Annotated in this window: 48 protein-coding genes and 1 pseudogene (2 of these 49 running past the window's edge); 29 read left to right on the top strand and 20 right to left on the bottom strand. The window is 72.5% G+C overall.

The window, feature by feature from the left end:
* Positions 1-15, top strand: the final stretch of a protein-coding gene (locus ER308_RS05840) for a hypothetical protein (protein ID WP_131154106.1). Its footprint begins 165 nt before the window's first position; 15 of the gene's 180 nt are visible here — the last part of the coding sequence; its start codon lies off the left edge, out of view; its stop codon occupies positions 13-15.
* A gap of 100 nt (positions 16-115) precedes the next feature.
* On the opposite strand, the gene ER308_RS05835 is transcribed toward ER308_RS05840, so the two are convergent.
* The gene (locus ER308_RS05835; RefSeq protein WP_131154105.1) at positions 116-2,203 is read right to left on the bottom strand and encodes a S9 family peptidase; all 2,088 of its coding nucleotides are present in this window, start codon (positions 2,201-2,203) and stop codon (positions 116-118) included.
* Between the two features lie 164 nt (positions 2,204-2,367).
* On the opposite strand from ER308_RS05835, the gene ER308_RS05830 reads away from it, so the two are divergent.
* Both ER308_RS05830 and meaB read left to right on the top strand, forming a co-directional pair.
* A complete protein-coding gene (locus ER308_RS05830) occupies positions 2,368-3,579 on the top strand; it encodes an acetyl-CoA C-acetyltransferase (RefSeq protein WP_131154104.1) in 1,212 nt (403 codons plus the stop codon).
* A 4-nt stretch (positions 3,580-3,583) separates the two neighbouring features.
* A complete protein-coding gene (meaB, locus tag ER308_RS05825) occupies positions 3,584-4,531 on the top strand; it encodes a methylmalonyl Co-A mutase-associated GTPase MeaB (RefSeq protein WP_131154103.1) in 948 nt (315 codons plus the stop codon).
* 9 nt (positions 4,532-4,540) lie between these two features.
* On the opposite strand, the gene ER308_RS05820 is transcribed toward meaB, so the two are convergent.
* The 5 genes from ER308_RS05820 to ER308_RS05800 all read right to left on the bottom strand — a co-directional run bounded on the left by ER308_RS05820 (position 4,541) and on the right by ER308_RS05800 (position 10,227).
* Positions 4,541-5,587 (bottom strand): hypothetical protein, encoded by a 1,047-nt coding sequence (locus ER308_RS05820; RefSeq protein ID WP_131154102.1) that lies wholly within the window; start codon positions 5,585-5,587, stop codon positions 4,541-4,543.
* Positions 5,584-7,194, bottom strand: coding sequence for a protein kinase domain-containing protein (locus tag ER308_RS05815; RefSeq protein WP_131154101.1), 1,611 nt, complete (start codon positions 7,192-7,194; stop codon positions 5,584-5,586). The genes ER308_RS05820 and ER308_RS05815 overlap by 4 nt, the downstream gene beginning before the upstream one ends.
* Before the next feature lie 140 nt (positions 7,195-7,334).
* Complete coding sequence (locus tag ER308_RS05810) at positions 7,335-7,889, bottom strand: DsbA family oxidoreductase (RefSeq protein ID WP_165491852.1); 555 nt, start codon at positions 7,887-7,889, stop codon at positions 7,335-7,337.
* 92 nt (positions 7,890-7,981) lie between these two features.
* Positions 7,982-8,998, bottom strand: a complete 1,017-nt coding sequence (locus ER308_RS05805; protein WP_131154099.1) for an acyl-CoA dehydrogenase family protein — start codon at positions 8,996-8,998, stop codon at positions 7,982-7,984.
* A gap of 59 nt (positions 8,999-9,057) precedes the next feature.
* Entirely contained in the window at positions 9,058-10,227 is a 1,170-nt protein-coding gene (locus ER308_RS05800; protein ID WP_131154098.1) for an acyl-CoA dehydrogenase family protein, read from the bottom strand.
* A 220-nt stretch (positions 10,228-10,447) separates the two neighbouring features.
* Between ER308_RS05800 and ER308_RS05795 the strand changes: the two genes are divergently transcribed.
* Both ER308_RS05795 and ER308_RS05790 read left to right on the top strand, forming a co-directional pair.
* Positions 10,448-11,515: an alanine dehydrogenase gene (locus ER308_RS05795; RefSeq protein WP_205745925.1), complete on the top strand. Its 1,068-nt coding sequence runs from the start codon at positions 10,448-10,450 to the stop codon at positions 11,513-11,515.
* A 26-nt stretch (positions 11,516-11,541) separates the two neighbouring features.
* The gene (locus tag ER308_RS05790) at positions 11,542-12,846 is read left to right on the top strand and encodes an aspartate aminotransferase family protein (RefSeq protein WP_205745924.1); all 1,305 of its coding nucleotides are present in this window, start codon (positions 11,542-11,544) and stop codon (positions 12,844-12,846) included.
* On the opposite strand, the gene ER308_RS05785 is transcribed toward ER308_RS05790, so the two are convergent.
* Positions 12,843-14,453 carry a PucR family transcriptional regulator gene (locus ER308_RS05785; protein ID WP_205745923.1) on the bottom strand — a complete coding sequence of 537 codons (1,611 nt, stop codon included), beginning with the start codon at positions 14,451-14,453 and terminating at the stop codon, positions 12,843-12,845. The genes ER308_RS05790 and ER308_RS05785 overlap by 4 nt on opposite strands.
* Before the next feature lie 368 nt (positions 14,454-14,821).
* Here ER308_RS05785 and atzD point away from each other — a divergent pair, with 368 nt between their 5' ends.
* The 12 genes and pseudogenes from atzD (at position 14,822) to ER308_RS05725 (ending at position 29,844) form a co-directional block, all read left to right on the top strand.
* Complete coding sequence (gene atzD, locus ER308_RS05780) at positions 14,822-15,919, top strand: cyanuric acid amidohydrolase (RefSeq protein WP_205745922.1); 1,098 nt, start codon at positions 14,822-14,824, stop codon at positions 15,917-15,919.
* A 56-nt stretch (positions 15,920-15,975) separates the two neighbouring features.
* Positions 15,976-16,818, top strand: coding sequence for a nitrilase-related carbon-nitrogen hydrolase (locus ER308_RS05775; RefSeq protein WP_131154094.1), 843 nt, complete (start codon positions 15,976-15,978; stop codon positions 16,816-16,818).
* Between the two features lie 117 nt (positions 16,819-16,935).
* A pseudogene (gene hydA / locus ER308_RS23115) lies at positions 16,936-18,337 on the top strand (dihydropyrimidinase).
* A 102-nt stretch (positions 18,338-18,439) separates the two neighbouring features.
* On the top strand, positions 18,440-19,912 hold the full coding sequence (locus ER308_RS05765; RefSeq protein WP_205745921.1) for a uracil-xanthine permease family protein: 1,473 nt from the start codon (positions 18,440-18,442) through the stop codon (positions 19,910-19,912).
* A gap of 291 nt (positions 19,913-20,203) precedes the next feature.
* A complete protein-coding gene (locus ER308_RS05760) occupies positions 20,204-21,163 on the top strand; it encodes a carbamate kinase (protein ID WP_131154093.1) in 960 nt (319 codons plus the stop codon).
* Between the two features lie 55 nt (positions 21,164-21,218).
* Positions 21,219-22,097, top strand: coding sequence for an oxamate carbamoyltransferase subunit AllH family protein (locus ER308_RS05755; RefSeq protein WP_131154092.1), 879 nt, complete (start codon positions 21,219-21,221; stop codon positions 22,095-22,097).
* Positions 22,094-23,635: a hypothetical protein gene (locus ER308_RS05750; protein ID WP_205745920.1), complete on the top strand. Its 1,542-nt coding sequence runs from the start codon at positions 22,094-22,096 to the stop codon at positions 23,633-23,635. Before ER308_RS05755 ends, ER308_RS05750 begins: the two co-directional genes overlap by 4 nt.
* A complete protein-coding gene (locus ER308_RS05745; protein ID WP_131154091.1) occupies positions 23,632-25,098 on the top strand; it encodes a YlbE family protein in 1,467 nt (488 codons plus the stop codon). Before ER308_RS05750 ends, ER308_RS05745 begins: the two co-directional genes overlap by 4 nt.
* Positions 25,099-25,252: 154 nt before the next feature.
* Positions 25,253-26,152 carry an FAD binding domain-containing protein gene (locus ER308_RS05740; protein WP_131154090.1) on the top strand — a complete coding sequence of 300 codons (900 nt, stop codon included), beginning with the start codon at positions 25,253-25,255 and terminating at the stop codon, positions 26,150-26,152.
* A 58-nt stretch (positions 26,153-26,210) separates the two neighbouring features.
* Positions 26,211-26,780 (top strand): (2Fe-2S)-binding protein, encoded by a 570-nt coding sequence (locus ER308_RS05735; protein ID WP_131154089.1) that lies wholly within the window; start codon positions 26,211-26,213, stop codon positions 26,778-26,780.
* Positions 26,777-29,191, top strand: coding sequence for an aerobic carbon-monoxide dehydrogenase large subunit (cutA, locus tag ER308_RS05730; RefSeq protein ID WP_131154088.1), 2,415 nt, complete (start codon positions 26,777-26,779; stop codon positions 29,189-29,191). The genes ER308_RS05735 and cutA overlap by 4 nt, the downstream gene beginning before the upstream one ends.
* Positions 29,188-29,844: an SRPBCC family protein gene (locus tag ER308_RS05725; protein WP_131154087.1), complete on the top strand. Its 657-nt coding sequence runs from the start codon at positions 29,188-29,190 to the stop codon at positions 29,842-29,844. The genes cutA and ER308_RS05725 overlap by 4 nt, the downstream gene beginning before the upstream one ends.
* Positions 29,845-29,859: 15 nt before the next feature.
* Here the strand turns inward: ER308_RS05725 and ER308_RS05720 are convergent, their stop codons facing one another.
* On the bottom strand, positions 29,860-31,242 hold the full coding sequence (locus ER308_RS05720; RefSeq protein ID WP_131154086.1) for a uracil-xanthine permease family protein: 1,383 nt from the start codon (positions 31,240-31,242) through the stop codon (positions 29,860-29,862).
* A gap of 258 nt (positions 31,243-31,500) precedes the next feature.
* Here ER308_RS05720 and ER308_RS05715 point away from each other — a divergent pair, with 258 nt between their 5' ends.
* Genes ER308_RS05715 through ER308_RS05705 form a run of 3 tightly spaced genes read left to right on the top strand, consistent with a single transcriptional unit; the run spans position 31,501 to position 37,057 of the window.
* Entirely contained in the window at positions 31,501-32,790 is a 1,290-nt protein-coding gene (locus tag ER308_RS05715) for an amidase (protein ID WP_131154085.1), read from the top strand.
* A gap of 26 nt (positions 32,791-32,816) precedes the next feature.
* Positions 32,817-35,102, top strand: coding sequence for a hydantoinase/oxoprolinase family protein (locus ER308_RS05710; RefSeq protein ID WP_205745919.1), 2,286 nt, complete (start codon positions 32,817-32,819; stop codon positions 35,100-35,102).
* Positions 35,099-37,057, top strand: a complete 1,959-nt coding sequence (locus ER308_RS05705; protein ID WP_131154084.1) for a hydantoinase B/oxoprolinase family protein — start codon at positions 35,099-35,101, stop codon at positions 37,055-37,057. The genes ER308_RS05710 and ER308_RS05705 overlap by 4 nt, the downstream gene beginning before the upstream one ends.
* A gap of 20 nt (positions 37,058-37,077) precedes the next feature.
* Here the strand turns inward: ER308_RS05705 and ER308_RS05700 are convergent, their stop codons facing one another.
* Positions 37,078-37,773: a 2-phosphosulfolactate phosphatase gene (locus ER308_RS05700; RefSeq protein ID WP_131154083.1), complete on the bottom strand. Its 696-nt coding sequence runs from the start codon at positions 37,771-37,773 to the stop codon at positions 37,078-37,080.
* A gap of 101 nt (positions 37,774-37,874) precedes the next feature.
* Here ER308_RS05700 and ER308_RS05695 point away from each other — a divergent pair, with 101 nt between their 5' ends.
* Together ER308_RS05695 and ER308_RS05690 are read left to right on the top strand one after the other, a co-directional pair.
* The gene (locus ER308_RS05695) at positions 37,875-39,023 is read left to right on the top strand and encodes a CaiB/BaiF CoA transferase family protein (RefSeq protein WP_131154082.1); all 1,149 of its coding nucleotides are present in this window, start codon (positions 37,875-37,877) and stop codon (positions 39,021-39,023) included.
* A gap of 33 nt (positions 39,024-39,056) precedes the next feature.
* Positions 39,057-40,568, top strand: a complete 1,512-nt coding sequence (locus tag ER308_RS05690; protein WP_131154081.1) for a carboxyl transferase domain-containing protein — start codon at positions 39,057-39,059, stop codon at positions 40,566-40,568.
* 37 nt (positions 40,569-40,605) lie between these two features.
* Here ER308_RS05690 and ER308_RS05685 read toward each other — a convergent pair whose 3' ends face one another.
* Together ER308_RS05685 and ER308_RS21395 are read right to left on the bottom strand one after the other, a co-directional pair.
* The gene (locus ER308_RS05685; protein ID WP_165491851.1) at positions 40,606-41,289 is read right to left on the bottom strand and encodes a class I SAM-dependent methyltransferase; all 684 of its coding nucleotides are present in this window, start codon (positions 41,287-41,289) and stop codon (positions 40,606-40,608) included.
* Positions 41,282-41,458, bottom strand: a complete 177-nt coding sequence (locus ER308_RS21395) for a DUF8066 domain-containing protein (protein WP_165491850.1) — start codon at positions 41,456-41,458, stop codon at positions 41,282-41,284. Before ER308_RS21395 ends, ER308_RS05685 begins: the two co-directional genes overlap by 8 nt.
* Before the next feature lie 54 nt (positions 41,459-41,512).
* On the opposite strand from ER308_RS21395, the gene ER308_RS05680 reads away from it, so the two are divergent.
* Positions 41,513-42,193 carry a uracil-DNA glycosylase gene (locus tag ER308_RS05680; RefSeq protein WP_131154079.1) on the top strand — a complete coding sequence of 227 codons (681 nt, stop codon included), beginning with the start codon at positions 41,513-41,515 and terminating at the stop codon, positions 42,191-42,193.
* Between the two features lie 112 nt (positions 42,194-42,305).
* Positions 42,306-42,755 (top strand): class I SAM-dependent methyltransferase, encoded by a 450-nt coding sequence (locus ER308_RS05675; protein WP_131154078.1) that lies wholly within the window; start codon positions 42,306-42,308, stop codon positions 42,753-42,755.
* 85 nt (positions 42,756-42,840) lie between these two features.
* Here the strand turns inward: ER308_RS05675 and ER308_RS05670 are convergent, their stop codons facing one another.
* Positions 42,841-43,227: a hypothetical protein gene (locus ER308_RS05670; RefSeq protein WP_131154077.1), complete on the bottom strand. Its 387-nt coding sequence runs from the start codon at positions 43,225-43,227 to the stop codon at positions 42,841-42,843.
* Between the two features lie 300 nt (positions 43,228-43,527).
* On the opposite strand from ER308_RS05670, the gene ER308_RS05665 reads away from it, so the two are divergent.
* Positions 43,528-44,478: a ribokinase gene (locus ER308_RS05665; RefSeq protein ID WP_165491849.1), complete on the top strand. Its 951-nt coding sequence runs from the start codon at positions 43,528-43,530 to the stop codon at positions 44,476-44,478.
* A gap of 53 nt (positions 44,479-44,531) precedes the next feature.
* Here the strand turns inward: ER308_RS05665 and ER308_RS05660 are convergent, their stop codons facing one another.
* Positions 44,532-44,933, bottom strand: coding sequence for a VOC family protein (locus tag ER308_RS05660; protein ID WP_131154076.1), 402 nt, complete (start codon positions 44,931-44,933; stop codon positions 44,532-44,534).
* Positions 44,934-45,052: 119 nt separating this feature from the next.
* Here ER308_RS05660 and ER308_RS05655 point away from each other — a divergent pair, with 119 nt between their 5' ends.
* Positions 45,053-46,576 (top strand): IS1182 family transposase, encoded by a 1,524-nt coding sequence (locus ER308_RS05655; RefSeq protein ID WP_131156915.1) that lies wholly within the window; start codon positions 45,053-45,055, stop codon positions 46,574-46,576.
* Positions 46,577-46,811: 235 nt separating this feature from the next.
* Here ER308_RS05655 and pgm read toward each other — a convergent pair whose 3' ends face one another.
* On the bottom strand, positions 46,812-48,506 hold the full coding sequence (pgm, locus tag ER308_RS05650) for a phosphoglucomutase (alpha-D-glucose-1,6-bisphosphate-dependent) (protein WP_131154075.1): 1,695 nt from the start codon (positions 48,504-48,506) through the stop codon (positions 46,812-46,814).
* A gap of 177 nt (positions 48,507-48,683) precedes the next feature.
* Between pgm and ER308_RS05645 the strand changes: the two genes are divergently transcribed.
* Both ER308_RS05645 and ER308_RS05640 read left to right on the top strand, forming a co-directional pair.
* Positions 48,684-49,544, top strand: coding sequence for an SDR family oxidoreductase (locus tag ER308_RS05645; protein WP_165491848.1), 861 nt, complete (start codon positions 48,684-48,686; stop codon positions 49,542-49,544).
* Positions 49,545-49,626: 82 nt separating this feature from the next.
* Entirely contained in the window at positions 49,627-50,163 is a 537-nt protein-coding gene (locus ER308_RS05640) for a DUF4916 domain-containing protein (RefSeq protein WP_131154073.1), read from the top strand.
* A gap of 18 nt (positions 50,164-50,181) precedes the next feature.
* Here the strand turns inward: ER308_RS05640 and ER308_RS05635 are convergent, their stop codons facing one another.
* From ER308_RS05635 to ER308_RS05605, 6 genes are all read right to left on the bottom strand, one after another.
* A complete protein-coding gene (locus tag ER308_RS05635; protein ID WP_131154072.1) occupies positions 50,182-50,667 on the bottom strand; it encodes a methylated-DNA--[protein]-cysteine S-methyltransferase in 486 nt (161 codons plus the stop codon).
* Positions 50,664-52,217: a DNA-3-methyladenine glycosylase 2 gene (locus tag ER308_RS05630; RefSeq protein ID WP_131156914.1), complete on the bottom strand. Its 1,554-nt coding sequence runs from the start codon at positions 52,215-52,217 to the stop codon at positions 50,664-50,666. The genes ER308_RS05635 and ER308_RS05630 overlap by 4 nt, the downstream gene beginning before the upstream one ends.
* Before the next feature lie 62 nt (positions 52,218-52,279).
* The gene (locus ER308_RS05625) at positions 52,280-52,855 is read right to left on the bottom strand and encodes a Maf family protein (RefSeq protein WP_131154071.1); all 576 of its coding nucleotides are present in this window, start codon (positions 52,853-52,855) and stop codon (positions 52,280-52,282) included.
* Positions 52,848-53,969, bottom strand: coding sequence for a tRNA dihydrouridine synthase DusB (gene dusB / locus ER308_RS05620; RefSeq protein ID WP_240731983.1), 1,122 nt, complete (start codon positions 53,967-53,969; stop codon positions 52,848-52,850). Before dusB ends, ER308_RS05625 begins: the two co-directional genes overlap by 8 nt.
* A gap of 22 nt (positions 53,970-53,991) precedes the next feature.
* Positions 53,992-55,704, bottom strand: coding sequence for an HNH endonuclease signature motif containing protein (locus ER308_RS21390; RefSeq protein ID WP_165491847.1), 1,713 nt, complete (start codon positions 55,702-55,704; stop codon positions 53,992-53,994).
* A gap of 138 nt (positions 55,705-55,842) precedes the next feature.
* A complete protein-coding gene (locus ER308_RS05605; RefSeq protein ID WP_131154069.1) occupies positions 55,843-56,544 on the bottom strand; it encodes a DsbA family protein in 702 nt (233 codons plus the stop codon).
* Positions 56,545-56,749: 205 nt separating this feature from the next.
* Between ER308_RS05605 and ER308_RS05600 the strand changes: the two genes are divergently transcribed.
* Positions 56,750-57,671 carry the 5' portion of a sensor histidine kinase gene (locus ER308_RS05600; RefSeq protein WP_131154068.1) on the top strand. 32 nt of this gene lie beyond the right edge of the window, so 922 of the gene's 954 nt are visible here — the first part of the coding sequence; its start codon is at positions 56,750-56,752; the stop codon falls past the right edge of the window.

The following is a 57,671-nucleotide window of genomic DNA, read 5'->3' as shown; positions in this document are numbered from 1 at the left end:
AACATCCTGCATTGAACTGTCCTCAACAGCCGGGCGCAGCGACGAGCGCGCGGCCACCGCACGTCCCCGGGTCGGGACATCAGCGGTACGGCCGCGAGGTCAACATCCCGGCGGCCTACAGGAGCTCGGGACGCTCGAACGGTTCGCCGAGGACGTGGTGGTCGAGGAACGCGAGCACGGTCTCGTACCAGATGCGGGCGTGCTGTGGGGTCAGCACCCAGTGGTTCTCGTCGGGGAAGTGCAGGTACTGGCTCTCGACGCCGTGTCGCCGCAGGTCGGTCCAAAGCGTGAGACCCTCGCTGACCGGGACCCGGAAGTCCCGCTCGCCGTGGATCACGAGCATCGGCGTGGTGATCCGGTCCACGAAGCGGTGCGGCGACCACTCGCGGTACCGCTCCGGTTCGGTGTAGCGGTCGCCGAACTCGTTCTCCCACAGCGGGCCGTTGTCGGTCGTGCCGTGGAACGCCTCCAGGTTCCAGAGGCTCGCGTGCGTGACGATCGCGTCGAATCGGTTGGTGTGGCCGGCGATCCAGTTGGCCATGTAGCCGCCGAACGAGCCCCCCATGGCGGCCGTGCGCGCCGCGTCGACGTCGTCGCGGGCGGCGACCTCCTCGACGAGGGCCATGAGGTCGGTGTACGGCTCGGCGCCCCACCGGCCCCATCCGCGGGCGATGTAGTCGTAGCCGTAGCCGGTCGAGAGTGCTGGATCGGGCAACAGGACCGCCCAGCCGCGGGCCGCGAGCACGTGTGGACACCACCGCCAGTGCCACCCGCTCCACGAGGACAGCGGGCCCCCGTGGATGAACACCGCGAGTGGCGCAGGGCCGTCGGCGACCTCCTCGGGTGGACGCACGAGCCAGCCGGGGATCCGCACGCCGTCATCGGCGGTGGCGTCGACGCGCTCGACCCGGCCCGGGGGCACGGTGGCCTCCGGACGCGTCGCGTCGCCGGGGGTCGGCACGGCGCCCGGCACCTGATCGGGGGTCACGGGATCGAGTGCGACGACACGGTGGGGATCGGAGACCTGCGAGCGCAGGGCGTACAACGTTCGACCGTCACGCGTGGGCGCGAGGTCGCTGAAGGCTCCTTCGGCGGCGAGGCGGGTGACCGCGCCGCCGCGACGGCCACCGGCCCCGTCCGCCTCGATCTCCACGCGGAACGGCAGGGTGCGGCCGTCGTCGTCGGCGGTGAACAGCACCGCGTCCCCGTCGGGGGTCCACACCGGCGCCTGTGGCCACCGATCGAACCCGGGCAGCAGATCGACCGCACCGGTGCCTCCATCGAGAGGGACGATGGCCAGGGTCATGTCGTGGGGCGCGTCGGGCATGCCGATCGGGGCGCGCACGCAGGCGACCCAGCCCCCGTCCGGCGAGACCGCGGGCGATCCATAGCGCACGCGCGGCTCGGCGAGCAGCGTGCGTCGCCCTCGGGGCTCGCCGTTGCTGTCGAGGTCGATCGCGACGAGGTCGGTCACGCGCGAGCGCAGATCGTCGGGATCCTCCGACCAGGTCGTCACGATGGTGCGGCCCTGTGGGTCGAGGGTCGCCGTCGCGAGCTCCAGGGGACCGTGGACCCCCGGTGTCGCAGCCGTCCACTCGGGGCGCGCTTCGTTTCTGGGATCGACCGCGTCGCCGGTGAACAGCTGAGGGGAGCGAGGCCCGAGCCAGCGGTCCCAGAACCGAGCCGGGTAGCGCTCGACGAGTTGGGCCGACACCTTCGCGTCCTTGCGGGCCTTCCCCCGCTCGGCATCCGCCTCGAAGTCCGCGGTGCCTTCGTGAAGGGGGCTGCTCAGCAGCACGCGCCCGGCATCGCGGGCGACCGCTACGCTGCCGACACCCCCCGGCGGGTCGGCGAGCAGCCGCGGCTCCCCTCCGTCGAGGGGCAGCTCCCACAGGCCGGCGACGTCGTCGTCGCGCTCGGACGAGGGGACGTCCGGGTCCACCCGTTTCGAGGTGAAGAGCAGTCGGCCGTCGGGCAGGAGGGTCGGTGCGGCCTCCCCGGGCACCGAGCGGGTTAGCCGCCTCGGGGCCGCCCCGTCGGGGTCGAGGGTCCAGAGGGCGGTGCGAAAGCGCGTGCCGTCGGGGTCGGGCTCGGCGACCCCGACGACGAGGCGGTGCCCCTCGGGGTGGACGGCGAGCCCGGAGACACGGGGCATCGCGAGGAACGTCTCGAGATCGAAGTGGGGAGTGTCGTGGTTGCTCATGGCGGCGATGATCGCATCCGCGGGCGGACTCGGCAGGTTGGTGGCGCGGTGGTGGCCGGGGCCCGGGCGGGCGAGGCCGAACGCCGCCCGGCGCCGCCGCGCTCGTAGCGGGAGGTCGAGCGTCTGCGATCATGGGCACGTCATCCCCGGAGGAGGAGTGCCTCATGACCGCTGACCATCCTGCCGTCGATCCTCGCCGCGAGCCGGTGCTCCTGGGATACGCCCGCACCCCGATCGGCCGCCTCGGCGGCGCCTTCGCGGGCCTGGCCGCGGTCGATCTCGGTGGGCGCGCGATCGCGTCGGCTCTCGAGCGCGCCGGAGTGCCCGCCGATCGCGTCGACCAGGTGCTCATGGGGCACGTCCTGCAGGCCGGTCAGGGGCAGATCACCGCGCGCCAGGCCGCCCAGCAGGGCGGGATCGGCATGAACGTGCCGGCCACGACCATCAACAAGGTCTGCCTGTCGGGCATGAGCGCGGTGGCGCTCGCCGATCAGCAGATCCGCCTCGGCGAGGCCTCGGTGGTCGTGGCCGGGGGGATGGAATCGATGTCGCAGGCGCCCTACCTGCTGCCCGACGCCCGGTTCGGCTATCGGATGGGCGACGGGAAACTGGTCGATGCGATGGTGCACGACGGGCTCTGGTGCGCGTTCGACGACGCCCACATGGGCGCGACGAGCGACGCCATGAACGCCCGCTACGGCATCGACCGGGCGGTCCAGGACGAATGGGCCGCGCGCAGCCACGAGCGGGCGGCAACCGCGACGAAGGAGGGCCGCTTCGAGGGCGAGGTCGTACCCGTCGAGATTCCCCAGCGCCGCGGCGAGCCCGAGATCGTCACCGAGGACGAGGGTGTTCGGCCGGGCACCACGACGGAGTCGCTCGGAAAGCTGAAGCCCGCGTTCGCGGCCGACGGCACGATCACCGCGGGCAACGCGAGCCAGATCTCCGACGGCGCCGCCGCACTGGTGGTCGCGAGCCGGGCGGTGGCCGAGGAGCTCGGCGCGACGCCCGTGGGGCGGATCCGTGGCTACGGCACGGTCGCGGGGCCGGACCCGTCGTTGCACCACCAGCCGGCGGAGGCGATCCGGCTCGCGGCGGAGAAGGCCGGGGTGGCTCCCGACGGTCTGGAGGTCTACGAGATCAACGAGGCGTTCGCCGCGGTCGCCAAGCACTCGACGGACCTGCTGGGGGTCGACGAGGCGCGCGTGAATCCCCACGGGGGCGCCGTGGCGGTTGGTCACCCGATCGGTGCGTCCGGGGCCCGGATCACCGCCGCGGTGCTGCACCAGCTCGCCGCGCGCGGAGGTGGGTTCGGGGCTGCGGCGCTCTGCGGCGGCGGCGGTCAGGGCGACGCCCTGCTCCTCGAGGTCGGCTAGCCGGATGTCGGTGGACGTCGCCGGGCTCACCGGCCGACTGCTCGACGGGGACCGCCGCGCGCTCGCGCGGGTGCTCTCCTGGCTGGAGGACGGCGCCGAGCCGCTCGTGCGCGACGTCGTCGCGCGCCTGCACCGTGCGAGCGGTCACGCCCACCTCGTCGGCATGACGGGCTCGCCCGGGGTGGGGAAGTCGACGCTGTCGTCGCAGCTCGTGACCGAGTGGCGTGCGCGTGGCCGGCAGGTCGCCGTGCTGGCCGTGGACCCCTCGTCGCCGTTCAGCGGGGGCGCGCTCCTCGGCGACCGGGTACGGATGCAGGAGCACGCCCTCGACCCCGGCGTGTATGTCCGATCGATGGCCAGCCGCGGGCACCTCGGAGGGCTCGCGTGGGCGACCCCGCAGGCACTGCTCGCGCTCGACGCGGCCGGCTTCGACGTCGTGCTGCTCGAGACGGTGGGCGTCGGCCAGGCCGAGGTCGAGGTGGCGAGCGTGGCCGACACCACAGTCGTGACCGTGGCCCCGGGGATGGGCGACGCGGTTCAGGCGGCCAAGGCGGGGATCCTGGAGATCGCGGACCTCTTCTGCGTCAACAAGGCCGATCGGGACGGGGCGGACCGCACCGTGCGCGAACTCTCCGACATGCAGCGCCTGCTCCCCGGTCTACCGGAGATCCCGATTCATCGCACGGTCGCGGCGAAGGGCGAGGGCATCGTCGAGCTCGCGGATGCGATCGGGGAGCATCGCGACGCGTTGCACGAGGACGGGCGGCTCACCGAGCGGCGCCGCTCCCGTGCGCGGATGCAGGTCCGTGAACTCGCGCTCGGGGTCGTGCGCGAGCGGTTCGCCGCAGCAGCCGGCGGGACGCTCTTCGACGAGCTGATCGATCGTGTCGAGCGACGCGAGGTCGACCCGTACACCGCTGCCGATCGCCTCGTCGAGGCCTTGGAGGGGTAGCGCCCGCCGCTACCCGGAGCCGTGCGGGTCGTCGAGCCCAGGCAGGTCGAGAGGGCGCTCGACCGCGGGCGCGTCGGGGCGCTCGGCGGCCGAGTCGGGAGGCGCGACGTGCACCCCCTCGAGCCCACCGGAGACCGTCACCCGACCCGCGGTGTGGGGGACGAGCCAGGCCTCTCCCCGGGACAGGGGGTGCTCGTGCCCTTGCTGGGTCGCGAGCGTGCCCTCGCCGGACAGCACCACCAGGAGGCCGAACGAGGCGGGTAGCCAGGCCAGTGGATCCGGGGTCACCCACCGGGCGGTGAAGAAGGGATCGGCGGCGGGGGGCAGGGCTCGGCGGGTGCCACCACCCTCCCGTCGAGCGTTCCGGCGCGTGGTGTGCACGGAGCGGAGACGCGCGGGACTCCACGCGGAGCGGTCGACGCAGGCCGCTGCTGCGATCGGGTCGAGATCGGCCGTGTTCCCGCGCGCGGACGCGGCCGTGCCTCCCCCCGAGCCGTCGGCCCACGTGCCGTCCAGGGGCACGGTCGTCTCCCCGGGCTCGTGGACCGTGAGCACGTGCACGTCGGGCCCTGCGGCGTGCGGCACGCCGGCGGGGACGAGCAGCCCGTCGCCCGGGGTCACCGGCACCGCGTTCGTGGCCTCGAGCAATCCCTGTTCCCGGGGCGACGCGATGGTGTCGGCGAGACGGCCGGCGTCGAGGTCCTCGGCGAAGCCGAGTCGCACCTGTGCCCCGGCGTGATCGATGCCGAGGACGAGCCACGTGGCGGTGGCCCCCCAGGCGCTGTCGAAGTGGGCGCGCGCGACTCGGCGGTCGGGATGCGCGTGCAGACCCACCGTCGGACCGGAGCGCAAAGTGACCCGCAGCGCGGGGTCGGCGCCGTACCGCTGCCAATGGGCCTTCCCGAGCCAGCCGACCGGGTCGGCGGCCAGTTCGCGTGTCACCGTCCCGTCCGGCGAGAGGTCGACGAGCGCCGTCGGACTCGCGGACGGCCCGTGCTCCTCCTCGTGAAGCGTCCGTGCGCCGAGCCGCAGCGGCGTCGGGCTGCCCGCCGTCACGCGCGGACCCCGGGGATCCAGCGGGGCGGGGCATCCCGCGGGGGCGGGTTGGCCTCCTGGGTTCCGTCGTTGCCGACGTTCGGGGATCGTGAGTTGGCCCCCGTCGATCGATCCGCGTTGCCGTCGGCCGGCGCGGAGTTGCCGGGGTCGTCGTCGGCGTCCTGCCCGGGATTCTCCGCATCGGGGGGCGGGTCCGCCCCGCCGTTCTCACCCTGGCCGGGTGGGTCCCCGGGGGCGCCCTGGCCGGGTGGGTCCTCGGGGGCGCCCTGGTTGGGTGGATCCCCGGGGGATTCCTGGCCGGGTGGGTCCTCGGGGGCGCCCTGGTTGCCCGGCTCGTCCTCGTCGGGTGGCTCGTCGCCGGGCTCGTCCTCGTCGGGTGGCTCGTCGCCGGGCTCGTCCTCTGGTGGCCCGTCGGGGGCCTCCTCCGGGGCGTCAGGCTCGTCGTCGGGGGCCTCGGGGGCCTCGGGGGCCTCGGGGGCCTCCTCTGGCTCGTCGTCAGGCTCGTCCTCGGTGTCCTCCCCGACGTCCAGGTCGAACAGGCCACCGAGCAGGTTGCCGAGCCCGATGACCCCGATGATGGCGGCCGCGACGGCCGCGATGAGGAGCACCGTCAGCAGGGCCCACGGCCAGCGTCGACGCACCCGTGCGGGCGAATCCGGATCCATCACCGCGGTGCGCTGGTGGCCGGCCCCGGGATCGGGGCTCCCGGCGGCGTCGAGGCGCTGGGTCTTCGCCTGCCCTCCGGCACCGGTCAGCGGCACCGTGGCCGTGCCGGACGGGTTGCGGAGTGCCTCCCGCAGGTCGTCGGCGTCGGCGAAGCGGCGCTGCGGATCCTTCTCGAGCGCGCGGTTGACGACCGCGACGAGTCCCGGGTCGAGGCCGCGCCGCTTGCGATCGAGTCTCGGGACAGGGTCCTCGCGGTGGGCGAGCGCGACGGCGATGGGATTCTCGCCAGTGAACGGAGGCTCCCCGGCCAGGGCCTCGTAGAGCACGACCCCGAGGCTGTAGACGTCCGAGCGGGGGGTGGCCACGTCCCCCGCGACCTGCTCGGGCGCGACGTAGCGGGGTGTGCCGAGCACCTGGCCGGTCACGGTGAGGCCCGCCCCGGCGTCCTCGATGCCCTTGGCGATGCCGAAGTCCGCGAGCTTCGCACCGGGCTCGTCCGCGGGGTGCTGGGGCACGTGGGCGTCGGGCAGCAGGATGTTGCCGGGCTTGATGTCGCGATGGACGAGCCCCCGTCGATGTGCTGCGCCGAGTGCGCTCAGTACCTGCCGGGCGACCGCGATCGTCTCGTGTTGTTCGAGGGCTCCGCGCTGTGTGAGCACCTCGGACAGCGAGGCGCCGTCGATGAGCTCCATCACGATGAACGGCACGTCACCGTCCCGGCCGGTGTCGTAGACCGCCACCGCGTGCGGATGCGAGAAGCTGGCGGCGTTGCGCGCCTCGCGCAGGAAGCGGTCCTGACCGCTCGCCGCGACGTCGTCGCGCAGTAGCTTGACCGCGACCTGGCGTTGCAGACGCCGGTCGTACGCGGCGACCACCGTCGCCATGCCACCTGAGCCGAGCGGTGCGCCCAGCTCGTAGCGGTCGACGAGCACCTGGCTCACGACCGCTCCCCGGGCCCACGCACGTCGAGGATGCGATTCTTCACGGTTTCGCGTCGCACGATGTGAATGCTAGCGATCCGCGAGCCCGTGATCCCCGACCATCGGCCGTCGACCACCGTCCCGGTGCAGGCCCAGTGATGCTATGGGCCGGCGAGCGCGCGCAGGTCGTCCTCGGGCAGGAGGCCGGGGACCAGGGTGCGGTGGGCCAGCAGCGTCGGAACGCCTCCGATCCCCTCGCGGCGCAGCTCCCCGGTGCGCTGGCGCACCGCTGCGAGGGCGAGGCGGTCGTCGAGGGCGGCCGTGGTCCGCTCCGTGTCGAGGCCGATCTCGGCCGCCAGCGTCAGCAGCACGGACCGGTCGGCCAGGTCGGCGGCCTGTTCCCAGTAGGCGCGGTACGCGGCGGCGCGCCACGCGTCGCCCCGACCAGCCGCCTGCGCGACGTCTTCGGCGACGTGGGCGAGGCCGGTCACCGGCAGCGTGTCCGGGCGCGAGAGGGCGAGCCCTTCGGCTCGTGCGGCCTCGGACACCGCGTCGAGCTCGCCGAGCACGTCAACGGTCACCGGCAGGGTCATGTCCACCCCGATGGCTTCGAACCCCACGAGTTGGATCGGCAGACCCTCGGCCGCGAGCCGGTGGGCTCGTGCGACCGCGACGGCGGAGGTCGGGGACGTGTAGTCGTGGTAGAGCGTGATCACGCCCGTGATCGTACCGGCGGAGGGGGGCCGATGGCCCGGCGAGGGAGTGACGAGGGTGGGGGCTGGGGTGGCGAGGCGTGCGGCGGTTCGGCCTAGTCGAGCAGGGCCGCGGCGAGCCGGGCGCGGTGGTTGCTCGCGCTGCCGTAGGCGCGCTGCAACGCGCTCGCGCGCTTGAGCCAGAGGTGCAGGTCGTGCTCCCACGTGAAGCCGATGCCCCCGTGACACTGGAGCGACTCGTGGTTGGCCTTGGCGGCCGCGTCGCTGGCGTAGGCCTTGGCGACGCTGGCTGCCCGTGCCCGGTCGATCCGGCCCTCGTCGATCGCGTAGGCGGCGTACCAGGTGGCCGGGCGCGCGCTCTCCACCAGCAGCTTGGTCTCCGCGAGCTTGTGCTTGACCGCCTGGAACGACCCGACGGGACGGCCGAACTGCTCCCGCTCGCTGACGTGGGCGATGGTCAGGTCCAGTAGCCGCCGCGACACCCCGTTCAACACGGCCGCCGCGCCGGCGGCGACCCGATCACGTGTCTCCGCGGCGGCCTCCGCGTCCCCGAGGCGTGTCGCGTCGCCCGTGTCGATCGAGAGGGCGGCGACGCGGCGGCCCCGGTCGAGCGTCGCCTGCGGCTCCACCGTGCACTCCTCGGCGGCCACCAGGTGGCAGGCCTCGCCGTCGAGGACCAGCACCAGGTCGACGACGTGACCCTGGGCGGCGAGCCAGCGGCCGTCGCCGGCCCGGTCGTACGCGACCGTGGCGAGCGCCTCGCCGGTGGCCAGACGCGAGAGCCACTCGTCCTTGGTGGCCTCGGAGGCGTGGGCCGCCAGCACGGGCGCGACGACGGCGGCGGTCTCGAGCAACGGCTCGGGCAGACCGGCGTACCCGGCCTCCTCCAGCAGGAGCACCAGGTCGACCGCCCCCAACCCGAGCCCGCCGTACTCCTCGGGGATGGTCAGACCGACGAAGCCGGTGTCGGCCAGCTGCTTCCAGCGCGCCTCGCTGACCCCGGTCTCGTGCTCCCACATCGCCCGCACGTGTTCGGGCGTGCACTCGCCCTCGAAGAACTCGCGCGCGCCGTCGCGCAGCGCGTACTGGTCGTCGGTGAAGTCGAACCGCACCGGATCCTCCTCTGCGTCGCTCCGGGTCGCCCGCGCCGAGGCGCTCTCGCGTGCCCGCGTCAGCCGCGTGGCTCCTTGGGAAGGCCGAGCACTCGCTCAGCGATGATGTTCTTCTGGATCTCGCTGGTGCCGGCGTAGATCCTCGAGGCGCGCGCGTACCAGTACCGCTTGTGCCATTCGTCCACCGCGGACGGTGTGTCCGCCTCGTCCGAGAGCTGCGCGCTCGCCCCCATCAGGTCGAGGCCGTCCTCGAAGATGCGCGTCTCCATCTCGGACCAGTACAGCTTGTTGAGGCTCGCCTCCGGCCCGAGGCCCTCCCCCGACGCCATTCGGGTGAGACCCCGGTAGGTGTGGTGGCGGAAGACCTCGGTCTCGACGAAACGTTGCGCGATCCGGTCGCGGACGAGCGGGTCGCGGTCGGCACCCTCGGCCCGGGCGAGGGCGATCAGCTCGTCGACGTTCTGCGAGAACCGCACGTGGTTGCCGAGGCCGGTGCCGCGCTCGTAGCCGAGCGTGGCCATCGCGATCCGCCAGCCGTCGTCGATCTCACCGACGACGTGGTCGACCGGTACCCGCACGTCGCTGAAGAAGACCTCGCTGAAGCCGGGATCCTCGTTGATCTGCATGATCGGGCGCACCTCGATGCCCGGGGAGTCCATCGGGATCATCACGAAGGTGATCCCCTGGTGCTTGGGTGCGTCCCGGTTGGTGCGCACCAGCGCGAAGATCCAGTCGGCGAACCGGCCCAGCGTGGTCCAGATCTTCTGCCCGTTGACCACCAGCTCGTCGCCCTCGCGGACGGCGGTCGTCTTGAGGGCCGCCAGGTCGCTGCCGGCGTCGGGTTCGCTGAAGCCCTGCGACCAGATCTCGTCGCACGAGAGGATGCCCGGCAGCCAGCGCCGCTTCTGGTCCTCGGTCCCGTAGTCGATGAGCACCGGACCGGCCAGGCCGAGCGCGAGGACGTTGATGCGGTGGGGTGCGCCGGCGCGGGCGTACTCCTCGCTGAAGATCGCCTGCGTCAACAGATCGGCGTCGCGTCCGCCGTAGGCCGTGGGCCAGTGGATGGCGGCGTAGCCGGCCTCGTAGAGACGGCGTTCCCAGGCGCGGTGGGCCTCGAGGCCCTCCGCGGTGGAGGAGGGCGGCAGCGCTTCGGCCGGCACGTTGGTGGCCAGCCACTCGCGGACCTCGTCCCGGAACGCTTGCTGTTGGTCGGTGAGGCGCAGATCCATGGCGCGGACGCTCCTTGCCGCTGGCGGCCAACGTCGGATCCGACCCTACCTGACCGTGGTCAGGTAGGCGAGTCCCGGCCGTCCCGCGCAGAATCGGGTGCCCGGGTGAGCCCCCCGGGGTGTTGCCCGTCGTGGGCCGGAGGCGGAGACTGCGCAGCGCCTGCACTCGGAGCACCCGACGAGCCCCGTCGCCCGCGGGGCGCGAGGGAGGTCGTGGATCGTGGCCGTCATCGGGATCGTCGCGGAGATCAAGGACGGCGAACGGCGGGTCGCCCTCGACCCCCCGGGAGCGGGCCTGCTCGTCGATGCCGGCCACGAGGTGGTGATGGAGCGCGGGGCCGGCGAGGGCTCGGGGTTCCCGGACCCGGCCTACGAGCGACTGGGCGTCAAGGCCGTCGCGCGCGAGGACGCCTGGGGCGCCGATCTCGTCGTCAAGGTGAAGGAGCCCGAACCCTCCGAGTGGGCGCATCTGCGCTCGGGCCTGCGCCTGTTCTGCTTCCTGCATCTCGCGGCCGTGCCGGAACTCGCCGCCGCGCTCGCCGAGCGCGGGGTCGAGGCTCACGCGTTCGAGACGGTCGAGGACCAGCAGGGGCGCCTGCCGCTGCTCGCCCCCATGAGCGAGATCGCCGGGCGGGCGGCCGCCGTGGTCGCTGCGGGGGAGCTCGCGGCCGGGAGCGGCACGCTGCTCGGGGGCGCGGCGGGGGTGCCGTCCGGCCGAGCGGTCGTCGTCGGCCTCGGGACGGCGGGACGCCTTGCCGCGCGCGGTCTGCGGGGTCTGGACGCGACGGTCACGGGCATGGACATCGACCTCGACCGGATGCGCGAGGACAGCCTCATGGGGCTCGTCGAGTCGACGCGCACCCCCACCCCCGACTCGGTGGGCGAGGCCGTCGCCGACGCCGACGTGGTGGTCGGGGCGGCGCTCGTGCCGGGCGCCCGGGCCCCGACGGTGGTGCGCCGTGAGCACGTCGCCGCCATGCACCCCGGGTCGGTGATCGTCGACCTCGCGATCGACCAGGGCGGATGCATCGAGACCGCTCGCCCCACCGTGTTGTCCGATCCGGTGTACGTGGAGGAGGGCGTGCACCACTACTGCGTGACCAACGTGCCCGGCCAGTTCCCTCGCACCGCGAGCCGCGCGTTGGCCGCGGCCGTGGCCCCGGCCGTCGAGGAGCTCGCCTCGGCCGGCCCGGGTGGGCGGCTGCCTGGCTCGTGTAACGTGCGGGACGGAGAGGTGGTGCACGGCGCGGTCGCCGAGGCGGTCGAGGCGGCGCGCGGGCGCGAGTGATCGACGGAGGCCGAAAGGAATCGAACGTGTCTCACGAGGAGCTGCTCGCCCGTCACCGTGAGGTGCTGCCGTCCTGGATGGCCCTCTACTACGAGGAGCCGATCGCGCTCGAGCGCGGCGAGGGCCGGACCGTCTGGGATGCCGAGGGCAACACCTACCTCGACTTCTTCGGCGGGATCCTCACGACGATGACCTCCCACGCCCAACCCGAGGTCGTGGCGGCGGTCCAGGAGCAGGCCGCCAAGATCATGCACAGCTCGACGCTCTACCTCATCGAGGACCAGATCGCCCTGGCGGAGGAGGTCGCCGAGCTCTCCGGGATACCCGACGCGAAGGTGTTCTTAACGACGTCGGGCACCGAGGCGAACGAACTCGCACTGCTGCTCGCGTGCACGGCCCGGCGCTCGAACCAGGTGCTCGCGATGCGCAACAGCTATCACGGGCGCTCGTTCGCGACGATGGGCATCACCGGCAACCGCGGCTGGTCGGCATCGAGCCTCACCCCCGTGAACGTGCACTACGTCCACGGCGGGTACCGCTACCGCAGCCCGTTCCGCGAGCTCGACGATGACGCCTACATCGCGGCGTGCGTGGACGATCTGCGCGACGTCCTCGCGACCCAGACCGCCGGCGACGTCGCCTGCCTCGTGGCCGAGCCGATCCAGGGCGTGGGCGGCTTCACTCATCCCCCGGACGGGCTCTACGGCGCGCTGGCCGAGGTCTGCCGCGAGCACGGCATCCTGCTCGTCTCCGACGAGGTCCAGACGGGCTGGGGGCGCACGGGGGACCGGTTCTGGGGCTACGAGCACCATGGCTACACACCCGACGTCCTCACGTTCGCGAAGGGCATCGGCAACGGTCTGTCCATGGGCGGGGTCGTCGCGCGCGCCGAGCTGATGGACTCGGTGACGGCGAACTCGATCTCGACCTTCGGCGGCAACCCCCTCACCTGCGCGGGCGCGCGAGCGAACCTGCGGGTGCTGCGCCGGGACGACCTGCCGGGCAACGCCCGCAAACAGGGCGAGCTCCTGGCGCAACGCCTGCACGAGGCGGTGGAGCCCCTCGCGTGCGTGGGCGACGTCCGTGGCAAGGGCCTCATGCTCGGTGTCGAGCTGGTCCGACCCGGGACCGGTGATCCCGGGGAGCCCGCGCCCGAGCTCACGTCGAAGGTGCTCGAGGCGACCAAGGGCCGCGGGCTGCTGATCGGCAAGGGCGGCCTCCACGGCAACGTGCTGCGGATCACACCCCCGTTGTCCGTGACCGCGGAGGAGACCGAGCGTGGTGCCGCCGCGTTGGCCGACGCGCTCGCCGAGGCGGGTGCGTCCGCCTAGTCGCGGGGCGGTACGAGGCGGAACCGCGGCAGGATGCGCAGTCCCAGCTGTAGGTCGAGCCGCAGCCGCGGGTCGCTCGTGAACGGGCCGAGGAGCCGCTCCAGCTTGTCGATGCGGTAGCGCAGCGTGTTGTAGTGCACGTGCAGGCGCCGCGCGCTCGCGGCCACGTTCAGGTGCTCCTCGAGGAGGACGAGCAGCGTGCGCCGCAGCTCCCGGTCGTCGGGGGCTTCCCCGGCGACCGGGCCGAGCACCTCGTCGGCGAAGGCGCGGAGCTCCTCCTGGTCCGGGATGAGCGAGAGCAGCCGATCCGCGCCGAGGTCGTCGAAGTGCGCGACCGCTCCCGCGCCAGCGATCTCTCGGCCGATGCGGAGCGCGCGCTCGGCCTGCTCGTACGAGGTGGCGAGCTCGAGGGCCCCATCGACCGGGCGGCTCACCCCGATCCCGATCGGGCGACCGGCGTTCTCGCGCCCCTCGCTCGCCAGCGTGCTCGCGAGCCGGCGGGTCTCGTCGGCCGTGTCGGGTGCGCCCGCGAGCACGACGACGCTCCCCGACAACGGCACCACGGCCGCGCCGGGATCGCCGGGCAGCACCGCGGTGCGCAGCGCCGCGGCGGTGCGTTCGGTCAGGTCGTCGTCCGGCCCGGGGGCGGACGGCTCGGGGGCGGCGACCAGGGTGACCAGGGGTCGGTCGAGCTGCCAGCCGAGTGCGCTGGCGCGCGTGGCCACGTCGGTCTCATCGGCGACGCGCCCGGCGATGAGGTCGTGCAGGAAGTCCGCGGCGTACTTCGACTCGACGGCGGCCACCGCGGCCTCCTTGGTGACCACCAGCGCTGCGACCGTGGCGGCGTTCTCGAGCGCGATCACGTCCCCCGCGTCGAGTTCCCGCGCGCCCTCGACGGTGAGGATGCGTCCGTGCAGCCGCGCGCCCGCGCGGATCGGGGCACCGATCGCGCGCACACTGCCCCGGCCGACCTCCGCGCCGGGGCCGCTGCGGTCGAGCTCGGCGGCGATGTCGGTGGCCAGCACCGTGGTGCCCTCCAGGATCCCCTCGTCCCGGAGCGCCCCCTTGAGGCCGTCGAGTCCCGCAGCGGCCTGCACCGTCCGGTCGGCGTCCGAGAGGAGGACCGCCGACTCCAGCAGCTCCGAGAGGTCGCGAGCGATCTCGGGCCATCCACCACCGGACAGGGCGATCTGCAGCAGGGCCCGGTGGGTCTCCTCCGACCTCGCGAGCACGCTGGCCTGGCGGTTGAGGATCTCGGTGAGGACCTCGTTCAGAATGTCGTCGAACCCGACGTGGTCGGGTAGCCGAACGATGGGGAAGGCGAGCTCGTCGGCGACGTCGAGGAGCCCCGACGGTAGGTCGTCGAGGTAGCGGCCCATCTTGACGCCCATCCCGGCCAGGCCCCGGTCGGCGAGCTGCGCCACGAGCCCGGGCAGGCGCTCGGGATCCTCGCGCAGCGGGTAGGCGGTCGTGAGGAGGAACTCACGAGGCTTCACCCACGGCAGGATGTCGGGTACCTCCATGACGTTGAGGCGCTCGACGGGACGCTCGAGACCCTCGCGACCTGCGAGGACCTCGGCAGCCGCCAGCGACGTGGCACTGAGCACCTGGCGGACCGGAAGGCCCTGGCGATCGAGCCGGCCGCGGTCCTCGGACGCCCGTGGCCCGATGCCCCGTCCGACACCACCGCGTGCGCCACCGCGCCCCGTCGCTCCCGTTTCCTGCATCCGCCCCTCGCGATCAGCCGGACCGAGTGCGGGTGCCCGAGGGCGATCGCCACCACGGCGCCGTCCCCACTCGGTCGCTCCGGCAAAGAATGACAATGATGAACTGGAGACTGGGAGTATGTTGCCATATCGGCGCCGGGCCGTCGTGCGCTAACGTCCACCGTTCACCAGCACGCTCCCGGGGGTGGCCTTGCTGGTGGCCGCAGCCGGAGCCCGACCCCCAGTCACCACGACCACAAGGAGGATGCGTGGCATTCGAGGTCCGCAAGGTCGAGATCGGCAGCGTCAACGACGCCAGCGGCCTCGCGGCGCTGATCGACGACGGGGCGTTCGGAGCCGACGACGTCTTCGGGATCATCGGCAAGACCGAGGGCAACGGCGGCGTCAACGACTTCACGCGTGTCCTCGCCGACATGGCCTTCGATCAGGTGCTCCTCGAGCGCGGCACCCGCGGCCAGTCCGAGATCGATCAGATCCCGATGGTCTGGTCGGGCGGCTGTGACGGGGTGATCACGCCGCACGCGACGGTGTTCGCCCGGGTCGACGACCCGAACCCCAGGCCCGAGCCGCGTCTCACGGCCGGGATCGCGATGAGCGAGGTCATCCAACCCGAGGACATCGGGCGCCCGGCGATGGTCGAGAAGATCGCGCACGGCGTGCGGGACGCGATGAAGGCGGCGGGGATCACCGATCCCTCCGAGGTGCACTACGTCCAGACGAAGACGCCGCTGCTCACGATGGAGACCATCAACGACGCGAAGTCCCGGGGACAGACGGTCTTCAGTGAGGACATCCACCAGTCGATGGACATGTCGAACGGGACCACCGGCCTGGGTATCGCCGTCGGCCTCGGGGAGATCGACATGCCCACCGCCGAGCAGATCGGCAAGGACCACTCGCTCTACTCGTCGGTCGCCTCGTGCTCGTCGGGCGTGGAGCTCGAGCGCGGGCAGATCGTCGTGGTGGGGAACGCGCCGGGCGTGGGTGGCCGGTATCGGATCGGACACTCCGTGATGGAGGACGCGCTCGATTTCGACGGGATCTACCGGGCGCTGCGGTCGGCGGGCCTGGACCTGCCTGACCGCCCTCATCCGGGCGACATCGACGAGCGCTTCGTCAACGTGTTCCTGAAGTGCGAAGCGGCCCCGGACGCGACGTTGCGGGGTCGCCGACAGATCATGCTCGACGACTCGGACGTGCACTGGCATCGTCACGCGAAGGGCGCGGTCGGAGGGGTGACCGCGGCGGCGGTCGGCGACCCGGCGGTGTTCGTCTCGGTCGGGGCCCTGCATCAGGGTCCCGCGGGAGGCGGCCCGGTGGCGGCGATCGTCGACGTGGGAGACTGACTCGGACACTTGCCGGCGGCACGGCCGAAGCCAGCAAGGCGGCGGAGGAGCAGAGGATGAGCAGGACCGTGCGAGCCGCGATCGTGCAGGCCAAATGGACCGGCGACTCGACCTCGATGGTGGAGCACCACGAGCGGGTCGCCCGCGATGCCGCCGAGCAGGGGGCCGGCGTGCTCTGCTTCCAGGAGCTCTTCAACGGCCCCTACTTCTGTCAGGTCCAGGACCCCGCCTGGTTCGACTTCGCCGAGGCCGTGCCCGACGGGCCGACCACGACGCGCATGCAGGAGATCGCACGCGAGACCGGGCTCGTCCTGGTCGTACCGATCTACGAGGAGGACGGGCCGGGGTTCCTGTACAACACCGCGGCGGTCATCGACGCGGACGGGACGTACCTCGGCAAGTACCGCAAGACCCACATCCCCCACCTGCCGGGCTTCTGGGAGAAGTTCTACTTCCGTCCGGGCAACCTCGGCTACCCCGTGTTCGAGACCGCGGTGGGCACGGTCGGCGTCTACATCTGCTACGACCGACACTTCCCCGAGGGCTGGCGGGCGCTCGGGCTCGCCGGCGCCGAGGTCGTCTTCAACCCCTCGGCCACGTCCCGGGGGCTCTCGAGCCACCTCTGGCAACTGGAACAGACCGCGAGTGCGGTCGCGAACGGGTACTTCGTCGCCGCGATCAACCGGGTCGGCATCGAGCCGCTCGGCGACAACGACTTCTACGGCACGAGCTACTTCTCGGACCCCCGCGGCCAGTTCGTCGACGGCACCGCGAGCGACGCCGAGGAGCAGCTGTTCGTCCGCGACCTCGACCTCGATCAGATCACCGAGGTCCGCCGGACCTGGCAGTTCTACCGCGATCGTCGCCCCGACACCTACGGCCCGTTGTTCGAGGCCTAGGGAGGCGCCGATCGCGGGGGGAAGAGTCCGGCCGCGCGCTCCCACGACCCACCACAGGACGCGATCCCTCGAGACGCCAGCCCCGGAGCCGTTGCAGCGGAGAGAGGAGCCCGAACGATGCGCACCCTGATCTCCGGTGGGACCGTCGTGACCAGCACGTGGTCGGGCGAGGCGGACGTCCTCGTCGACGGCGAGCGGATCGCCGCCGTCGGGCGCGACCTGCCCGCCGATGGAGTCGAGCGCACGATCGATGCCGGTGGCCGCTACGTCATCCCCGGCGGGATCGACGTGCACACGCACATGCAGATGCCCTTCGGCGGAACCTTCTCCGCCGACGACTTCGAGAGCGGTACCGCCGCGGCCGCCTGGGGCGGGACCACGACCATCGTCGACTTCGCGATCCAGCCGCGCGGGGGCGCGCTGCGCGAGGGCCTCGAGGAGTGGCACCGCAAGGCGGACGGGGTCTGCTCGATCGACTACGGCTTCCACATGATCATGAGCGACGTCAACGAGCAGTCGCTGAAGGAGATGGACGCCGTCGTCGACGAGGGCGTGACCTCGTTCAAGCTGTTCATGGCCTATCCGGGGGTCTTCTACTCCGACGACGGCCAGATCCTCCGGGCGCTCAAGCGGGCCGGCGACAACGGATCGCAGATCATGCTGCACGCCGAGAACGGCATCGCGATCGACGTGCTGGTCGCGGAGTCACTCGCGGCCGGGCGGACCCAGCCGATCGAGCACGGCCTCACCCGCCCCGCCTCGATGGAGGGGGAGGCCGTGCACCGCGCGGTCGAGCTCGCTCGCCTCGCCGGCACACCCCTCTACATCGTCCACCTGTCCGCCGAGGACGCCCTGCGCGAGGTCCAGGACGCCCGCGATGCGGGACAGTCGGTCTACGCGGGAAACCTGTCCGCAATACCTGTTTCTTACCCTCGACGAGTTGCGCGGGTCGACCGATGACGGCCCGTTCGGCGGCGCCAAGTACGTCTGCTCGCCGCCGCTGCGCCCCCCCGAGCACCACGAGGCGCTGTGGCACGGCCTGCGCACGAACGACCTGCAGGCGGTCTCGACCGACCACTGCCCGTTCTGCTTCGTCGGACAGAAGGAGCTCGGCCGCGACGACTTCACGAAGATCCCCAACGGCCTGCCGGGCGTGGAGCACCGGCTCGACCTCCTGCACGACGGGGGCGTGCGCACCGGCCGGATCAGCCGCGAGCGGTGGGTGGAGCTGTGCGCCACCACACCCGCGAAGCTGTTCGGGTTGCACCCCCGCAAGGGAGAGATCGCCCCGGGAGCCGACGCCGACCTCGTGGTCTACGACCCCGAGGCCCGGCACGTGCTCTCGGCCGAGACCCACCACATGGCCGTCGACTACTCCTGCTACGAGGGCAGAGAGGTCGTCGGTCGTGCAGAGACCGTCCTGTCCCGCGGCTCCGTCGTCCTCGACGGTCGCGAGTGGACCGGACGGGCCGGTCATGGACAGTTCGTGCGCCGTGGCGTGAACGCCTATGACGCGTAGGGCGGTCGCGGACGCCACGACGCCACACCCACGGACCCGGCGGCGGGCCGACGGCGGCGGGTTGGACCAGGCGGAGAGACCAAGCCACGAAGGAGGGCCCTGTTGAGTGAACAGATGATGGGCAAGGAGCAGATGCGGTACGCGCTGGACGACGTGCCCAAGCCGGTCACCATGCTCGGCCTGGGGATCCAGCACGTGCTCACCATGTTCGGCGCGACCATCGCGGTGCCGCTGCTGTTGGGACCGGAGATGGGCGCGAGTCCGCAAGAGCAGGCGGTGCTGATCTCCTCGGTCATGATCGCTTCGGGGATCGCGACGTTCCTGCAGGTCCGGATCGGTACGCGGTTGCCGCTGATCCAGGGCGTGTCGTTCGCGTTCCTCGGCCCGTTCTTCGCGATCATCGCCGCCAACCCGGACGGCGTGACTGACGCGATGCCGGTGATCGCCGGCGCGATCATGGCCGGGTCGCTCGTGCAGATCCTGCTCGGCTACTCGACCTTGTTCGGCAAGGTCCGCCAGTTCGTGTCGCCGGTGGTGATCGGGCCGGTCATCGCCCTGATCGGGCTCGCGCTGTTCGACGCGGCTGCGGACAACGCCGCGGGCGGCTGGCCCCTCGCGGTGATCACGATCGTCCTCGGAATCACGTTCACGCTGATCCTGGCGCAGAAGATCAAGTTCTTCGCCCTGTTCCCGATCCTGCTCGCGATCGTGGTGACGTACGTCATCGCGGTGGGTCTCACCGGGGCGGGCGTGTTCGCCGCCGACAGCGCGCAGGCGGTGGACTTCGGCCCCGTGGGTGACGCCGCGTGGTTCCGTGACCCCACGACGCTGATCTTCCCGTGGGGCCTGCCGAACTTCGTGACGGGCGCGGTCATCGGGACGCTCGCCGGCTTCCTCGCGTCGATGATCGAGTCGTTCGGGGACTACTTCGCGGTCGCCCGGGCCGCGGGCGCGGGCGAGCCGAGCGAGAAGCAGGTCAACCGCGGCATCGGTGCCGAGGGCATCGGCTGCTTCATCAGCGGACTCGTCGGCGGCTTCAGCTCGACCAGCTACACCGAGAACATCGGGCTGGTCGGTCTCACCCGCGTGGCCAGCCGAGTGGTCGTGTACACGGCGGCCGCGATTCTCCTGGTGGTCGGGTTGTTCGAGCGGTTCGGCGCTGCCGTCGCAACCCTGCCCACCCCGATCGTCGGCGGGCTCTACTTCCTGCTGTTCGGGCTGATCGCGTCGATCGGGATCAGCCAGTCGACCCGCGCGGACCTCACCAGTCAGCGCAACCTCATGATCATGGGGTTCATCCTCTTCGCCGGGCTCTCGGTGCCGTACTACTTCGCCGAGTACGAGCCGGTGCTGACGGGCATCGACGAGCTCGACGGCATCATCACGACCGTCGGCACCACCGGAATGGCGGTCGCCGCGATCCTCGGCCTGATCCTGGACAACATCATTCCGGGGACGAAGGTCGAGCGCGGTCTCCAAGCAGCCGGTACTGCGCCGACCGAGGCGTCGGAGCCGATCGACCCGAACAACCCGGACCAGGGTCAGGGTGGCGGCCCCTGGGGCGGCCAGGCCTGACCATGACGGGGCGGGCGCGGTCCCGCCCCACGGTCTCCGGCAGCATGGTGGGCGGGCCACGAGCCCGCCCACCACCGGTTCCCGCGCTGCCGCGTCGGCGGCCGCGGGTCAAGGGGGAGGGATCGCCCAACATCTGGGCCGATCTTCGGCAGAATCTGACCATGCCGGTGGACGTGGTGGCTCCGTACAGTCCGCGTCGACCGTCGTACTCGTGCCCGGACGGTGCCTCGGGGACGAAGGAGGGGCCATGAGCGCAGGACGTCCCGCCGCGCGCGGTCGTGAGGTAGCCGTATGAGCGGCGCGCGGGTGGTCATCGCGTTGGGGGGCAACGCGATCGCACCGGCGGGCTCCGGTGGCACGGCCGACGAGCAGACGCGCAACATCACCGCCGCGATGCGGCTGGTCGCGGATCTCGTCGAGACGGGCCACGAGATCGTCCTGACCCACGGCAACGGACCCCAGGTCGGCAACCTCCTGCTCAAGAACGATCTCGCGAAGGACGTCGTGCCGCCCATGCCCCTCGACTGGTGCGTGGCGCAGACCCAGGCCACGATCGGCTTCACGATGTGCACCGCCCTGGAGGCCGAACTGGCTGCGCGCGGTCGTCCCGTTCCGGTGATCCCGCTGGTGAGCCGGGTGCGGGTCGACCGGGACGATCCCGCGTTCGCCTCGCCGACGAAGCCGGTCGGCCGCTACCTCACCGACCCCGAGGAGGTCGAGCGCCAGGTGCAGGCCACCGGGGAGCACTGGGCACGCCAGGGCGAGAAGGGCTGGCGCCGGGTCGTGGCCAGCCCCGAGCCGCGCGAGCCCCTGGACGGTCAGAGCCTCGCCCTCGTGTTGGAGGGTGGCGCCATCCCGATCGCCAACGGTGGCGGTGGCGTGCCGATGGTGCGCTCCGAGGACGGCTCGCTGCACGGGGTCGAGGCGGTCATCGACAAGGACCTCGCGGCGGTGCCGCTCGCGCACGCGGTGGGCGCGCAGCGCTTGTTGATCCTCACCGACGTCCCCGGCGTGGCCACCGGATTCGGGACGCCCGAGGAGCGCTGGCTCGATTCGGTGACCGCCGGTGAGCTGCGGGGGCTGCAGGCCGACGGGCACTTCGCAGCGGGCTCGATGGCGCCGAAGGTCGAGGCCTGTGCCCGGTTCGTCGAGGGGTCGACCGTCGTCGAGCCCTGGGCGGCGATCGGTGACCTGGACGACATCACCGACGTGGCCGCGGGGAGCTCCGGCACGCAGGTGGAGCGTGGCTAGCCAGGTGGCGACGGCCTCCCGTCCGCCGCAGCCTGTCACCGGTCGTGGCGGCGCGGTGAGCACGGCGGTCGCCGAGCTGCTCGACGGCCCGGCGCGGGCGGCGAGGACGCTGGCCGCGTTCGATCACGCGGCGTACCTCGCGGTCGATGCCGACGTGATCGCACTCGTCGACCGGGAGGCTGCGGCACTGCCGAACTCGGTCGTCGTCGCCGACCCCGCACCACTGCGCGCCATCGCCCGTCGCGGGCCCGTGGTCGTCGGAGCGGGGCGGCTCACCTGCGGCGAGGTCGAGGTGGTGGTGCGGCGATGGTGGGAGCCGCGGCCCTCGCTCCCGGTCACGACGGGCAACGCGCTGGCCGCTGTTGCGCGCGCGCTACCCAGCCGCGCTCCGGGTCTGCCTGCGGGCTCCAACGGCGCCGCGCAGCGGCTCGAGGAAGCGGTCCGGCGCCGGGAGCCCGGCGCTGCCGCGGACGCGGCGAAGGCGCTGATCGGCGCCGGGGTCGGGCTGACACCGGCGGGTGACGACCTGCTGGCGGGGCTGCTCGCCGCGGCATGTACGTTGCCGGACGCGCTGACGGAACGGTGCGCCGACACCCTCCCGGTGGTCGACGCGGTGGCCACGACCTGTCGCGAGCTGGCAGTGGACCGGACCCCGCTCGTGTCCGCCGCGTTGCTCGGGCACGCGGCCGACGGCCGGCCCTCGGCCCCCGCCGCGCGTGTCCTGGTGGCACTGGCCAGCGGACGGGGTATCGATGCGGCGATGGCGCGGCTCGCCGCCGTCGGGGGGACCAGCGGTCGCGATCTGCTCGCCGGGATCCGCCTGGGGACCCGGCTCGTGCTGCCGCCCGCGCCGCTCGGTGCGTCGGATGCTCCCGGATCGCCCCCTGCCAATGACCCCACTGTCCCCGACCCCCTGCGAGAGGAGCTCCCGTGACGACCGCAGCCGAATCCGAGGCGCGCGACGACGTCGTGCGCCACCTGGAGGTGCGCCCGGGGGCCTACCACGACTCGGTGACCCTGATGGTCGTGAGCCAGGAGGTGGCCCGAGGCCCCGGGGTGCGCACGGCGCTGATCGCGATGGCCACCCCGCTCAACCTCGAGCTGCTCGAGCAGGCGGGATTCGACGCCGGCGAGGCCGGGCCGAACGACCTCGTCGTCGCGCTGGCGGCCGACGACGCCGATCATCTCGCCGCGGCCCGCACGGCCGTGGACACGCAGCTCACGCAGGCCTCGGCCGGCGGCGGGAGCGACGGGCTCGCCGACACCGGCGAGGCCCCGCGGACCCTGGGCAGCGCCACCCGAGCGCTCGGTGCCGGGCTCGCGCTCGTGACCGTCCCCGGCCAGTACGCCTTCACGGAGGCGATGGACGCCCTGCGCGCGGGCGCGAACGTGATGGTGTTCAGCGACGGGGTGCCGTTGGAGCAGGAGATCGCGCTGAAGGCCGAGGCCCGGCAGCGCGACCGGCTCGTGATGGGCCCCGACTGTGGCACCGCGATCGTGGGCGGGGTCGGTCTCGGCTTCGCCAACGTGATGCGCCCCGGTCCGGTCGGGATGGTCGCCGCGAGCGGGACCGGCGCGCAACAGGTGTGTTCGCTGCTCGACGCGGCCGGGGTGGGCGTCAGCCACGTGCTCGGGGTCGGTGGCCGCGACCTCTCCGCCGACGTCGGCGGCATCGCGACGATCCAGGCGCTCGAGGCGCTCGACGCGGATCCGGCCACCGAGGTGATCGTCCTCGTCTCGAAGCCGCCGGACAAGGCCGTGGCCGAGCGCATCCGCGAGGCGGCGGAGCAGTGCGCGACCCCCGTGGTCCTCGGCCTCGTGGGCCCCGGTCAGCGGGACCTCACCGAGGTCGCGGAGGCCGCGCTGTCGACGCTGGGGCACGACCCGCAGCCCCCACGCACGTGGACGCCGAACCGCACCGTCGGGTCGGGGTACGAGGTGCTGCGCGGGCTGTTCGCGGGAGGGACGCTCTGCGACGAGTCCATGGCCATCGCGGCCGAGCGGCTCGGACCGATCCGCTCGAACGTGCCGCTCGAGGACGATTGGGCGCTCGACCCGCACGAGCCCCTGCACGGGATCGAGGGCGCCGGCCACGCGATGGTGGACTACGGCGAGGACGACCTCACCTCCGGCCGTCCGCACCCGATGATCGACAACACGATCCGGATCGACCGGCTGGACGCGGAGGCGGGATCCGGCCACCGCGTGGTCGTCCTGCTCGATGTGGTGCTCGGCCACGTCGCGCACCCGAACCCGGCGAGCGAGCTCGGCCCGGCGATCGCCGAGGCGCGCACCGCGGCCCGTGACGCCGGCGGTCAGTTCGCCGCGATCGTGTCGCTGATCGGCACGCGCGACGACCCGCAGGACCTCACGCGCCAGGCCGCCGAGCTCGTCGACGCCGGGGCGAGCATCTACCTGTCCAACGCGGCCGCGACACGCGCCGCAGTCGAGCTGCTGGGAGAGACCCGATGACGCGCGCACACGCTCCGCTGGGTGGCCTGCTCGACGAAGCGCCGGCCGTCGCGACCGCCGGTGCCGAGCGGTTCGACGCGGCGCTCGCCGGCCAGGGCGCCACCAGCCTGCGGGCACAATGGCGCCCGCCGGTGGACGGCACCGCCGAGGCGCTGGCGACGGTCGCCGGAGATCCGCGCTTGAGCGAGGCGAACGCGCAGGCCGTGGGCCGGCTCCTCACGTCGCGGCCGCACCTGGTCGGTATCGAGACCGCACGGGATGCCCTCGACCTCGACGACCGGACGCTGCTGCACGCCGGACCCCCCATCGACTGGGCGCACGCGAGCGGGCCGATGCGCGGTGCGATCATCGGCGCGCTGCTCTACGAGGGCGTCGCGGACGATCCCGAGGCCGCCGAGCGCATGGCCGCCAACGGGGAGATCGCGCTGGAGCCCGCCCACCACCGCGGCGCGGTCGGTCCGATGGCCGGCATCGTCGCGCCCTCGATGCCGGTGTTCACCCTGCGCGACGAGGAGCACGGCACCGTCGCCCGCTGCACCCTCAACGAGGGCCTCGGCAAGGTCCTGCGCTACGGCGCGTTCGGGGACGAGGTGACCGAGCGGTTGCAGTGGATGGAGCGGGTGCTCGGGCCGCTGCTCGCGCGCACCCTCGAGCGCACCGGGCCGATCGATGTGCGCGCCCTCCTGGCGCAGGCGCTGCAGATGGGCGACGAGGGGCACAACCGGCACCGCGCCGGGACGAGCCTGTTCCTCCGCGAGTTCGTGAGCGATCTGATCGAGATCGACGCGCCCGTTGCGGACATCGCGGCCGTCACCCGGTTCATCAACGCGAACGACCACTTCTTCCTGAACGTGGTGATGCCCGCTGCCAAGGCCGCGACCGACAGCGCCCGCGGCCTGGCCGGGTCGTCGATGCTCGTGGCCATGGCCCGCAACGGGACCGAGTTCGGGGTGCAACTCGCCGGTACCGGTGACACGTGGTTCACCGCGCCGGCCAGCGTGCCCGACGGGCTCTACCTCGGGGAGTACGGGCCCGAGGACGCCAATCCCGACATCGGCGACTCCACGATCACCGAGAGCTGCGGGATCGGCGGGTTCGCGATGGCGGCCGCGCCGGCGATCGTGCGCTTCGTCGGCGGCGAGGTCGCGGACGCCCTGCGCTTCACCCGCCGCATGTACGAGATCACGCTCGCCGAGTCGACCGCATATCAGATCCCGATCCTCGGGTTCCGCGGGACCCCGACGGGCATCGACGCGACGTTGGTGTGCCGCACGGGCATCGTCCCCGCCGTCAACACGGGCATCGCCGGCAAGGAGCCCGGCACCGGCCAGGTCGGGGCAGGCCTCGTCGAGCCCCCACTGTCGTGCTTCGCCGACGCGGTGCGGGAACTGGCCGCGCGGGCCGAGAGCCCCGTGACCGACCCGCTCGCGGGTGTTGGCGCCGCGCCGGGGGAAGCCCCGTGAGCCCGGTCCCCGACGTGGCGCCCACGCGTGCGCCAGTCGGATGGCGGCTACCCTGCGGGCGGTGCTGCGTCGACGGAGCGACGTCGCGGGACGGTGGGTCAACGCACCCCGGCGTGCGTACGCCGAGTCTGCGGACCGACGGAAGGAACGCGGCATGAAGCCTCCGCCGTTCGAATATCACGCGCCGGACACCGTGGCCGAGGCCGTGCGACGGCTCGGCGAGGGCGGGAAGGTGCTCGCCGGGGGGCAGAGCCTGATCCCCCTGCTGAACATGCGGCTCACGGCCCCGCGGGCCCTCGTCGACGTCACCGGCATCGAGGAGCTGCGCGCCGTGGAGGTGTCCTCGGACACGGTCCGGGTCGGCGCGGCGGTGCGCCACCGCGACCTCGAGCGCCATCGGGAGGCGGGGGAGGCCAACCCGCTGCTCCCGCAGGCCCTCGGCTACGTGGCCCACGAGGTGATCCGCAACCGCGGGACGGTCGTCGGCAGCCTGGCGCACGCGGACCCCGCCGGAGAGCTGACCGCCGTGTTGGCGCTGTGCGACGGCGTGGTCGAACTGGCCCGCGCGGGCGACGGCGGTGAGGTCGTGACCCGCCGGGTGTCGGCGTCGGACTTCTTCCTCGGGCCGCTCGAGGCCGACATCGCGCCCGGCGAGCTCGTGACACACGCGGAGTTCGCGGCGCTTCCGGCCACGACGGGGTCGGCGTTCGTGGAGCGCGCCCGCCGCCACGGGGACTACGCGCTCTGCGGAATCGCGGCGACCGTCGACGCCCCCGACGGTGAGGTCGCTGCCGCTCGGATCGCGACGATCAGCGTGCACCCCACGCCGCTGGTCCTCGACGTCGGCGATGCGGCCGCCGGCCGGTCGCTGGAACCAGCGACCGCGCCCGAGGCCTGGTCGGCGGCGGGGGAGCGGGTCGCTGCGGCCTGTGAGCCCGAGGCCGACCTGCACGCCCCGGCGGAGTACCGCCGGCACCTCGCCAGCGTGCTGACCGCGCGGGCGCTCGCGCAGGCCTCGGCGCACGCTCGCGATCGTGTGCCCGCGGCCGCGTAGTGGCGGACGGCCCAGCAACGCAGGGCGCCATTCCCCAGGCGACAGGAGCGAGGAGCGCATGAGCGAGCCAACGGTCGACGTGACGCTGATGGTCAACGGAGCGCCACACGAGGTCACGCTGCCCCCGCGTCGGCTGCTGTCCGACGCCCTGCGCCACGATCTCGGACTGACCGGCACCCACGTGGGGTGCGAGCACGGCGTGTGCGGCTGCTGCACCGTGCTGCTCGACGGGGAGCCGGTCCGCAGCTGCCTCACCTTCGCGGTCGCGGCCCGTGGCGCGGCGATCACGACCGTCGAGGGCCTCAACCCCGCCGACGGCTCGCTGCACCCGGTGCAGCAGGCGTTCGCGGACTGCCACGGACTGCAGTGCGGTTTCTGCACGCCGGGGTTCCTGATGACGACGTGCGGGCTGCTGGCCGAGAATCCCGACCCGGACGAGGACGAGGTTCGCGAGGGGATCGCGGGCAACCTCTGTCGGTGCACGGGCTACCAGAACATCGTCGCAGCCGTGCACCGCGCCGCGGAGCTCGTGTCGGAGGCGGAGGAGCCGGTCCCGGCGGTGGACCGGCCGGTGCGTTCGGCGGGCCTACGTGCGGACCCCGGCAAGGCGGAGGGGAGCGGCCGATGACGACGAAGCTGTTCGGCGAGAAGGTCGCGCGGAGCGAGGATCCGCGGCTGCTCCGCGGCGAGGGGCGTTACGTCGACGACCTCGGCCAGAACGCCCTCGGCGTCGCGTTCGTCCGCAGCCCCCACGCCCACGCGCGGATCACCGACATCGACGTGACCGATGCGCTCGACGTCGACGGGCTGGTGGCGATCTACACCTACGAGGACTTGCCCGAGAAGATGGCCAAGCCCTTGCCGGTGCTGATCCCGCATCCCGCGTTGCGGGCGCCGCGGACCGCGTACGCGCTCGCCAACGGCGAGGTGAACCACGTCGGGGAGGCGATCGCCATGGTCGTCGCGACCGACCGGTACGTGGCCGAGGACGCCGCCGAGCGCATCCGGGTCTCGTACGACTTCCTCGACCCGATCGTCGACCTCGAGGAGGCCGCGCGCGGGGAGACCGCCGTCCACGACGAGATCCCCGACAACGTCGCCGCGCACCTCGTACAGGAGGTCGGCGACGCGCCGGCCGCGATCGACGGGGCGCCGCACACCCTGGAGTTCCGTCTCGACATCGAGCGCAGCGCGTCCATGCCGCTCGAGGGCCGGGGGGTCTACGCGCGCTGGGACGCCGACGACCAACGCCTGCGCGCCTACTCCTCGACGCAGACGTCCACGAGCGTGCGGGCCGCGGTCGCGAACGCGCTCGAGCTCGCGGACGCGCAGGTCGAGGTGATCGCGCCGGACGTCGGCGGCGGCTTCGGGGTCAAGATCGTCCATCCGTTCCCCGAGGAGCTGCTGGTGCCGTGGGCGGCGAAGACCCTCGGGCGGGAGGTGAAGTGGGTCGAGGACCGCCGGGAGCACTTCGTGTCGAGCGCGCACGAGCGCGGCCAGGTGCACCACGTACGGGTGGGCTTCGACGAGGACGGGCGCATCCTGGGGCTCGACGTCGAGTTCCTGCACGACAACGGGGCCTACACGCCCTACGGGATCATCGTCCCGATCATCACCTCGACCCAGCTGCCGGGGCCCTACAAGCTCGGCGCCTACCGGGTCGAGTTCACGAGCGTCTACACGAACACCGTGATGGTCACCCCGTACCGCGGTGCCGGCCGTCCGCAGGGCGTGTTCACGATGGAGCGCACGATCGACAAGATCGCCACCCGCCTCGGCAAGGACCGTGCCGAGGTCCGGTTCGCCAACTTCATCCAGCCCGACGAGATGCCCTACGACCTCGGGCTGATGTTCCAGGACGGCAAGCCGGCGATCTACGACTCGGGCGACTTCCCCGCGAGCCTGCAGAAGCTGCTGGACCTCGTGGACTACGAGCACCTGTCGAAGGAGGCGCCCGACGGCCGCCGCATCGGCGTCGGCCTCGCCGGCTACGTCGAGGGCACGGCCGTGGGCCCGTACGAGGGCGGGCACGTGCACGTCGAGACCAACGGCCGGGTGATGGTCTCGACCGGGCTCACGAGCCAGGGACAGGGCCACCAGACGGTCTTCGCCCAGATCGTCGCCAGCGAGCTCGGCGTGCCGTTCGAGGACGTGCACGTCACCACCGGCGACACGCGCCGGTTCGGCTACGCGGTGGGCACGTTCGCCTCCCGCGCGGCGGTGATGAGCGGCAACGCGATCGCACTGGCCACGCGCAAGGTGCGTGAGAAGGCGTTGCGGATCGCCGCCGACGCGCTCGAGGCGAATCCCGACGATCTCGAGATCGTCGACGGCGTGGTGCAGGTGAAGGGGAGCCCCGAGGCGCAGATCGAGCTGAAACACGTCGCGGTGTTGTCCAACCCGCTGCGCTACTCCTTCAGCGAGGAGGCCCAGGCCGCGACGCAGTTCACGCTGAAAGGCGACGGAGGCCCTCCGGTCGCGGAGGGAGACGAGCCCGGGTTGGAGGGCAAGGACTACTACAGTCCGACGCAGTCGACGTTCGCGAACGGGTTCCATGCGTGCGTCGTCGCCGTGGATCCCGAGACCGGCGACGTTGAGATCCTGCGGTACGGCGTGGTGCACGACTGCGGGTACCTGATCAACCCGACGATCGTGGAGGGACAGATCCACGGCGGGGTCGCGCAGGGGGTCGCGGGGGCGCTCTTCGAGCGGATGGCCTACGACGAGTACGGCCAGCTGCAGAACGCGTCGTTCATGGACTTCCTCATGCCCTACGCGACCGAGGTGCCGCAGCGCATCGAGATCGACCACCTGGAGACCCCGACGCCCCTGAACCCGCTCGGGATCAAGGGCGCCGGCGAGGCCGGGGTGATCCCGGGCGCGGCGGTGCTCGCCGCGGCGATCGAGGACGCCATCGGCGTGGAGGTCGACCGGATGCCGCTCTCGCCCCCCGAGATCTGGGAGTTGTCACGCACCGGCGCGGCGGCGGACGGACAGGGCACCGCGCCGACCGCCTCCGACGAGGGAGTCCCCCGATGAAGGTTGCCGACACGCACACGCTGAACGCGTCGCGCCAGCAGGTCTGGGACGCACTGCAGGACCCCAACGTGCTCGCGGCCACGCTGCCCGGCTGTCGGGAGCTGACCGCCCAGGGCGACGGCGTCTACAAGATCACCCTCGATGTCGGCGTGGCCTCGATTACCGGGACGTACACGGGCGAGGTCGCCCTGGCCGACCAGGTCGAGCCGGAGGCCTATACGCTGAAGGCCTCGGGTTCCGGCGGCCCCGGAACGGTCGACGCGTCGGCGCGGATCACGCTCGAGGAAGCGGGCCCCGGGACGACCCGCCTGTCCTACGACGCGGACGCGATCGTCGGCGGCACCATCGCCGGCGTCGGACAGCGGGTGCTCATCGGGGTGGCCAAGCGCAACGCCCAGCAGTTCTTCGAGGCCGTGGACCGCTACCTCGCCGGCGAGACGCTGGTCGAGCCCGCACCCACCGAGGCGGAGGCGGCGCCCGCCGCAGCGGGCGCGCCCACGGAGGCCACCGGTGTGCAGCCCGGTCAGGTCTTTCGCGCGCCGGCGAAGGCCGGTGCTGCCGGCGGCGACCCGCGCTGGCTGCTCGGGGCGGGCGTGCTCGGCGCGCTGATCGCGCTCGCCGGCGTGCTCGTGGGGCGGCGTCTGGCCCGCTGAGCCGGGGCGGTCGCCCTACTCGGGGGACTCGTCCGTGTGCCGGGTCGCTCCACCGCGCTCCTCGGTGTCCGCACCCCGGGGCGCGGCGGCCCGTTCGCCGTGTGGAAGGATCGCGTTCAGCAGCACCGCGGCGACGGCGGCCGGCACGATCCCGGTCTCGAGCGTGATGCGCAGTGTCTCGGGGGCCATTGCCACCGCGTCGGGGGCGTTGAGCAACCCGATCCCGAGCCCGAGCGCCACGGCGATGATCAGCATGTTGCGCCGCGTCATGGCGTCCGCGGTCATCAGCTTGATACCGGCGGCCGCGACCATGCCCGCCATCGCGAGGAAGCCACCACCGAGCACCGGCGTGGGCATCTCGGAGATGACCGCCCCGAGCTTCGGGACGAGTCCCGCGACGACGAGGAAGACCGCGCCGATTGACACGACGTGGCGTGACACCACGCCGGTGAGGCCGACGACCCCGACGTTCTGGCTATAGCTCGTATTCGGCATCGCGCTGAACAGCGCGGCGAACGAGGTGCCGACACCGTCGGCCAGGACGCCCCCGGACAGTTCGCGAGCGGTCGGTTCGCGTCCCTCGCCCGCGGCGGTCACGCCCCCGATGTCCCCGATGGTCTCCACCGTCGTGGCCACCGCCATGACGGCCATGCCGACGATCGCTGCCACCGGGAACGAGACCCCGAAGGCGAGCGGGATCGGTGCGGCAACCCACTCGGCGTCGGCGATCGGTTGTGCCTCGACGAGCCCGAAGGGCACCGAGACGAGGTAGCCCACCGCGATGGCGAGCAGGATCGCCGCTGCGCTGACGAAGCCCCGGCCGTAGCGGTTCAGGGCGATCATCAGCACGAGGACGAGGGCGGCGAGCGCGAAGTTCTGCCCGGCTCCGAAGTCCGGGGCGTCGGCGCCCCCCGCGGCGAACTCGAGGCCGGTCGGCAGCAGGCTGAGGCCGATGACCAGCACGACCAGACCGGTGACCAAGGGTGGGAAGAGCGGCTTGAGCCAGCGCAGGCAAGTGCCCAGCAGCACCTGCACGAGCCCGGCGACGAGCCCGCCGCCGAACACGGCCGCCAACCCGTACTCCTCGGCCAACGGAATCGCGACGACGGTGAACCCCAGGCTCGTGCCCTGCACGATCGGCAGGCGTGCGCCGACGGGGCCGACGCCGAACGTCTGCAGCAGCGTGCACACACCCGCCACGAAGATGGCGAGTTGCACGAGCAGTGTGGTCTCCCCGGTCGTCGCCCCGATCGCGCTTGCGACCAGCAGCGGAAGCGTCACGTTGCTCGCGAACATCACGAGCACGTGCTGTATGCCCATGGGAACGGCCTGGCGCCACGGTGGGAGTTCGTCGACGCCGTAGGCGGCGGTCAACGTACGGTCGGTGGTTTCGGCCATCTTCGTCCTCCTCACGGCATCCCTGGGACCGGTCGGGGAAGGCCGGGGCTGCCGGTGGACGTGGGCCTCCCCGGTCCGGAGATCGAACGGACGCTGCTGGCAGAGTGTGCTCGACGGAACGGGGGATCGTCAGTAGGTCGTGCCTACACGTGCGCAGCGCGGGGAGGTTAGGCTGCCAGCCGGGGCGGGTGCGCCGACGGCCCGGCGGTCGTGGTCGGTGCCCGCCCCGCATGGAGCGTGACGGCGACGGGAGCTGCGATGGACACAGGCCCCGAACCTGCCGTCCCTTCGGCGGTGGCCGCCGCTGACGACGTGCGCACGGGGCGTCGGACGTCCGAGCAGCTCGTGCGGGCATGCCTCGACGTGATTGAGCAACGCGAGCCTCGGGTGCGCGCCTGGGCCCACCTGGATGCGGACCACGCGCTGGAGCAGGCGCGGGCGCGCGATGTCGAGCCCGCCAGGGGCCCGTTGCACGGCGTGCCGGTCGGGGTGAAGGACATCATCGACACCGCCGACCTTCCGACGGCCCGCGGCAGCAGTGTGTGGGAGGGTCGGCAACCCGACCTGGACGCGACCTGTGTCCAGCGGTTGCGGGCCGCCGGGGCGGTGATTCTCGGCAAGACGGTCACGACCGAGGTGGCCCTCTTCCATCCCGGGCCGACCCGCAACCCCCATGACGTCAGCCGCACACCGGGCGGATCGTCGAGTGGGTCGGCGGCGGCCGTGGCGGCCGGCATGGTTCCGCTTGCCCTGGGCACCCAGACCGCTGGGTCCATCGTCCGCCCCGCGGCCTACTGCGGGGTGGTCGGCTTCAAGCCGACCTTCGACCGCGTGCCGACGGAGGGCGTGCTTCCGGTCGGACCGACGCTGGACACCGTTGGCCCGATCGGCCTTCACGTCGAGGATGTCGCCTGTGCCGGACAGGTTCTCGGGGGCGACGAGGCGAGCTTCATTGCGGCTGACGTTCCGGTGCGGCTGGGGCTCGCCCGAACGCCGTGGTGGGAGCGCGTGGCCCCGAGCGCTCGAGAGCGGTTGGCCGAGGCTTTCGAAGCGCTCGAGCACGCCGAGATCGCGACGCCGCACGAACTGCCCGACAGCCTCGGCGATCTCGTCGAGGTGCAGGAGACCGTCATGGCGGCGGAGGCCTCACGCCAGCTCGGCGCGCTGCGCCGGGCGAACGCGTCCCAGTTCTCGGAGACGCTCGGCGAGTACCTGGACCGCGGTGAGCGCATCCCGGCGGGACGCTACGAGGCCGCGCTCGCGCGGGCCGACCAGGTGCGCCAGCAGGAACTGCCTGCCGCGTTCGACGGCGTCGACGCGTTGCTCGTGCCGGCGGTGGTAAACGAGCCTCCGAAGGCCGACTCGACCGGCGATCCCGTGTTGTGCCGCCCGTGGACGTTGCTCGGCACCCCCGCGGTCGCCGTACCCGGTCTCGCGGGTGAGCACGGCCTCCCCCTCGGGGTGCAGGTCGTGGCCTTGCCGGGCGATGACCGCGATGCGCTGAGCGCCGCTGCCCTCGTCGCCCGTCATCTCTCGGACGCCGGCTGACCCCGCTCATCACAGGAGCCGCCCCCGTGGCATCAGCAGACTCCACCGGTCTCGTGCGCATCGGCATCGACACCGGTGGGACCTTCACCGACGTGGTCGCGGTCGACGAGACCACTGGCGCGATCACGACCACGAAGACCCCTTCCACGCCGGCAGATCCGAGTGAGGGCTTCCTCGCGGGCGTCGAGAAGGTCCTGGGCCTCCTCGGCCCTGGTGGGGGTGGGCCGCGGGGCGACGATGCTGGTGGGGGTGGGCCGCGGGGCGACGATGCTGGTGGGGGTGGGCCGCGGGGCGACGATGCTGGTGGGGGTGGGCCGCGGGGCGAGGATGCTGGTGGGGGTGGGCGCGGGGAGGCGGTCAGCGCGGTCAGCCACGGCACGACCGTGGCGACGAACGCGCTGCTGTCAGAGGAGTTCGAGGGGCTCGGATTCCTCACCACCGAGGGCTTTCGCCACGTCCTGGAGATCGCCCGGCAGAGCGTGCCCGACGGCTACGGCAACAGCTACTTCTGGGTGAAGCCCGACCGCATCGTGCCGGTCGACCTCGTCCGTGAGGTCGGTGGGCGGTTGGCCGTCGCCGGGACGGAGGTACGCCCGCTGGACGAGGACGACATCCGCAAGGCGGCTCGGACCTTCGCCCGCCGTGGCGTCGACGCGGTCGGGATCTGCTTCATCCATGCCTACGCGAACGGCGCTCACGAGCAACGGGCGCGGGAGGTGCTGCTCGAGGAGCACCCGGACTGTCACGTTTCGCTCTCCTCGGAGGTGCTGCGTGAGTACCGCGAGTACGAGCGCAGCATGACGACGCTCGTCGACGCGTTCGTCAAGCCGCGGGTCACCGCGTACCTCGCCGGGATCGCGGACCGGCTCGAGACGCTGACCAGCAGCGCACGATCGGTCCCGTTCTACGTGATGAAGTCGAACGGCGGCGTGATGAGTGCGACGGAGCTCGGCCGGCAGCCGATCACCACGATCCTCTCCGGTCCGGCGGCGGGTGCGCTCGGTGCCGGCGTGGTGAGTCGCGGTGCCGGGTTCGACCGCGTGCTCACGCTCGACGGTGGCGGCACCTCGACCGACGTCGCGGTCGTCACCGACGGCGAGCCCGGCATCACGACGGAGGGGCAGGTGGGTCGGTTCCCGACCAAGGTCCCGATGGTCGACGTCGAGACGGTGGGAACGGGGGGTGGCTCGATCGCGTGGGTCCCGCCCGAGGGAGGGCTCAAGGTCGGGCCGCGCTCGGCCGGAGCGGACCCGGGCCCGCTCTGCTACGGGCAGGGCGGGACCGAGCCGACGGTGACCGACTGCCACCTCGTGCTCGGGAGGATCCCGCCGGCGTTGCTCGGGGGCGAGATCGAGCTGGACGCCGAGGCCGCACGTCGCGGCATCGAGGGTCTGGCCGCGCAGGTGGGTCCGAGCCTCGCCGGTGCGACCGACGCGCAGGGCCTCGACCTCGAGCGAGCCGCCGACGGTGTGCTGGAGATCGCCGCGTGGAACCAGGCGAATGCGATCCGCCAGGTCACGATCAAGCGGGGCCACGACGTTCGCGACTTCGTCATGTGCGCCTTCGGGGGGTCGGGGCCGCTGTTGGCCTGTCGCCTCGTGGACGTGTTGCGCCTTCGGGCGGCGCTCGTGCCCCCCGACCCCGGGAACCTGTCCGCGTTCGGGTTGCTGACGGTCGACGTGCGCAACGACGACGTCCAGACCTGGGTGCGTCGTCACGCGGAGGTCGACACGCCCGACGGCCGTGCCGAGCTCGCCGAGCGCTTCGCGGAACTGGAGCGGGGCGCCGGTCGGGCGCTCGAGCTCGAGGGTTTCGGCGCCGAGGAGCACGACTACCGCCGCTCGGTGGACCTGCGCTACTTCGGACAGGCCTACGAGGTGCGGGTGCCCGCGCCTGCCGGGCCGGTCGACGACGCGTTCCCCGAGCGGGTGCTCGCCGCGTTCCACGACGCCCACGAGCAGCTGTACGGTTACTGCTACCGGCACGACCCGAACAAGATCGTCGAGTGGGTCAACGTGCGTGTCGCGGGGGTCGGTCCGATCGAGACGCCGCCGCTGGCGGCCGCCGAACCCGGCGACGGCGACCCGTCGGCGGCGGTCACCGGCAAGCGGGCGATGTACACGAGTCAGGCCGCCGGTGGCGACGGCTGGCGACAGGCGACGCTCTACGACCGGACGGCGCTGCGCGCCGGTGACATCGTTCCCGGCCCCGCGGTCGTCGAGGAGTTCGGCTCGACCGTCCCCCTGCTGCCGGGCTTCACCGCCCGCGTCGACGAGCACGCGAACCTTCTGGTCACCAAGGACGCCCGATGAGCCAGCCCACGCCGCCCGACGGACGGTCCGGTCGCCAGCCCAAGGACGTCGATCCCATCGTCCTGGAGATCGTCGAGGGCACGCTGGCCTCGGTGGAGGCCGAGGTCGAGGAGGCGATCGCCCGCACCGCGCGGAGCCCGATGATCCGCGACGCGCACGACTTCCGGGCCGGTCTGCACGACCGCAAGCTGCGCAAGCTGACCGGCCGGAGCTACTCGGCCCTGGTGCATCCGGTCGTCCGCGACTTCCCGATGAGCGACATGCGCCCGGGCGACGTGTTCTTCCACAACGACGTCTATCAGTCGGAAGGGGGGATCGGCCACCTCCCCGACCTCTGCGTCACCGTTCCGGTGTTCGCTGCCGATCCCGAGACCGGTGAGCCGCACGTCGTCTGCTTCGTGCAGGCGTTCGGCCACCACGACGACATCGGTGGCCGCGTGCCCGGATCGATGCCCTCGAACGCGCGGAGCGTGTTCGAGGAGGGGCTCATGGTCCCTCCGATCAAGCTGTGGGACCGGGGCGTTCCCAACGAGGCCGCGCTCACGATCATGACGCGCAACACGCGGATGCCCGAGTCGTTGGCGGGTGACCTCGACGCCGAGTGCTCGGCCTGCCTCATGGGGGCGAGGCGGTTGTCGGACCTGTTCGAGCGCTACGGCACCGCGCAGGTCGAGGCGTGCTTCGACGCGATCCTCGAGCGCACGACCGAGACGTTCCGCCGGGAGATCCTCTCGAAGATCCCCGACGGCACCTACACGTGGGAGGACTACGCCGAGCACGACGGTGTCGACCCGCCGCAGCTCCACGGTCAACGGATCACGCTGACCAAGGAGCCCGACAAGCTGGTGATCGACTTCACCGGGACGAGCCCGCAGGCCAAGGGGCCGATCAACCACGCCGGTGACTACGCCGACGGCAACTTCCTGAAGAAGTGGCTGGCGCCGATCCTGCGCAACCTCGCCGACACACCCGAGCGCATGGCCGAGCTCGACGTCAATGAGGGCGTGGTGCCGCTCATCGAAATGCGCTTCCCGGACAAGGGTACGTTGCTGACCCCGATCTTCCCGGCGCCGACGAACGCGCGGACGTTCGTGATCCTGCGGTTGCTCGGCGTCCTGGCCGGCACGATCGCGAAGGCCGTCGACGGGAACATGCCGGCGGATCAGGAGACGATCCGCTACACCGGCCTCTACGGCTACGACGGTGCCGGCGAGTTCTACCTCATGCGCGAGGTGCTCGGTGGCGGCTCGGGTGGGCGCTCCTTCGCGGACGGCGAGGACACGATCCACGTGGTCCCCGACAGCCGGAACCTGCCGGTCGAGTTCACCGAGTCGCGCTTCCCGCTGCGGGTGGAGAAGCTCGGCCTCGCCTGCGACTCCGGCGGTGCGGGGGAGCGCCGCGGCGGGCTCGGCTACGACAAGTGGATCCGCCCGCTCCACGACGCGTCCTTCATGTCGATCGCCGATCGCTCGATCCTCTCGTGCTGGGGGGTGAAGGGCGGGCAGGCGGGCCGCCCGTTCTCGGTCGAGGCCGATCCCGGGGGACCGAACGAGCGCATGCTCGACGCGCTCGCCGACGATGATCCGATCCCGGCGGGCGAGCTCGTCCGGATCCGGACCACCGGGGGCGGCGGCTGGGGCGATCCGCTCGACCGCGACCCCGCCGAGGTGGCGCGTGACGTGTGGTGGGGCAAGGTCAGTCGCGCCGCGGCTCATGCCGACTATGGCGTGGTGTTCGCCGACGGGCCCGGCTCGGACGGGCTTCCGAACCCGAACGTGCGTGAGCGGCCCGATCCCGCGACGGAGTCGCCACCCACGGTCGACGAGGCGGCGACCGTCCAACGTCGGGCCGCGCTGCGCGCGGAACGGGATCGGGCCGCCTTCTTCGACCGTGGACCGGGGTACGCGGAGCTGGCCGGTGGCGCGACGCACAGCCCGTTCGACGAATGGCCGTGAGCGTGCCGCTCGGCCGCCACTCAGTCGGCGCGGCGCAGCACCGGATGTTCGCCGGTGAGGTCGGCCCACAACGCCGTGTCGACCGTGTCGAGGCGCGTCGCGATCGCCACGTCGGCGGCCGGGAAGTCCGGGTCGGGATCGTGGAGGAAGGGGCGGGCAGCGTCCGAGGCCCGGACGCGCTCCAGGAACGGCCCCGGATCGGGTTCGTCGCCCGAGAGGCCGGCCGCGAGGTACTCCGCGCAGGCGAGGTCCTCGTCACCGTCGCGATCGTCCACACCGGTCGCGACGAACGTGACTTCTCGGGGTGCCAGCGCGTGCACGGCCCGGAGGGTCGCACCCGCGCACACGAACGAGGCGGCGAAGAGGGCGTCCGCACCGTGTCCGGCCCCGACCACCCCCTGGGTGCCGGCACTCGTCCGCTGCACGATCGTGCGGTCGGTCAGGTCGATCCTGTCGCGAGCGCGGTCGAGCTCGCTAGGCGAGTTGCCGAGGTCGAGGCCCTCGACGGGGCGTCCGCCGACCTCGCCCATCGCGAGGCTGCCCGGACGCCGGTCGCGCTCGGCGAGTGCCTCCTCGACGGTCGCGACGCAGACGATCTCGCGTGCTCCCGCCGCGAGCGCCAGCGCCCCGGTCGTGAAGGCTCGGAGCACGTCGACCACGACCACGAGCCCCTCCGCACGATCGACGTCGGCGAGCGTCCGATGAACGATCTCCATGGGGTCGGCAGCCTGCCTGATCGGCGCCGTGCGCGCATCTCCGGCGTCGGTTCGCCCCGACCCACCGACTGTGCCGCCACCATCGACCGAGGAGGAGCCTGATGCCGGGTGGACCGCTTGACGGGGTCCGTGTCGTCGACCTGACCCGAGCCATGGCGGGCCCGTACGCGACGCTGATGCTCGCGGATGCGGGTGCGGAGGTCACCAAGGTCGAACGGCCGGGCAGCGGTGACGACACCCGGGGGTGGGGTCCGCCGTTCCTCGAGCCCGAGGGTGACGGTGAGCGCCAGGCCGGTTACTTCCTCTCGGTCAACCGCAACAAGCGCTCGGTCACGCTCGATCTCAAGGACGCCGACGACATCGCGTGGCTGCACCGCCTGGTCGACGCCGCCGACGTGATCGTGGAGAACTTCCGGCCGGGCGTGATGGAGCGGCTCGGCCTCGACGAGGAGTCGCTCGCGACCCGCAACCCGAGGCTCGTGGGGCTCTCGATCACCGGGTTCGGTGAGGGCGGGCCGCACGGTCACCGTTCCGGATTCGATCAGATCCTGCAGGGCGAGGGCGGCCTGATGAGCCTGACCGGTCCGGTCGGTGGGACCCCGACGAAGGTCGGGGTGCCGATCGCGGACATCCTGGCCGGCATGTTCGGGGCCTACGGCGTCACCGCTGCGCTCGTGGAACGGGAACGGTCCGGCCGGGGCCAGTGGGTGCGGACCTCCCTGCTCGGTGGCATGGTCGCGATCCACACCTTCCAGGGGACCCGTTGGCTCCTCGCCGGCGAGGTTCCACAACCGGGAGGGAACCGGCATCCGTCGATCCAGCCGTACGGCGCGTTCGACTGCGCGGACGGGCAGGTCAACATCGCCGTGGGCAGCGAAGGGCTGTGGAAGCGTTTCGCCCCGCTCGTGGGCCTGGAACCGGACGACCCGCGCTTCGCGACGAACGGGGACCGGGTCGAGCGGATCGAGGAGCTCGAAGCAGCGATGGGTCCGGCGCTGGCGTCCGACACCGTAAAGCGGTGGGTCGCGAGGCTCGAGGAGGCCGGGGTTCCGGCCGGGAAGGTCGCCGGCCTCGACGAGGTCTACGCCTCGGCGCAGGTTGCGCACCTGGGCCTGATCGACGAGGTTGCCCATCCCACCCTCGGGGACCTGCAGCTACCCGGCGCGCCGGTGCACTGGAGCCGCACGCCTCGTGGCGCGCCCGCACCACCACCGTTGCTCGGTGAGCACAACGAGGGATCGGACGGGTGACCATGACGCGCACGCATTCCGGGAGGGATCGCGATGGCGGGTGACCGGGCGCCGGCCGACGAACTCGTCGCCCGGACCGTCGACAAGGAGTCCTTCGAGCCCTGGGACGACGACGTGGAGAGCGGCGACCCGCTCGGGTTCGTCGACACGGTCGCCTATCCCGATCGGCTCGAGCAGGCACGCGGACACGCGGGCACGACCGAGGCCGTCGTCACGGGGGAGGCGCGCCTGAGGGGCCGGACGATCGTCGTGATCGCCGGGGAGTTCGCGTTCCTCGCCGGGACGATGGGCGTCGCCACCGCCGAGCGGGTGATTCGCGCCCTCGAGCGCGCCGCGAACCTGCGAGCCCCGGTCCTCGCGATGCCGATCTCCGGCGGTACGCGGATGCAGGAGGGCAGCGTCGCCTTCGTCCAGATGGGTGCGGTGGCCGCCGCGGTGCGCCGGTTCCGCCAGACCGGGCTGACCTATCTCACCTATCTGCGCGATCCGACGACCGGCGGGGTCCTCGCCTCGTGGGGGGCACTCGGGCAGGTCCGCTTCGCCGAGCCTGGGGCGCTGATCGCCCTGACCGGGCCGCGCGTGATCGAGCAGGTCACCGGCGATCCGTTTCCCGACGAGGTGCTCCGGGCCGAGCACCTCCGGGACCGTGGGATCGTCGACGACGTCGTCGCGCCGGAGGACCTCGCCGATCGCGTCGACCGGGTGCTCGCGGCGACCCAGGACCCCAGTGAGCCTGTCGACTACGGGGCCGAGCCCCTCGATCTCCCCGAGGACGCCGTGGTGGACGGCTGGGATGCCGTGCAGCGTTCGCGGCGGCTCGATCGTCCGGGCTACCGGGAGCTGGCCTCGGTGTGCGCCACCGATGTGACCCCGCTGCGCGGTGACGGTGCCGGCAACGACGATCCCGGCTGCGTGACCGCGCTGATGCGCCTCTGCGGGGTCGGCGTGGTGGCGGTCGCGCACGACCGGGCGCCGGGGGAGCGCGGCGCACAGCTCGGAGCGGCCGGTTACCGCAAGGCTCGGCGCGCGTTCGCCCTCGCGGCCGAGCTGGGGTTGCCGGTGGTCACCGTGATCGACACCGCCGGTGCGGCGATGACACCCGAGGACGAGAGCGGGGGACTCGCCGGCGAGATCGCGGGGTGCCTCGCCGACCTCGCCGCCGTCGAGGTGCCCACGCTCTCCCTCCTGCTCGGCGAGGGCTCGGGCGGCGGCGCGATCGCGTTCCTGCCCACCGACCGTGTCGTGGCCGCCGAGCACGCGTGGCTCGGTCCGATCGCCCCCGAGGGAGCCTCGTCGATCCTCTACCGCACCACCGAGCGGGCACCCGAGTTGGCACGCACCCAGGCGACGAGTTCCACCGACCTGCGTCACCACGGCATCGTCGACGTCGTGATCCCCGATCGGCCGTCCCGCGACGAGGAGGGGGAGATGTTCGGACTCCGCGTCGCCGCGACCGCGGCACGCGAGCTGCGGACGCTGCTCGACCAGCCCCCGGGGCCTCGGCTGCGTGCCCGCGATCGTCGCTGGCGCACCCTCGCGCGCTGACGCTCGACCGCTGACCGCGCTGCGGGCACGGGCCCACTCATCGCTCGGGGGCGTCGCCGCCCTGCCCGGTCGCTCGTACGGCGACCCAGCGCCGGCCCACCGCGGGGAGGGTGCCCATCCGGCAGCGGTGCCGTTCGTCGTCCTCGGCGGCGGGATCCCGGTCGAGATAGCCGTGCGCGAGGACGGGAGCTCGGGTCGCCTCGATCACGTGGAACCGGGCCGCGAGCGCGGCGTGCAGCGTGGCTCCCGAATGGATCCCTGCGTGGCCCTCGTGGAACTCGGCGAGGCAGGCATCGGCGTCCGCGGGCTGCCAGGACGCGTCGCGGTGAGTGAGCCAGGCGGCCATCCACGCGGCGGCGCGTCCCTCGACCGCCTCGCGAGCGAAGTCGTTCACGATCAGCCGTCCACCGTCGGCGAGCAGCAGCGCCAGATGGTCGAGCGCTCCGCCGAGCTCGGGGAGGTGGTGAAGCACGCGGCTCGCCACGACGGCGTCGAAGGGTCCCTCGTCCGTCGCGACGTCGTACAGGGAGCCCGCGCGCACGTCCGGACCTCGGTCGGGGTCGGGGTCGGTCGCGGTCACGTCGTGACCTGCGGTGCGCAGATCGACCGCGAGGTCCCCGAGCCCCGCGCCGACCTCGAGCACTCGCGCAGGGGGAGTCGGAAGGGCTGTGCGAACGAAGTCCTCGACCGGCCGCGTGTCGAGCGGGAGTCGGTCACCCACCCCGGGGCCCCGACCCTCGATGCTCGTGTGCGTCGGCGATGCGCTCGAGGGCGCGGACCGCCCGCAATCCCAGAACGAGCACGATGACGAGCGCGGCGACCGGCACGACGAGCGTCGGCAGAAGGGCCAAGGGCAGGAAGAAGAGCTCGGGCAGCGTCGGAAAGGACATGGGGCCTCCCTCGTTCGTCCGCAGCGGTGGGGTCGGGGTGCGAGACTGCGCACGATGCGTGCTGCCACCCTGGACGAGATCGACGCCGCGGTCGTCGCTTGCCGCGCGTGCCCGCGGTTGGTGGCGTGGCGGGAACAGGTGGCGAGGGAGAAGCGTGCCGCGTACGCGGGGTGGGACTACTGGGGAAAGCCCGTGCCCGGCTTCGGGGACCCGCAGGCGCGGGTCCTCGTGCTCGGCCTCGCCCCGGCCGCCCACGGCGCGAACCGCACCGGTCGCATGTTCACCGGGGACCGCTCGGGTGACGTGCTCTACGCGGCCCTGTACCGCACCGGGTTCGCGAACCAGCCCACCTCGACCCACCGCGGCGACGGGCTCGAACTGACCGGCTGCTGGATCACCGCGCCGGTCAAGTGCGCCCCACCGCAGAATAAGCCGGCGCCCGAGGAGCGCGATCGGTGCGCCCCGTTCCTGGACGCCGAGCTCGCGCTGCTCGACATCCGCGTCGTGGTCGCGCTCGGCGGGTTCGCGTGGGACGCGGCGCTCCGACACTTCGGCGATCCGCCGCCGCGGCCCAAGCCGAGGTTCGGGCACGGCGCCGAGGCCGTGCTCGGGAACGTGACGCTGCTCGGCAGTTATCACGTCAGCCAGCAGAACACGTTCACGGGCAGGCTGACCCCGGACATGCTCGAGGCGGTGCTGACACGTGCGGGTGTGTTGGCCGACGGTCGGACGTGAACCCCTCTGTCGGCGCACACCGAAGCCTCGTGCCATCGCAGGCCCCACAACCGGATGTGAAAGTCGTGCTCATGTATGCTGTCGGCTCCGGGAACTGCGATCAGGAGCCGTCATGGCGGGTGTCGAGCACGAGCGCGCGTCGCGCGCTCGGGAGGTCTGGTCGCTGGGCGACTACGAGCGAGTCGGCGCCCGCTGGGCACAGGCGCCCCGCGACGTCGTGGCCTCGCTGGACGTGGCTGGTCAGGCCGTCCTCGACGTTGGCTGCGGCACCGGCGAAGCCGCGCTCGCGGCGGCCCGCGCCGGCGCTGCGGGAGTCACCGCCTGCGACCCCACCCCGGAACTCCTCGCGGTTGCCCGCGACCGGGCGTCCGCCGGGGGTCTCAGCGTGGCATGGGACGAGGGCGAGGCGCAGGAGCTCCCCTACCCGGACGCGAGCTTCGATCTCGTGCTCTCCACCTTCGGGGTGATGTTCGCGCCGGATGCGCACGCGGCCGCGGCCGAGCTCGTGCGGGTCTGCCGGCCGGGCGGGCGGATCGTCACCACGGCCTGGACCCCGGACTAGGGCACGGACGGGTACACGCTGCCCGTGCCCTACCTCGTGGGCGTCGCCCATCGGTTCGCGCACTGAGCGGCTGGGCCCGCGGAGGTCAGCCCTGGAGCCTCAGCACGTCGGCGGCCAGGAGCGCCGCCAGGGTCAACCAGACCACCACGACGAAGCCCGTGTACAACCAACGGTAGGAGGCGCGAGCGCGCCAGACGCGCACGAGGGTCCTCCCGGCGAACGCGGCCGCCAGCAATGAGATCGCGATGGTGACCGGTGTCGCCAGCGCGTCCACCCAGGCGACGAGCGGCGCGAGGATCGGGATGACGACGTAGGCGAGGATGCAGCGCACCGCGGTGAGCAGCAGCGACGTGCGCAACGGCCCCTGGGCCTCCGCGTTGGGGGTCCCGCTGCGCGCCGTCGCCGGCTCCGTCCTCGCGACGGGACGCACGCCTCGAGGTGGCGCATCGGTCGGAGGGTCCTCTGCTGCCACGGTCCGTGCCGCTCCTTCTCCGTCTTCCCCGTCGAGTCGAGCGTGTCAGGTCCGCCGGGGTCGTACCCGAGTGGTCACCCCGGACCCTACCGTGCCGCACCGGAGCGGCCGAACCGCCCGCCGGGATCGGTTCCTGCACGATGGTGCGAGCCGGTCCGGGTGGCTCGATCCGTCGCCGAGGGCGATCCGGTAGGGTGCGCGCGCTGTGCCGCCCCTCGCGGGGGGTGCGGCGGAGGCCGGTGCCGCGATCGGGTTCCCGTCGGCGCCGCGATCGGGTTCCCCGTCGGCGAGGAGCGCTGCGTGACGACCAGAGGCACCTCCCCCGCGCCCGGCGATGCTCGGGCCGACGTGTTGGTCGTCGGCAGTGCGAACGCGGACATCGTCGTGCCCGTCGAACGTCACCCCAGGGTCGGCGAGACCGTCATCGGCGGCGATCACTACCGGGCAGCGGGGGGTAAGGGCGCCAACCAGGCCGTTGCCTGCGCTCGGCTCGGCGCGCGGACGCGGTTCGTGGGGCGGGTCGGCGACGACGATCACGGCCGTTTGCTCATTGACGCCCTCACCCACGACGGCATCGAGCTGAGCGGGCTGCGCGTGACGGACGACGCGCCCAGCGGGCTGGCGCTGATCGTCGTCGGCCCCGACGGCGACAACTCCATCGTGGTCAGCCCCGGAGCCAATGCCCGCCTCTCGAGGGGCGACCTCGACGGCACGGGCATCGAGGGGGCGGGTGCGGTGCTGCTCCAGCTCGAGGTCCCGCTCGGGACCGTGGAGGCCGCCGCGAGCCGCGCCCGTGGGTTGGTGGTGTTGAATCCCGCGCCTGCGGTGCCCCTGCCCTCGGCCCTGCTGGCCCGGACCGACGTTCTGGTGCCCAACCGCGGGGAGCTCGCCGTGCTCGCGGGAGCGAATGACGAACCGGCGAGCATCGACGAGGCGGCTGACCTCGCGCGATCGCTGGACGTCGTCGATCGGATGGTGATCACGCTCGGGGCCGATGGCGCCGTGGTCGTCGAACACGGAACGGTCACCCACGTCCCCGCCCACTCGGTCGTCGCGCGGGACACGACCGCCGCCGGCGACGCCTTCTGCGGTGCGTTGTCGGTCGCGCTCCTCGAGGGAGCCGACCTGGTCGCCGCAGCGCGCTGGGCACGGGTCGGCGCCGCGCTCGCGGCCGAGCGCGTCGGGGCGCAACCCTCACTCCCGACTCGCGACGAGGTCGCGGAGGTCGCGCCGGCCGACACGCGCGGATGACCGACCCCGGGAGCCGGGTGGCAAGCGGTCGGGCCGGCGGTCCTCGCGTGTGATCATCCCGGCGGGGTTGCGCGGGCGAGCAGGTCGGGCTGCTCGGGCGGCAGAACGCACAGGGCGTGCCCGCAAGGCGTGTCGAGGACCCAGAAGCCGCTCGTTCGCTCGGCCTCGAACCGCGCCCGCCGAGCCCCGAGCGACTCGAGCCGCGCGACCTCGGCCTCGACGTCGTCGGTCTCGATGTCGAGGTGCGCCCGCGGTTTGCCGGCAGTGGGATCGGCAACGCGATGTAGCAGCAGGCGCACGTCCTCGCCGGGAAGCTCGAACCGACGGTAGACCGCGCGACTCGCTGGCTGGATGGACTCCTCCGTGGCGCGTAGCGCGGGTGCCCAGAACGCGGCCGCCGCGTCCAGGTCGTCGACGTCCAGAACGATGTGGGTGAGGCGGCTGCGGTGGGTCATGGCCCCATGGTGCCGGCGACGGTCGGTGTGCTGGCGACGTCGGCTCGCTGCTAGGGCGCTGCTGAAGAATCCGTCGAGGTTCCGCGGTTCTGGCGGTGGGGTGCGCGAGAATGCGCTTCATGCTGGGATCAAGCGTGGCGGACCGGGAGTTGTTGGACACGGCGGCGTTGTGCGGGCATTTGGTGCCGGCGGGGTCGGTGTATGCGTTCCTCGCTGAGCATCGGCGGCGGGTGTTTCCCGACGAGATGTTCGCTGACTTGTTCCCGTCGGGGCGGGGCCGCCCGTCGGTGCCGGCGGACGTGATCGCGGCGGCGTTTGTGCTCAAGGAGTTGGAGGGCTTGTCGGACCGTCAGGCTGCGGCGGCGCTGTCGCGCGACATCGCCTGGAAGGCCGCTTGCGGCATGGGGCTGGACGAGGACAGCTTCGACGCGTCGGTGTTTGTGTACTGGCGGCGTCGGCTGAACGACTCCGAGCGCCCGCACCGCATCGACGAGGCGGTCAAGACTGTCGCCGCGCAGACTGGGGTGTTGGCCGGCAAGGCGCGGCGGGCGTTGGATTCCACGGTGCTCGACGATGCGGTGGCCACCCAGGACACTGTCACTCAGTTGGTGGCCGCGATCCGCAAGGTCAGAAAGCTGGTGCCCGAAGCCCGCCAGGTCGCCGTCGGTGCGCATGACTACGACCACGGCGGCAAGCCTGACATCGCGTGGGACGACGAGGTCGCTCGTGACGCGCTGGTGTCGGCGCTGGTGGCGGATGCGATCGCGATCATCGACTGTCTGCCCGTGACCGGTTTGGACGAGGAGGCCGAGCGGGCGGTGGCGTTGCTGGCGCTGATCGCCGGCCAGGACGTCGAACCCGGCGAGCAGCCCGGCACGTGGCGCATCGCCCGAGCGGTGGCCAAGGACCGCGTGGTGTCGGTGGTCGATGACGAGTCGCGGCACGCGCACAAGTCGCGGGCCTCGTATCGCGACGGCTACAAGGGCCACATCGCCTGCGAGCCCGAGACCGGGCTGGTGACCGCCAACACCGTCACGCCCGGCAACACCGGCGACGGCGACGTCGCGGTCGAACTGCTCGAGGGTGAGGACGAGCCCGTCGAGGTGCTGGCCGACTCCGCCTACGGCGGCGGGGCCACCCGCTCCGACCTCGACGCCACCGGGCACACCGCGGTCATCAAGCCGCTGCCGCTGCGTCCCGCGGTGCCCGGCGGCTTCGACCGCGACGACTTCGCCGTCTGCCACGACGCGGGCACGGTCACCTGCCCGGCCGGCCACACCGTGGCGATCAGCGCCAAGGGCCACGCGACTTTCGGGCGCCGCTGCGACGGCTGTCCGCTGCGGGACCGCTGCACCACCAGCCGATCCGGACGCAGCCTGCGCATCGGCCGCCACGACCGTGAGCTGGTCGCCGCCCGCGCTCAAGCGGCCACCCCCGAGTTCGCCGCCACCTACCCGCGACGGTCGTTGGCCGAGCGGTCGATCTCCTGGCTCATGAAAGACGGACATCGCCGCTGCCGCTACCGCGGCGTCAAACGCAACCAGCTCGGCTTGAGCCTCCGCGTCGCGGCGGTCAACCTCACACGCCTGCTCAACCTCGGCATGCACTACGACCACGGCTGGCAGATGCCCGCCACCACCTGATGAGGACCCCAATACCCCTCGAGAACGCTTACAAGCCGACGCCGCCGGGCCGACGGCGCCTCCCATCGGCCGTCAAGCGCACCGACGGCCGCAACGACCGCCACCGAAACCACACCAGAGCGGTCGCGGACCCAACCACGACCACTGACCAACGATGTTCAAAGCGACTACTTCAGCAGCGCCCTAGTCCGCGCCGCGGTGGGAGCCCGACGGCGGTACGCGTGCCGACGTGCTGCTACCCCAGCGCGTCACCCACGAGGCCTCGAGCGGCCTCGAGCAACTGCTCCAGGTGGTCCTCCCCGCGGAAGCTCTCCGCGTAGACCTTGTAGACATCCTCGGTGCCGGACGGGCGAGCGGCGAACCAGCCCGCTGCGGTCTCCACCTTGAGCCCGCCGATCGGCGCGTCGTTGCCGGGAGCACTCGTGCGCACCGCCGTGATCGGGTCGCCAGCGAGCTCGGTGGCGCTGACCCGGTCGGGGGAGAGCTCCTTGAGGACCGCCTTCTGGTCGCGCGTCGCGGGCTCGTCCACGCGGGCGTAGGCGGGCGCACCGTGGCGCGCGGCGAGCGCGGCGTACGCTGCGCCCGGGTCTCGGCCCGTGCGCGCCGTCATCTCGGCCGCGAGCAGACACAGGATGATCCCGTCCTTGTCGGTCGCCCAGGGGGACCCGTCCATCCGCAGGAACGAGGCGCCCGCGGACTCCTCGCCGCCGAACCCGAGCCAGCCGTCGAGGAGCCCGTCGACGAACCACTTGAACCCGACGGGCACCTCGTAGAGGTCCCGCCCCGCGTCTTCGGCGACCCGGTCGAGCATGCGGCTGGACACGAGCGTCTTGCCGATCGCCGTCCGGGCGGGCCAACCGCGTGCAGGCGGACCGTCCGCACCGAACAGGTACCCGATCGCGGTGGCCAGGTAGTGGTTCGGGTTCAGCAATCCGCTGCCCGGCGTGACGATTCCATGACGATCGCCGTCGGGATCGTTGCCGAACGCCAGGTCGTACCGATCGCGCATGGCGATGAGGCCGGCCATCGCGTGCGGGGAGGAGCAATCCATTCGCAGCTTGCCGTCGTGGTCGCGGTGCATCGACGCGAAGCGGGGATCGCTGTCGGTGTTGACCACCGTGAGGTCGAGCCCGTGTCGCTCCGCGATGGCGGCCCAGTAGTCCACCGTCGCGCCCCCGAGCGGGTCGACCCCCAGCCGCAGCCCGGCGCCGCGGATCGCCTCGAGGTCCACGACCCCGTCGAGGTCGTCGACGTAGGTCGCGATGTAGTCGCGCTTCTCCGCCTCCTCCACGGCTTTGCGGTGCGGCACCGAGGGGATCTCGTCGAGGTTGCCGGCCAGCAGACGATTCGCCTCGGCCTCGATCGCGCCCGTCACCTCGGTGTCCGCCGGGCCGCCGTGCGGCGGGTTGTACTTGAACCCGCCGTCCTCCGGAGGGTTGTGCGACGGAGTGACGACGATGCCGTCCGCCGTTGCCCTGCCATGCCTGGGTCCGTCCGCCGTTGCCCTGCCATGCCTGGGTCCGTCCGTCGCGGGCCGGTTGTGGGTCAGGATGGCGTGGCTGATGGCCGGCGTCGGTGTGTAGCGGTCCGCGACGTCGATCACGACGGGCACCCCGTGGGCGACGAGCACCTCGAGCGCGGTCGCCTGCGCGGGCTCGGAGAGGGCGTGCGTGTCCCGACCCAGGAACAACGGCCCCTCGATGCGGTGAGCCCGTCGATGGCGCACCACCGCCTCGGTCATCGCGCGGACGTGATCGTCGTTGAAGCTCCCGTCGGTCGAGGTGCCACGATGCCCCGAGGTGCCGAACGCCACGCGCTGGGAGGCCTCGCTCGGGTCGGGGTGGACGTCCTCGTAGGCGGCACGCAGGCGGTCGACGTCGATGAGCTGTTCGGGATCGGCGCGCTGCCCGGCCTGCGGATGCGTGCTCATGCAGCCCCTCCTCGTCGGTGTTCTCCGGACGCTACCCGTTCCGTGCGCCGACGGGTCGGGTGGCGATCCTGGGCACCGGTGTGGCCCCGGTCGCAGGCACGGCTCGATCGGCGCCGCCGGCGGGCAGCGCGGGCTGCGTATCGTGTGCTTCCCGGATGCTCGCGGACAAGGAGCTCCATGGTGATCGTCGTCACTGGCGCGGCCGGCAAGACGGGACAGGCTGTGCTCACCGCCCTCGCCGAGCGCGGTGCCGAGGCGTGGGGTGTGGTGCGGCGGGACGAGCAACGCGCGTCCGTGCGCGCGGCGGGTGGGCTCGGCGCGGTGGTCGCGGATCTCCGGGATCCCGGGGCGCTCGAGCGTGCCGTGACCGGTGCGGATGCCGTCTACCACATCGGCCCGAACCTCCATCCGCAGGAGCGCGAGATCGGGGAATCCGTCCTCGCCGCGTCTGAACAGGGCGGGGTCGACCGAGTGGTCTACCACTCGGTGCTGCACCCACAGACCGAGGCGATGCCGCACCACTGGCGCAAGCTCCGTGTCGAGGAGCGGCTGCTCGAGCACGGCCTCGCGGGGACGGTCCTGCAACCTGCCGCGTACATGCAGAACCTCTCGTCGTACTGGGACGAGATCGTCTCGACGGGACGTCTGCGGCTGCCGTACGACCCGTCCGCTCGGGTCGCGCTCGTCGACCTCGGCGACGTGGCCGAGGTCGCCGCAGCGGTGTTGACCAAGCCGGGCCACGAGGCAGCCACCTACCAGCTGTGCGGTGCGCCCGGCCCCTCCCAGCACGAGGTGGCGGCGGCCGCGGCCGAGGTGCTGGACCGCCCGGTCACCGCCGAGCGCATGGATCCCGCCTCGTGGGAAGAGCGCACGCGGGCCGGCGGTCTCGACGCCGAGCGGGTCGGCACCCTGCGGGCGATGTTCGCCTACTACGAGCGCCACGGCCTGCCGGGCAACACCCGTGTCCTGGAATGGCTCCTCGGCCGAGCACCGACCCCGCTGTCCGAGTCCCTGGCCCGACTCGTCACACGCGGGTGACGCCCGCCGGTGTGCTCATCGGGGACGAGCGGGCGAGACTGCGAGGCGGTCCCACCGCCGACCCCAGTGAGGAGCGAGAGCGTTGTCTTCGCCCACCGAGACCGTGCCGGTCTGGCTGCCCACCGACGAACTCGCCCACGTGCGTGAGCGCGTGCCGATGGTCTACGTCGACGCGGTGCCCGTTCGCGTCGATCACCTCGGCCGGGTCGAGCGAGTCGGCTTGCTGTTGACTAGCCGACCCGACGGCACGATCAGTCGAGCGGTTGTGTCCGGGCGCGTCTTGTACGGCGAGACGATCCGCGAGTCCCTTTGGCGCCACCTCGCCAAGGACCTCGGGTCAGAGGCCGAGCCCCAGCTCCCCGCCAGCCCGGCGCCGTTCACCGTCGTCGAGTACTTCCCCGACCCGCAGCGCAGTGGCTTCACCGACCCGCGGCAACACGCCGTCTCGCTCGCGTACGTCGTGCCGGTGGAGGGCCACTGCGAGCCGTCGCAGGAAGCGCTCGACCTCACCTGGGTGACGCCGGACGAAGCCGTGAGCGAGGGCGTGCAACAAGAGATGACCGGTGGGCAGGACCGCATCGTGCGGCTGGCCCTCGCCCATGCCGGTCGCCTGCCCTGAGCCGCCGCAGACGCGGGATCAGATCGTCGCCAGGGAGGCGCCCTCCAGACGGAGCAGGCGCTGCTTCGCGTCGAGGCCCCCGGCGTAGCCCGTCAGTGATCCGTCGGCACCGACGACCCGGTGGCACGGCACGATGATCGGCAGCGGGTTCGCCCCCACGGCGCGGGCGACGGCACGCACGGCGCGGGGACGGCCGATCGCGGCCGCCAGCGCGCCGTAGCTCGTCGTCGTGCCGAACGGGAGCTTCTCGAGGGCGGCCCACACCTCGCGCTGGAACCGGGTGCCGTCCGGCGCGAGAGCTAGGTCAAGGGCGGGGGGCGCCCCCTCCGCGTACGCGGCCAGCCACCCGGCCAGGCGGGCGAACGCCTCCTCGTCGTGGCGCCAGCCGTCGCCCACGCTCGCCCGACCCGGGAGCCCGAGTCCGACCAGGGCGCCGTCGTCGCGGGCGGTCGCCAACACGCGCCCCACGGGGGAGTCGAGCCAGGCGTAGCGGGTGACGGTCATCGTTGGTCCCTCTCCCTCGGGATCGCGGCTCCCCTTGCGGGTGATGCCGCGCGTTCGGTGTCGTGACGGTCGTCGTGGTCGTGGCCGGCCGGCGAGCCGCCGGACCAGAGGTGCTGGGCGGCATAAGCGCGCCACGGCCTCCAGTCCTCCGCGCGATCCGCGACCTCCTGCTCGGCTCGGGGGCCCTTGGGGATGCCGAGTGCATGGCGCAGCCCCGCGTCGCCGGCCGGGAGCGCGTCGGGGTCGCCGAGCGCCCGCATCGCCATGTACTCGACCGACCAGGCGCCGAGTCCACGGACCGACAGGAGATCCTCGCGGGTCTGCCCTCGGTCGGCTCCCGGCCCCAGATCGAGGCGCCCCTCGGCCACCGCGCGGGCCAGCGAGCGCAGGGCTTCCTTTCGGGTCCCCGGCATCGCGATCTCATCGAGCGACGCGTCGGCAAGGGCGTCGGCGGTCGGGAACAGGTGGGTCACCTGCCCGTCGGGCGTCGTCAGCGGCTTGCCCCGCGCGGCGGTCACCCGGCGGACGTGCTCGCGGGCGGCCTCGACACGAACCTGTTGTCCGAGGATCGTGCGGACCGCGGTCTCGAAGGGATCGACGCTCCCCGGTACGCGCCGCCCGGGCGCGGATGCCACCCGTGGGGCGAGGGCAGGGTCGGCGCTCAGGTGGTCGTCGATCGTGCGCGGATCGGCGTCGAGGTCCAGGAGCCGACGGCAACGCTGAACCGCGGCCGAAAGGTCGCGGAGGTCGTCCAGCCGCAGGGTTGCCCGCACATGGGGTGTGCCGCCACTGCGGGGCGAGAGGGTGACGACCGCAGCGCCGTGGGCAAGCCGCATTCCGCGCGTGTAGGCATCCGCGCACGCGGCCTCGAGTCCGGGAATCGCCCGAGTCGCGAGGAACGCGAGTGTCCCCTCGACATCGCCGGGCGTTCGGTAGGGCAGGCGGAGCACCAGTGAGCGTGCGGAGGTCGCGACGCCGCTGCGCTGACCGCGTGCCTGCGCTCGCAGCGCGCCGGGCGTGGTCGCGTAGACGGCACGGACCGTGTCGTTGAACTGCCGGACGCTCCCGAAGCCCGCGGCGAACGCGACGTCGGCCATTGGGAGGTCGCTGGACTCGATGAGCGTGCGAGCCGTCTGAGCGCGCTGCGCGCGGGCCAGCGCCACGGCTCCGGCCCCGAGCTCGGCGGTCAGCTGGCGGTGCAGCTGCCGGCTGCTGTAGCCGAGCGCTCGAGCGAGCCCGTTGACGCCCTCGCGGTCCACGAGCCCGTCGGCGATCAGCCGCATCGCGCGTGCAACGAGGTCACCCCGCACGTCCCACTCGGGAGAGCCCGGGGTCGCATCGGGGCGGCAGCGACGGCATGGCCGGAACCCCGCCTGCTGCGCAGCGGCCGCCGTGGACCAGAAGCGCACGGCCGAGCGGGCGGGCGGGAGCGCGGGACAGCTCGGCCGGCAGTAGATGCCGGTGGAGACCACACCGGCGACGAACCAGCCGTCGAAGCGGCTGTCGCGGCTCGCCAGCGCTCGTCTGCAGCGTTCCGGATCGTCGATCACGACGCGCATGCTCGCACCCTGAACGGTGGCCGTCTGGCGGGAATCGGACAGGGCGTCCGGCACTACACCCGGACCCCCGCCGCGCGCAGCAGCTCGAGGCTCTCCACGAGCGGCAGGCCGACGACGTTCGTCCAGCTGCCCTCGATCCGCCGCACGAACAGCGCGGCGCGCCCCTGGATCCCGTAGCCGCCGGCCTTGTCGAACGGCTCGCCCGTCGCCACGTACCAGGCGATCATCTCGGCGGTCAGGTGGGCGAACTCGACCTCGGTCGCGACGACCTCGGCGTGCACCTCGGGGAGTCGCCCGCCGGCGACCGCCACCCCCGTGAGGACGGTGTGGCGGCGCCCCGACAGCGCGCCGAGCAGCGCCGCGGCGTGCTCGGGATCGCGCGGCTTGCCGAGCGGGGCCCCGTCGAGTACCACCGCGGTGTCCGCGGCGAGCACGACCTCACCCGGGCCCCTGACGCACGCCGAGGCCTTGGTGCGCGCCAGCCGCGCGACGTACGCGTGAGGGGTCTCGTTCGGTTCCGGGGTCTCGTCGACCTCGGGCGCCCGGACCTCGACGGGGAGGTCCGCGAGTGCGAGCAGCTCCCGCCGGCGCGGCGAGGCGGACGCGAGGACGAAGGGCGTCTCACCCACCGCTGACCGCTCGCTCGGGCTCTCGGACGGCGGGCTCCTCGTCGGGATCGTCGCACCACCCGTGGGGGAGCACGAGCCGGCCGGCCTTGCCCGTCTTGCCTCGCGGCGCGGCCACCGCCTCGGGGACCACCCGGAGGCCGGGGTCGAGCCGCTCGACGAGTGCGTCCACGTCGGCGGCCGTCTCGACCTGCCCCGCGGACTTGTGCACGTCGGCACCGACGGGGTAGCCCTGCAGGTGCCAGCGCAGGTGCTTGCGGAACTGCCGGAGAGTGCCGGCCTCATCGCCGTACCAGTCCAGGGCGAGCGAGAGGTGACGCCGGATCGTGGTCGCCACGGTGCCGAGCTCGGGCGGCCCGAGCGGCGGCTGCCCCGCGAACGCGCGTTGCAGATCGGCGAACAGCCAGGGACGCCCGAGACAGCCGCGGCCCACGACCACGCCGTCGCACCCGGTCGCCTCGACCAAGTCGATCGCGTCCTGCGCCGCCCAGATGTCGCCGTTGCCGAGCACGGGGACGTGGTCGCCAACCGCTTCGCGCAGCCGAGCGATCGTCGACCAGTCCGCGAATCCGGCGTACCCCTGCTCGGCGGTGCGGGCGTGCAACGCGATCGCAGCCACGCCCTCGTCGGCGGCGATGCGCCCCGATTCGAGGTAGGTCAGACGATCGTCGTCGAGCCCGAGCCGCATCTTCACCGTCACCGGCACGGTGCCCGCGTTCGTGACGGCCGCGCGCACCATGGCGGTGAGCAGTCGGCGCTTGAACGGGAGCGCGGCGCCGCCGCCTGCTCGGGTGATCTTGGCGACCGGGCAGCCGAAGTTGAGGTCGATGTGGTCGACCGCACCCGCCGCGACGAGACGACGGACCGCCTCGCCCATCACCGGGGGATCCGAGCCGTACAGCTGGAGCGACCGTGGCGCCTCCGCAGGATGGTGTCGCGCCATCGCCCACGACCGCTCGCCGCCCTCGACCAAGCCGCGCGCGGTGAGCATCTCGGACACGTACAGACCGCCCCCGTGCTCTGCGCAGAGCACGCGGAACGGCGCGTCGGTCACACCCGCCATGGGGGCGAGCACGACCGGTGGGTCGACGGACAGGGGGCCGATTGAGAGCGTCACGGACGCCCATGATGGCGCACCGTCAGATCGGTGGCGGCGCGATGATCCGCCTCCCGTCGGGGCTGGTCCAGGTGACGTCGCCCGTGCCGTGGTCGAGCCGCGCATCCCACCCGTGCTTGGTGATCAGCTGGTGATGGGTCCGGCACAGCGGCAGTGTGTCGTTGAGGTCGGTGGTTCGCGATCGGTTCCACGGCGTGACGTGGTGCGCGTCCGTCCAGGGCACGGGTCGATCGCAGTCGGGCCCGCGGCAGTGCCGGTGGATCGTGGCGAGCGCGGTGCGCAGCCACGGGGGCAGGGTGCGGTGCTGCGCGCCCACGTTGACCGCCCGCCAGGGGCCCAGCGTCACCATCGCCCGGACCGTGGCCTCACGTCGCAACAGTGTCCGCACCAGCGTCGCCGACACCGGTGCACCCGACCCGAACCGGGCCGGCGGATCGGGCAGCAGCGGCCGACCCAGTGGATCTCGAGGGTCCGGGCGCTGCGGCCGTCGGGCGGTACGGGCGCCCGAAGGTGACGTGTCCTGATCTGACTCGTCGGTCGCGGGGTCCTCGTGGGTCGCGCGGTCCCCGTGGGTCGCGCGGTCCCCGTGGGTCGCGCGGTCCTCGTCACCCTCGTCCTCCTCGTCGAGGTCGAGCGTGTCGAGGTCGATGCCGAGCGCACTGGCGAGATCGGCGAGCGTGAGCCCCGCGATGGGGTGCTCCGGGTCGAGGCCCAGCAGGCTCGCGAGGTCGATCGTCACCAACACCTGCGGACGAGCACCCTGGCGGGTGGGCAGGTCGGGCAGTCCCAACGCCTTGTCGATCAGCGCTGCGAACGCGTCGTGTCGGCGCTGGGAGGGCGTGCGGCGCTCCTCGAGCGGGATGTCCGCCGAGTCGGGACGATCGAAGGCCTCGATCAGGCAGCGGAGTCCCTCGCGCGTCACGGGATCCAGGGTGGCCCGCAGGTCGCCGAGACCGTCGAAGGTCTCGGCGAGGTCGAGCTCGCGTCGGGGATCGGGCTCCTGATCGGGCAGCGGTGAGGTGTCGCTCCCGTCCGGGTCGGCGAGGTCGGCGAGTCGTTGCATCGCGCGACGCACCTCTCGCGGGCGGACGTTCAGCGCGAGCTCGGTGAGCGGGCGCTCGCAGGCGGCCACGGTGTCCTCGCGCCCGGGAACCGCACGCTCCGTGACGGCGGTGACGTGGGCCAGCGTGACGTCACCCGCAGCGAAATGATCGGCGAGCAGGGGCAGGCGACGCAGCCGCCGTGCGGCGCGCACCATTCGCGCCGCCGTTCCTTGGTCGCTGCGGGTTCGCGCGCCGTACCAGGCGGCGCAGGAGCCACCCCCGTCACGCTGCTGCCCGTCGCGTGCGTCCACGGCCGCGAGCAGGTCCAGCTGAACCGCGTCCAGCCGGTTCCGCGCCCGCTGGAGCGCCAACGCGGCCTCCATCACGGTGTCGGTGTCCTCGTCGGCGACGTCGGCCCGTTGCAGCGTGGCGCAGGCGTCGTCGAGTTCCGCGAGTGCAGTGGTGAGGCCTGATCCGCGCCCACCGGGACCGCCATCGAGCGTATCGACGGCCGTGGAGACGCCTGCGTCACGGTTGGCACGGCTCAGGGCGTCGGACCGGTCGCGGGTCTCGGCCCATCGGGACGCCGCGTCCGCGAACTCCCGCACACGACCCGCGGCCGCCTCGTAGCCAGCGTCCCCCTCGCTCGCTACGTCACGCTCGCCCCACGGGGCCAACACCTTCGAGAACATCTGTTCGAAGCATACCGCGCGCCACTCCTGCGTGCAACATTCGATGCACTTCCATGTGCAGGAAGCCGTTGGATACGGTCAGTGGCTCGACGGCACCCCAACGCCACTCACATGCGTTCGAGGCTCCGATACGCCGTTTCAGCGTCCTCTGGTACGCGTGCCGGCCAGATCCCGTGTGAGCGGGGTCTCGGGGAAGCTGCGGAGGCTGCGCTTGAGCTCCGCGAATCCGGGCCAGTGCGCCAGGGTCCGTACGGCGTCCCACAGCTCCAGTCCTCGGTCGGCTGGTGGCAGTTCGCTGATGACGGGCCCGAAGAAGGCCGGCCCATCGGGGGGATCGAACGAGAGGATCGGCGTCCCCACGTCGTTCCCTGCTCGCGAGAGCGCGTCCTCGCTGTCCGCCCGCACGACCGGATCCCACGCGGGGTCATCGGCGGCGGCCGCGAACTCCGTCGAGACACCGACCTCCTCGAGCAGGCGCTCGAGGTTCCCCGCTTGCGAGCTGTGCGCGAGGATGGCCTCGAAGGTTGCCTCCTGGGGCGGGTCGGCGTGCCAGACCGCCTCGCCGAACGCCTTGTAGAGCGAGCCGGTGACCTCGGGGCCGTACGCGTCCCGTACGGCCGCGGCGACCCGCAACATCTGGAGGCCGCGGAAGTGGGCCGCCTCGTATCCCTCGGGCTTGCCCTCGTAGCTGCCGGGCTGCTCGTTGAGGATCGCGAGCGAGATGAACCGCCACGTCACCCGGACGTCCCGCTGGTCCTGGACCTGGCGCACCCACTGGGAGGTGACCCAGCAGAAGGGGCAGACGGGATCGAAGAAGAACTCGACGTGCTCGCGCGACATGGTCACCTCGGGAATCGGGTTCGGGGCTGGGATCCGTGCCGGCCCAGGGTTCTCCCGGACAACGCGCGCCTCGCGACGGGACATTCCCTACCCGCTGGACGCGTGACGGCCAGACTCCCCAGCGCGAGTCGGATCACACCCCCAGGATGGGTGATGGTGCCCCGATGCTTGCCGAGGAGTCCCAGACCGGCGAGGCTGTGCGGCCATGAACGAAGCGGGTGTGAACGTCCTGCAGCACGATGCGTTCCTCTACCGAAGCGATCGGGAGTTCGGCGAGACCCTCGAGCCCTTCGTGCGGGCCGGCCTCGAGGAGCGTGAGCCGGTGCTCGCGGTAACACGGCAGTCCAACATCGCGCAGCTGCGCGAGTGCTTGGGTGCGGACGCCGAACGGGTGACCTTCGCCGACAGCGCCGAGTTCTATCGCCATCCCACCAGGACGATCGAGGGTTATCACCGGGCGCTCGAGGGACGCCTGCACGCCGGTGCGGCCCGCGTGCGGGTCATCGGGGAGGTGCCGTTCGAGGGCTCGGAGTCCGAGCGGCGCGAGTGGGTGCGCTACGAGGCCGCCCTCAACCACGTGTTCGCGGACCGGCCGGTATGGATCGTGTGTCCGTACGACCTGCGGGTACTGCCGGCCGACCTCGTCCGCGACGCGGCGCGCACGCATCCGTGGGTGCAGCACGATGGTCGTCGGTCGCCCAGTGACCGGTACGAGGACCCGGCGCGGGTGGTTCAGGAGGTGGTGGACGGTTCATCGCTGCCGGAGCACGCGACGACCGAGCTCGAGGTCGACGGGGAGCTGTCGTCGGCTCGGGCGGTGGTCCGCGAGTTCGGCCTCCGCCACGGGGTGGACTCCGACGTGTCCGAGCAGTTCACGATGGCGGTGAACGAGGCCCTCACCAACGCGTTCCAGCACGGGCGCCCGCCCGTGTGGCTGCGCTTGTACGCCGACGAGCCGACGACAGTGTCCTGCGAGATTCACGACGCCGGTGGGCAGCTGCTCGACCCCCTCGCTGGCTACGCACCTCCTTCGAGTGTCGACGGGCACCTCGCCGAGGCCGGCATGGGGCTGTGGCTGGCGCGCAGCCTCTGCGATCGGGTCGAACTCGTCCCCTACCGTGATGCCA

Source organism: Egibacter rhizosphaerae (assembly GCF_004322855.1).
GTDB lineage: Bacteria > Actinomycetota > Nitriliruptoria > Euzebyales > Egibacteraceae > Egibacter > Egibacter rhizosphaerae.
This window is presented reverse-complemented; position numbering and strand designations above follow the sequence as displayed.

What these genes read in the sequence shown, in the direction of transcription:
- ER308_RS05690 (WP_131154081.1), top strand. Translation starts at nt 39,057, where the DNA reads ATGGCGGGTGACCGGGCGCCGGCCGACGAACTCGTCGCCCGGACCGTC.
- ER308_RS05660 (WP_131154076.1), bottom strand. Translation starts at nt 44,933, where the DNA reads ATGACCCACCGCAGCCGCCTCACCCACATCGTTCTGGACGTCGACGAC.
- ER308_RS05705 (WP_131154084.1), top strand. Translation starts at nt 35,099, where the DNA reads ATGAGCCAGCCCACGCCGCCCGACGGACGGTCCGGTCGCCAGCCCAAG.
- ER308_RS05680 (WP_131154079.1), top strand. Translation starts at nt 41,513, where the DNA reads ATGCGTGCTGCCACCCTGGACGAGATCGACGCCGCGGTCGTCGCTTGC.
- ER308_RS05725 (WP_131154087.1), top strand. Translation starts at nt 29,188, where the DNA reads ATGAAGGTTGCCGACACGCACACGCTGAACGCGTCGCGCCAGCAGGTC.
- ER308_RS05715 (WP_131154085.1), top strand. Translation starts at nt 31,501, where the DNA reads ATGGACACAGGCCCCGAACCTGCCGTCCCTTCGGCGGTGGCCGCCGCT.
- ER308_RS05830 (WP_131154104.1), top strand. Translation starts at nt 2,368, where the DNA reads ATGACCGCTGACCATCCTGCCGTCGATCCTCGCCGCGAGCCGGTGCTC.
- ER308_RS05605 (WP_131154069.1), bottom strand. Translation starts at nt 56,544, where the DNA reads ATGTCGCGCGAGCACGTCGAGTTCTTCTTCGATCCCGTCTGCCCCTTC.
- ER308_RS05720 (WP_131154086.1), bottom strand. Translation starts at nt 31,242, where the DNA reads ATGGCCGAAACCACCGACCGTACGTTGACCGCCGCCTACGGCGTCGAC.
- ER308_RS05645 (WP_165491848.1), top strand. Translation starts at nt 48,684, where the DNA reads ATGGTGATCGTCGTCACTGGCGCGGCCGGCAAGACGGGACAGGCTGTG.
- meaB (WP_131154103.1), top strand. Translation starts at nt 3,584, where the DNA reads ATGTCGGTGGACGTCGCCGGGCTCACCGGCCGACTGCTCGACGGGGAC.
- ER308_RS21390 (WP_165491847.1), bottom strand. Translation starts at nt 55,704, where the DNA reads ATGTTCTCGAAGGTGTTGGCCCCGTGGGGCGAGCGTGACGTAGCGAGC.
- ER308_RS05800 (WP_131154098.1), bottom strand. Translation starts at nt 10,227, where the DNA reads ATGGATCTGCGCCTCACCGACCAACAGCAAGCGTTCCGGGACGAGGTC.
- ER308_RS05735 (WP_131154089.1), top strand. Translation starts at nt 26,211, where the DNA reads ATGAGCGAGCCAACGGTCGACGTGACGCTGATGGTCAACGGAGCGCCA.
- ER308_RS05695 (WP_131154082.1), top strand. Translation starts at nt 37,875, where the DNA reads ATGCCGGGTGGACCGCTTGACGGGGTCCGTGTCGTCGACCTGACCCGA.
- ER308_RS05655 (WP_131156915.1), top strand. Translation starts at nt 45,053, where the DNA reads ATGCTGGGATCAAGCGTGGCGGACCGGGAGTTGTTGGACACGGCGGCG.
- pgm (WP_131154075.1), bottom strand. Translation starts at nt 48,506, where the DNA reads ATGAGCACGCATCCGCAGGCCGGGCAGCGCGCCGATCCCGAACAGCTC.
- ER308_RS05635 (WP_131154072.1), bottom strand. Translation starts at nt 50,667, where the DNA reads ATGACCGTCACCCGCTACGCCTGGCTCGACTCCCCCGTGGGGCGCGTG.
- ER308_RS05835 (WP_131154105.1), bottom strand. Translation starts at nt 2,203, where the DNA reads ATGAGCAACCACGACACTCCCCACTTCGATCTCGAGACGTTCCTCGCG.
- ER308_RS05740 (WP_131154090.1), top strand. Translation starts at nt 25,253, where the DNA reads ATGAAGCCTCCGCCGTTCGAATATCACGCGCCGGACACCGTGGCCGAG.
- ER308_RS05700 (WP_131154083.1), bottom strand. Translation starts at nt 37,773, where the DNA reads ATGGAGATCGTTCATCGGACGCTCGCCGACGTCGATCGTGCGGAGGGG.
- ER308_RS05675 (WP_131154078.1), top strand. Translation starts at nt 42,306, where the DNA reads ATGGCGGGTGTCGAGCACGAGCGCGCGTCGCGCGCTCGGGAGGTCTGG.
- ER308_RS05760 (WP_131154093.1), top strand. Translation starts at nt 20,204, where the DNA reads ATGAGCGGCGCGCGGGTGGTCATCGCGTTGGGGGGCAACGCGATCGCA.
- ER308_RS05745 (WP_131154091.1), top strand. Translation starts at nt 23,632, where the DNA reads ATGACGCGCGCACACGCTCCGCTGGGTGGCCTGCTCGACGAAGCGCCG.
- cutA (WP_131154088.1), top strand. Translation starts at nt 26,777, where the DNA reads ATGACGACGAAGCTGTTCGGCGAGAAGGTCGCGCGGAGCGAGGATCCG.
- ER308_RS21395 (WP_165491850.1), bottom strand. Translation starts at nt 41,458, where the DNA reads ATGTCCTTTCCGACGCTGCCCGAGCTCTTCTTCCTGCCCTTGGCCCTT.
- ER308_RS05775 (WP_131154094.1), top strand. Translation starts at nt 15,976, where the DNA reads ATGAGCAGGACCGTGCGAGCCGCGATCGTGCAGGCCAAATGGACCGGC.